The organism is Sporosarcina ureae (genome assembly GCF_029267015.1).
GTDB lineage: Bacteria > Bacillota > Bacilli > Bacillales_A > Planococcaceae > Sporosarcina > Sporosarcina ureae_D.
The window spans coordinates 1-57,671 of sequence record NZ_JARIEA010000072.1 but is presented as its reverse complement, the minus strand read 5'-3'; the positions used below and the strand labels follow the sequence as shown (position 1 = coordinate 57,671).

Annotated in this window: 57 protein-coding genes, 1 pseudogene and 1 other annotated feature; of the genes and pseudogenes, 44 read left to right on the top strand and 14 right to left on the bottom strand. The window is 42.4% G+C overall.

Annotation, left to right across the window (positions count from 1 at the left end; all coding sequences use genetic code 11):
* The first annotated feature begins 101 nt into the window (after window positions 1-101).
* The gene (gene rnz / locus Q7P97_RS12880) at window positions 102-1,049 is read left to right on the top strand and encodes a ribonuclease Z (RefSeq protein ID WP_303969605.1); all 948 of its coding nucleotides are present in this window, start codon (window positions 102-104) and stop codon (window positions 1,047-1,049) included.
* A gap of 270 nt (window positions 1,050-1,319) precedes the next feature.
* Here rnz and proC read toward each other — a convergent pair whose 3' ends face one another.
* Window positions 1,320-2,129 carry a pyrroline-5-carboxylate reductase gene (gene proC / locus Q7P97_RS12875; protein ID WP_303969603.1) on the bottom strand — a complete coding sequence of 270 codons (810 nt, stop codon included), beginning with the start codon at window positions 2,127-2,129 and terminating at the stop codon, window positions 1,320-1,322.
* 60 nt (window positions 2,130-2,189) lie between these two features.
* On the opposite strand from proC, the gene Q7P97_RS12870 reads away from it, so the two are divergent.
* Window positions 2,190-2,345, top strand: coding sequence for a hypothetical protein (locus Q7P97_RS12870; RefSeq protein ID WP_303969601.1), 156 nt, complete (start codon window positions 2,190-2,192; stop codon window positions 2,343-2,345).
* A gap of 90 nt (window positions 2,346-2,435) precedes the next feature.
* Here Q7P97_RS12870 and Q7P97_RS12865 read toward each other — a convergent pair whose 3' ends face one another.
* Entirely contained in the window at window positions 2,436-3,542 is a 1,107-nt protein-coding gene (locus tag Q7P97_RS12865) for a TFIIB-type zinc ribbon-containing protein (RefSeq protein ID WP_303969599.1), read from the bottom strand.
* Window positions 3,543-3,552: 10 nt separating this feature from the next.
* The gene (locus Q7P97_RS12860) at window positions 3,553-4,692 is read right to left on the bottom strand and encodes an SPFH domain-containing protein (protein WP_085426134.1); all 1,140 of its coding nucleotides are present in this window, start codon (window positions 4,690-4,692) and stop codon (window positions 3,553-3,555) included.
* A gap of 191 nt (window positions 4,693-4,883) precedes the next feature.
* Between Q7P97_RS12860 and Q7P97_RS12855 the strand changes: the two genes are divergently transcribed.
* The 3 genes from Q7P97_RS12855 (at window position 4,884) to Q7P97_RS12845 (ending at window position 8,276) form a co-directional block, all read left to right on the top strand.
* Window positions 4,884-5,825 (top strand): MBL fold metallo-hydrolase, encoded by a 942-nt coding sequence (locus tag Q7P97_RS12855; protein WP_303969596.1) that lies wholly within the window; start codon window positions 4,884-4,886, stop codon window positions 5,823-5,825.
* Window positions 5,812-6,567: an SDR family NAD(P)-dependent oxidoreductase gene (locus Q7P97_RS12850; protein ID WP_303969593.1), complete on the top strand. Its 756-nt coding sequence runs from the start codon at window positions 5,812-5,814 to the stop codon at window positions 6,565-6,567. The genes Q7P97_RS12855 and Q7P97_RS12850 overlap by 14 nt, the downstream gene beginning before the upstream one ends.
* Window positions 6,568-7,010: 443 nt before the next feature.
* Entirely contained in the window at window positions 7,011-8,276 is a 1,266-nt protein-coding gene (locus Q7P97_RS12845; RefSeq protein WP_303969591.1) for a YbfB/YjiJ family MFS transporter, read from the top strand.
* 121 nt (window positions 8,277-8,397) lie between these two features.
* On the opposite strand, the pseudogene Q7P97_RS12840 reads toward Q7P97_RS12845, so the two are convergent.
* Window positions 8,398-8,574: pseudogene (locus Q7P97_RS12840) on the bottom strand (TipAS antibiotic-recognition domain-containing protein); the annotation flags it as partial.
* 159 nt (window positions 8,575-8,733) lie between these two features.
* Between Q7P97_RS12840 and Q7P97_RS12835 the strand changes: the two are divergent.
* Window positions 8,734-10,413, top strand: a complete 1,680-nt coding sequence (locus tag Q7P97_RS12835; protein ID WP_303969589.1) for a hypothetical protein — start codon at window positions 8,734-8,736, stop codon at window positions 10,411-10,413.
* Window positions 10,414-10,480: 67 nt separating this feature from the next.
* Here Q7P97_RS12835 and Q7P97_RS12830 read toward each other — a convergent pair whose 3' ends face one another.
* Window positions 10,481-11,176 carry a pseudouridine synthase gene (locus tag Q7P97_RS12830; RefSeq protein ID WP_303969587.1) on the bottom strand — a complete coding sequence of 232 codons (696 nt, stop codon included), beginning with the start codon at window positions 11,174-11,176 and terminating at the stop codon, window positions 10,481-10,483.
* Between the two features lie 185 nt (window positions 11,177-11,361).
* Here Q7P97_RS12830 and Q7P97_RS12825 point away from each other — a divergent pair, with 185 nt between their 5' ends.
* From Q7P97_RS12825 to Q7P97_RS12815, 3 genes are all read left to right on the top strand, one after another.
* Window positions 11,362-11,883: a GNAT family N-acetyltransferase gene (locus tag Q7P97_RS12825; protein ID WP_303969585.1), complete on the top strand. Its 522-nt coding sequence runs from the start codon at window positions 11,362-11,364 to the stop codon at window positions 11,881-11,883.
* Window positions 11,884-12,156: 273 nt separating this feature from the next.
* Complete coding sequence (locus Q7P97_RS12820) at window positions 12,157-12,357, top strand: cold-shock protein (RefSeq protein ID WP_085130578.1); 201 nt, start codon at window positions 12,157-12,159, stop codon at window positions 12,355-12,357.
* Window positions 12,358-12,613: 256 nt separating this feature from the next.
* Entirely contained in the window at window positions 12,614-14,422 is a 1,809-nt protein-coding gene (locus tag Q7P97_RS12815; protein ID WP_303969581.1) for a M3 family oligoendopeptidase, read from the top strand.
* A 139-nt stretch (window positions 14,423-14,561) separates the two neighbouring features.
* Here Q7P97_RS12815 and brnQ read toward each other — a convergent pair whose 3' ends face one another.
* Window positions 14,562-15,863, bottom strand: coding sequence for a branched-chain amino acid transport system II carrier protein (brnQ, locus tag Q7P97_RS12810; protein ID WP_303969579.1), 1,302 nt, complete (start codon window positions 15,861-15,863; stop codon window positions 14,562-14,564).
* A 246-nt stretch (window positions 15,864-16,109) separates the two neighbouring features.
* Window positions 16,110-16,362: a binding site (T-box leader), on the bottom strand.
* Window positions 16,363-16,767: 405 nt separating this feature from the next.
* Window positions 16,768-17,325, bottom strand: a complete 558-nt coding sequence (locus Q7P97_RS12805) for a TetR/AcrR family transcriptional regulator (RefSeq protein WP_303969577.1) — start codon at window positions 17,323-17,325, stop codon at window positions 16,768-16,770.
* A 263-nt stretch (window positions 17,326-17,588) separates the two neighbouring features.
* Here Q7P97_RS12805 and Q7P97_RS12800 point away from each other — a divergent pair, with 263 nt between their 5' ends.
* From Q7P97_RS12800 to Q7P97_RS12760, 9 genes are all read left to right on the top strand, one after another.
* The gene (locus Q7P97_RS12800; RefSeq protein ID WP_303969614.1) at window positions 17,589-18,512 is read left to right on the top strand and encodes a DsbA family protein; all 924 of its coding nucleotides are present in this window, start codon (window positions 17,589-17,591) and stop codon (window positions 18,510-18,512) included.
* Window positions 18,513-18,514: 2 nt separating this feature from the next.
* The gene (locus Q7P97_RS12795) at window positions 18,515-18,820 is read left to right on the top strand and encodes a monooxygenase (protein ID WP_303969576.1); all 306 of its coding nucleotides are present in this window, start codon (window positions 18,515-18,517) and stop codon (window positions 18,818-18,820) included.
* 97 nt (window positions 18,821-18,917) lie between these two features.
* Window positions 18,918-19,655, top strand: a complete 738-nt coding sequence (locus Q7P97_RS12790; protein WP_303969575.1) for a pirin family protein — start codon at window positions 18,918-18,920, stop codon at window positions 19,653-19,655.
* 296 nt (window positions 19,656-19,951) lie between these two features.
* Window positions 19,952-20,548 carry an NADPH-dependent FMN reductase gene (locus Q7P97_RS12785; protein WP_303969573.1) on the top strand — a complete coding sequence of 199 codons (597 nt, stop codon included), beginning with the start codon at window positions 19,952-19,954 and terminating at the stop codon, window positions 20,546-20,548.
* Window positions 20,549-20,701: 153 nt separating this feature from the next.
* A complete protein-coding gene (locus Q7P97_RS12780; protein ID WP_303969571.1) occupies window positions 20,702-21,226 on the top strand; it encodes a YceI family protein in 525 nt (174 codons plus the stop codon).
* Window positions 21,227-21,401: 175 nt separating this feature from the next.
* Window positions 21,402-22,337 (top strand): ring-cleaving dioxygenase, encoded by a 936-nt coding sequence (locus Q7P97_RS12775; protein ID WP_303969569.1) that lies wholly within the window; start codon window positions 21,402-21,404, stop codon window positions 22,335-22,337.
* 229 nt (window positions 22,338-22,566) lie between these two features.
* Complete coding sequence (locus Q7P97_RS12770; RefSeq protein WP_303969567.1) at window positions 22,567-22,920, top strand: hypothetical protein; 354 nt, start codon at window positions 22,567-22,569, stop codon at window positions 22,918-22,920.
* Window positions 22,921-23,087: 167 nt separating this feature from the next.
* A complete protein-coding gene (locus Q7P97_RS12765; protein ID WP_303969565.1) occupies window positions 23,088-23,957 on the top strand; it encodes a conserved phage C-terminal domain-containing protein in 870 nt (289 codons plus the stop codon).
* 151 nt (window positions 23,958-24,108) lie between these two features.
* Window positions 24,109-25,572 (top strand): MDR family MFS transporter, encoded by a 1,464-nt coding sequence (locus Q7P97_RS12760; RefSeq protein WP_303969563.1) that lies wholly within the window; start codon window positions 24,109-24,111, stop codon window positions 25,570-25,572.
* A gap of 66 nt (window positions 25,573-25,638) precedes the next feature.
* On the opposite strand, the gene Q7P97_RS12755 is transcribed toward Q7P97_RS12760, so the two are convergent.
* Window positions 25,639-26,478 carry a pyridoxamine kinase gene (locus tag Q7P97_RS12755; RefSeq protein ID WP_303969561.1) on the bottom strand — a complete coding sequence of 280 codons (840 nt, stop codon included), beginning with the start codon at window positions 26,476-26,478 and terminating at the stop codon, window positions 25,639-25,641.
* A gap of 161 nt (window positions 26,479-26,639) precedes the next feature.
* Here Q7P97_RS12755 and bluB point away from each other — a divergent pair, with 161 nt between their 5' ends.
* The gene (gene bluB, locus Q7P97_RS12750) at window positions 26,640-27,302 is read left to right on the top strand and encodes a 5,6-dimethylbenzimidazole synthase (RefSeq protein ID WP_303969559.1); all 663 of its coding nucleotides are present in this window, start codon (window positions 26,640-26,642) and stop codon (window positions 27,300-27,302) included.
* A gap of 247 nt (window positions 27,303-27,549) precedes the next feature.
* On the opposite strand, the gene adhP is transcribed toward bluB, so the two are convergent.
* On the bottom strand, window positions 27,550-28,563 hold the full coding sequence (adhP, locus tag Q7P97_RS12745) for an alcohol dehydrogenase AdhP (RefSeq protein ID WP_303969613.1): 1,014 nt from the start codon (window positions 28,561-28,563) through the stop codon (window positions 27,550-27,552).
* A gap of 1,159 nt (window positions 28,564-29,722) precedes the next feature.
* On the opposite strand from adhP, the gene Q7P97_RS12740 reads away from it, so the two are divergent.
* The 6 genes from Q7P97_RS12740 (at window position 29,723) to Q7P97_RS12715 (ending at window position 33,901) form a co-directional block, all read left to right on the top strand.
* Window positions 29,723-30,547: a transporter substrate-binding domain-containing protein gene (locus tag Q7P97_RS12740; RefSeq protein WP_303969557.1), complete on the top strand. Its 825-nt coding sequence runs from the start codon at window positions 29,723-29,725 to the stop codon at window positions 30,545-30,547.
* Window positions 30,548-30,610: 63 nt separating this feature from the next.
* Window positions 30,611-31,252: an amino acid ABC transporter permease gene (locus Q7P97_RS12735; RefSeq protein ID WP_303969611.1), complete on the top strand. Its 642-nt coding sequence runs from the start codon at window positions 30,611-30,613 to the stop codon at window positions 31,250-31,252.
* 14 nt (window positions 31,253-31,266) lie between these two features.
* Window positions 31,267-31,992 (top strand): amino acid ABC transporter ATP-binding protein, encoded by a 726-nt coding sequence (locus Q7P97_RS12730; protein ID WP_303969555.1) that lies wholly within the window; start codon window positions 31,267-31,269, stop codon window positions 31,990-31,992.
* A gap of 162 nt (window positions 31,993-32,154) precedes the next feature.
* Complete coding sequence (locus Q7P97_RS12725; protein ID WP_303969553.1) at window positions 32,155-32,679, top strand: YkvA family protein; 525 nt, start codon at window positions 32,155-32,157, stop codon at window positions 32,677-32,679.
* A gap of 399 nt (window positions 32,680-33,078) precedes the next feature.
* A complete protein-coding gene (locus Q7P97_RS12720; protein ID WP_303969551.1) occupies window positions 33,079-33,306 on the top strand; it encodes a helix-turn-helix domain-containing protein in 228 nt (75 codons plus the stop codon).
* 364 nt (window positions 33,307-33,670) lie between these two features.
* Window positions 33,671-33,901, top strand: coding sequence for a hypothetical protein (locus Q7P97_RS12715; protein ID WP_303969548.1), 231 nt, complete (start codon window positions 33,671-33,673; stop codon window positions 33,899-33,901).
* A 235-nt stretch (window positions 33,902-34,136) separates the two neighbouring features.
* On the opposite strand, the gene Q7P97_RS12710 is transcribed toward Q7P97_RS12715, so the two are convergent.
* Window positions 34,137-34,820 carry an MOSC domain-containing protein gene (locus tag Q7P97_RS12710; protein ID WP_303969546.1) on the bottom strand — a complete coding sequence of 228 codons (684 nt, stop codon included), beginning with the start codon at window positions 34,818-34,820 and terminating at the stop codon, window positions 34,137-34,139.
* 291 nt (window positions 34,821-35,111) lie between these two features.
* Here Q7P97_RS12710 and Q7P97_RS12705 point away from each other — a divergent pair, with 291 nt between their 5' ends.
* From Q7P97_RS12705 to Q7P97_RS12685, 5 genes are all read left to right on the top strand, one after another.
* A complete protein-coding gene (locus tag Q7P97_RS12705; RefSeq protein ID WP_303969544.1) occupies window positions 35,112-35,945 on the top strand; it encodes a squalene/phytoene synthase family protein in 834 nt (277 codons plus the stop codon).
* A gap of 27 nt (window positions 35,946-35,972) precedes the next feature.
* Complete coding sequence (locus tag Q7P97_RS12700) at window positions 35,973-37,733, top strand: sensor histidine kinase (RefSeq protein ID WP_303969543.1); 1,761 nt, start codon at window positions 35,973-35,975, stop codon at window positions 37,731-37,733.
* Window positions 37,702-38,427 (top strand): LytR/AlgR family response regulator transcription factor, encoded by a 726-nt coding sequence (locus tag Q7P97_RS12695; RefSeq protein WP_483315735.1) that lies wholly within the window; start codon window positions 37,702-37,704, stop codon window positions 38,425-38,427. Before Q7P97_RS12700 ends, Q7P97_RS12695 begins: the two co-directional genes overlap by 32 nt.
* A 137-nt stretch (window positions 38,428-38,564) precedes the next feature.
* Window positions 38,565-40,019: a carbon starvation CstA family protein gene (locus tag Q7P97_RS12690; protein ID WP_303969541.1), complete on the top strand. Its 1,455-nt coding sequence runs from the start codon at window positions 38,565-38,567 to the stop codon at window positions 40,017-40,019.
* A 192-nt stretch (window positions 40,020-40,211) separates the two neighbouring features.
* Window positions 40,212-40,667, top strand: coding sequence for a helix-turn-helix transcriptional regulator (locus tag Q7P97_RS12685; protein WP_303969539.1), 456 nt, complete (start codon window positions 40,212-40,214; stop codon window positions 40,665-40,667).
* 52 nt (window positions 40,668-40,719) lie between these two features.
* Here Q7P97_RS12685 and Q7P97_RS12680 read toward each other — a convergent pair whose 3' ends face one another.
* Window positions 40,720-41,499 carry an NRDE family protein gene (locus Q7P97_RS12680; RefSeq protein ID WP_303969537.1) on the bottom strand — a complete coding sequence of 260 codons (780 nt, stop codon included), beginning with the start codon at window positions 41,497-41,499 and terminating at the stop codon, window positions 40,720-40,722.
* A gap of 220 nt (window positions 41,500-41,719) precedes the next feature.
* Here Q7P97_RS12680 and Q7P97_RS12675 point away from each other — a divergent pair, with 220 nt between their 5' ends.
* From Q7P97_RS12675 to Q7P97_RS12640, 8 genes are all read left to right on the top strand, one after another.
* Complete coding sequence (locus Q7P97_RS12675) at window positions 41,720-42,472, top strand: DUF2087 domain-containing protein (RefSeq protein WP_303969535.1); 753 nt, start codon at window positions 41,720-41,722, stop codon at window positions 42,470-42,472.
* A gap of 79 nt (window positions 42,473-42,551) precedes the next feature.
* The gene (locus Q7P97_RS12670) at window positions 42,552-42,965 is read left to right on the top strand and encodes a pyridoxamine 5'-phosphate oxidase family protein (RefSeq protein ID WP_303969534.1); all 414 of its coding nucleotides are present in this window, start codon (window positions 42,552-42,554) and stop codon (window positions 42,963-42,965) included.
* Window positions 42,966-43,166: 201 nt separating this feature from the next.
* On the top strand, window positions 43,167-44,417 hold the full coding sequence (locus tag Q7P97_RS12665) for a Y-family DNA polymerase (protein WP_303969532.1): 1,251 nt from the start codon (window positions 43,167-43,169) through the stop codon (window positions 44,415-44,417).
* A 172-nt stretch (window positions 44,418-44,589) separates the two neighbouring features.
* Window positions 44,590-46,350, top strand: a complete 1,761-nt coding sequence (locus Q7P97_RS12660) for an ABC transporter ATP-binding protein (RefSeq protein ID WP_303969530.1) — start codon at window positions 44,590-44,592, stop codon at window positions 46,348-46,350.
* Window positions 46,343-48,115, top strand: coding sequence for an ABC transporter ATP-binding protein (locus Q7P97_RS12655; protein WP_303969528.1), 1,773 nt, complete (start codon window positions 46,343-46,345; stop codon window positions 48,113-48,115). The genes Q7P97_RS12660 and Q7P97_RS12655 overlap by 8 nt, the downstream gene beginning before the upstream one ends.
* Window positions 48,116-48,245: 130 nt before the next feature.
* Entirely contained in the window at window positions 48,246-48,956 is a 711-nt protein-coding gene (locus Q7P97_RS12650) for a cytochrome c biogenesis CcdA family protein (protein WP_099692884.1), read from the top strand.
* A gap of 31 nt (window positions 48,957-48,987) precedes the next feature.
* Window positions 48,988-49,317, top strand: a complete 330-nt coding sequence (locus Q7P97_RS12645; RefSeq protein WP_303969525.1) for a thioredoxin family protein — start codon at window positions 48,988-48,990, stop codon at window positions 49,315-49,317.
* Window positions 49,310-49,849: a CcdC family protein gene (locus tag Q7P97_RS12640; RefSeq protein ID WP_303969523.1), complete on the top strand. Its 540-nt coding sequence runs from the start codon at window positions 49,310-49,312 to the stop codon at window positions 49,847-49,849. Before Q7P97_RS12645 ends, Q7P97_RS12640 begins: the two co-directional genes overlap by 8 nt.
* A 612-nt stretch (window positions 49,850-50,461) precedes the next feature.
* On the opposite strand, the gene Q7P97_RS12635 is transcribed toward Q7P97_RS12640, so the two are convergent.
* Window positions 50,462-50,872, bottom strand: coding sequence for a DUF2621 domain-containing protein (locus Q7P97_RS12635; RefSeq protein ID WP_085133516.1), 411 nt, complete (start codon window positions 50,870-50,872; stop codon window positions 50,462-50,464).
* Between the two features lie 133 nt (window positions 50,873-51,005).
* Between Q7P97_RS12635 and Q7P97_RS12630 the strand changes: the two genes are divergently transcribed.
* From Q7P97_RS12630 to Q7P97_RS12610, 5 genes are all read left to right on the top strand, one after another.
* Window positions 51,006-51,227: a DUF1659 domain-containing protein gene (locus Q7P97_RS12630; RefSeq protein WP_099692883.1), complete on the top strand. Its 222-nt coding sequence runs from the start codon at window positions 51,006-51,008 to the stop codon at window positions 51,225-51,227.
* Between the two features lie 23 nt (window positions 51,228-51,250).
* Complete coding sequence (locus tag Q7P97_RS12625; protein ID WP_085426184.1) at window positions 51,251-51,469, top strand: DUF2922 domain-containing protein; 219 nt, start codon at window positions 51,251-51,253, stop codon at window positions 51,467-51,469.
* 67 nt (window positions 51,470-51,536) lie between these two features.
* Entirely contained in the window at window positions 51,537-51,665 is a 129-nt protein-coding gene (locus Q7P97_RS12620; protein ID WP_085426185.1) for a YvrJ family protein, read from the top strand.
* Window positions 51,666-51,784: 119 nt separating this feature from the next.
* A complete protein-coding gene (locus Q7P97_RS12615; protein ID WP_303969520.1) occupies window positions 51,785-52,375 on the top strand; it encodes an SCO family protein in 591 nt (196 codons plus the stop codon).
* Window positions 52,375-53,079: a lytic transglycosylase domain-containing protein gene (locus tag Q7P97_RS12610; protein WP_303969518.1), complete on the top strand. Its 705-nt coding sequence runs from the start codon at window positions 52,375-52,377 to the stop codon at window positions 53,077-53,079. The genes Q7P97_RS12615 and Q7P97_RS12610 overlap by 1 nt, the downstream gene beginning before the upstream one ends.
* 327 nt (window positions 53,080-53,406) lie before the next feature.
* Here Q7P97_RS12610 and Q7P97_RS12605 read toward each other — a convergent pair whose 3' ends face one another.
* Both Q7P97_RS12605 and Q7P97_RS12600 read right to left on the bottom strand, forming a co-directional pair.
* Window positions 53,407-53,661 (bottom strand): GlsB/YeaQ/YmgE family stress response membrane protein, encoded by a 255-nt coding sequence (locus Q7P97_RS12605; RefSeq protein ID WP_303969516.1) that lies wholly within the window; start codon window positions 53,659-53,661, stop codon window positions 53,407-53,409.
* A gap of 139 nt (window positions 53,662-53,800) precedes the next feature.
* Complete coding sequence (locus tag Q7P97_RS12600; protein ID WP_303969514.1) at window positions 53,801-54,349, bottom strand: cysteine hydrolase family protein; 549 nt, start codon at window positions 54,347-54,349, stop codon at window positions 53,801-53,803.
* Between the two features lie 356 nt (window positions 54,350-54,705).
* Here Q7P97_RS12600 and acnA point away from each other — a divergent pair, with 356 nt between their 5' ends.
* Window positions 54,706-57,420 (top strand): aconitate hydratase AcnA, encoded by a 2,715-nt coding sequence (acnA, locus tag Q7P97_RS12595; protein WP_303969512.1) that lies wholly within the window; start codon window positions 54,706-54,708, stop codon window positions 57,418-57,420.
* The last annotated feature ends 251 nt before the right edge of the window (window positions 57,421-57,671 follow it).

Below are 57,671 nucleotides of genomic sequence, written 5' to 3'. Positions count from 1 at the left end.
GGAATATGAAATGGATCAGCTCATGTCGAGCCTGACGCAACGTTTCGGAGATGGTATTATTAAAAAAGGATTTACGAAGAATTAGCAAGGAGGGAATGCATGTGGACATAGAATTTTTAGGGACCGGCGCAGGAATGCCTTCAAAGCAACGCAATACATCTGCACTCGTTCTCGACCTGGCAGATGAGAACAAAGAAAATTGGCTGTTTGACTGTGGAGAAGCGACACAACATCAATTATTGCACAGTGCGATCAAGCCAAAGAAAATCACGAAAATCTTCATTACGCATTTGCATGGTGACCATATTTTCGGATTACCTGGTTTTCTCAGTTCGCGCGCATTTTTAGGCGGCGGTGATCCCGTTGATCTTTATGGACCAGCAGGCTTAAAAGAATGGTTGCAACACACCTATAAAGTGACGGGCACATACTTGCCTTACAAGCTAAACGTTCATGAAATCCATGACGGCATGATTCTTGAAACGGATGAATTCAAGGTTTACGCGAAAGAAGTCCAGCATGTTATCCAAAGTTTCGGCTTTCGTATTGAACAAAAAGAGTTGCCGGGTACGTTATTGATCGACAAAGCGATTGAACAAGGTGTTCCGAAAGGTCCGTTGTTACAGCGATTGAAAGACGGTCTTGATGTTGAGCTCGAGAATGGGCAGGTCGTTTACAGCAAAGACGTCACGACAGAGAAGAAAAAAGGCTTTGTTATCGCTGTCATTGGGGATACGTCGTACTGCGAGGCTTCCGTTGAACTGGCACAAGACGCAGATATCCTCATTCACGAAGCGACATTCACCGATGAATACGCAGAAGGCGCTAAAGAATTCGGTCATTCCACTATTGTGGAAGCAGCAACTGTCGCGAAAGAAGCAAACGCTAAGAATTTAATTGCCAATCATATAAGTGCACGTTTTATGCCAAGTGAAATGCCAGCATTCATTGCGGAAGGTACTGAAGTGTTCGAGGCTATTTCAATTGCGGATGATTTTGCGCGTTATCAGTGGAAACATGGCGAATTAACGAAGTTAGTGAAAAATTAAAGTGCTATCCAAGAAGTCGTCTTGCGGGAGACTTTTTGCGATGGCGCTTTTTATTCGTTGTGATGGGGATGTTTTGAGGGGCCTAGCGCTCAATGTTTCCCCGTAACCGCTCTATGAAGTCGCGTGACTGCTCTATTAAACCTCGCGGGCGCTCTATTAGCCAACACGAACGCTCTATACAGCCCGATTTCCGCTCATAGCACCCAAAGTTTCGCTCATAGACAAAGACGCTTAACGGAATATCTATCCCGCAAGCGTCTTTGTCTACTATTATTTCCTAGAACCGAGTTGACGTGACCGATTTTCTGCACTGATCAAGCAGTCCGAAATAATCGTCTTAAAGTTATGGTCTTCTAAAGAACGCAGACCTGCTGCGGTCGTACCGCCAGGACTCGTTACATTTGTCCGCAACACACTTGGTTCTTCGCCGGTCTTTTGCAACATGGATGCCGCACCGTAAATGGTTTGAACAATGAGTTCCCTAGCATCTGCTGCATCTAAACCTTGAGCTACCGCCGCTTCTTCCAACGCTTCGACGAGATAATAAATATATGCGGGGCCGCTGCCAGAAAGTGCTGTGACTGCATGCAGATCGTCTTCTTCGACAACTTTCACGATGCCAATCGCATTCAATAGGCTCAAAATGGATTGTTGCATTTTATCTGACACTGCTTCATTGAATGCGATACCGCTTGCTGCTTTCCCTATGGTGGCGGACGTATTCGGCATCGAGCGGGCAATCGGACGTTTGCCGAGGCCGTTTTCAAATGTCTCGATGGAAATGCCAGCAATGACGGAAAGGACCGTCGTGTCTTCTCCGAGATACGGGGCGATATCCTGCATAACTTTCTCTACGTCTTTAGGCTTTGTCGCGAGAACGATCAAGTCCATATTCTTAATGAAATCTCGGTCTTCGCATACTTTTGTAATGCCATAACGCGACTCCAGTTCATCTAAACGATCTTTGTCTGAACGGTTCATAACATAGACGTTTTCTTCATATAGTACTCGTTTATTTACGATTCCCGCAATAATAGCTTCAGCCATCTGTCCGGCCCCTACAAATAAAATTTTCTCCATTTCCAACATCCTTCCCAAAATAAAAAAGCACTCTCGTCCCATAGTTCAGGACGAAAACGCTTGGTTTCCGCGGTGCCACCTAAATTTGCTGTTTGCGACAGCACACTTCACGTCTTCTTTATCGCAGAAGATACGGTCGTGTTTCCACAACAGCTCGGAAGGAGGTTCGAAGGGGAGTGGGATACATGGCTCGCAGCCTTGGCCATGCTCTCTTAAATCCGTCCACCCTCTACTAATCTTCCTCATTGCCCGTTCCATGCTATTTTTATGATTATGTCATGTATAAACTGAAAAGTCAAACCGCCCTCAACTGTCAATGAACAAGTAGACGATGAATATAACAATCAGAATGGAGATGACGAGAGAAGTGATCTTCATCACGCTCAGTGGATAATTGCCCGATACTTTTCCGGTTTGTCCATTGACAATGAATTGATAGATTTTCTCTTTGAAATGAAATGAAGAAATCCAGATCGGTAATAATATATGCTTGTACGTGATGTCTTTGTAGTCGGTTGAAAGACTAGCCACTTCCACGATATCACCTGCAACGGAGCGTTCGATACCGTTAACGATTCCTCGTGTCATGATATCTTTCGCTTCAGAGAATCCCTGTTGCAATGAAACGGAATAACGCTCAGCAAGGAATCCGGACATGTATTCTACTTTATAATCAGTCAGACTCGTCAACTGGAAAGGTTGCACTTTTTGCAATAATTTCGGTTCGACGGTGTGCGATGCTTTAATGAGAATATCATCGAAAAACTCGCGATAATTGCCGCTTTCTTGGTGCCAGCGGATTTTCCTCACTTGCTCGGTCACTTGTCTTGCCTTGCCGTCCTCATACACCGTCCGAGTTTCGGTAACATAATAGTAATTTCCGACACGCACGACATATTGTGAAGAGGTTTGGCTATCATACGTCCAATATGGCAAGTAAGCGCCAGAGATTTTATTGAGACGATAGGTTTTCTTTAGTGTATTGGGTGCGAAAAAATGCCCTTTGATCCATTCTTTGAACTTCGCTTGTGCTTGTTCATTTGAGACTTGGAATGGAATCAATAATCCTGGCTGGATCCCCGCGTCCTGATCGGTCACTGTAATATGAGAGGAACCACAAAACGAACAGAAATCCGCGACGACATGTGCATCGAGTACGGATTCCGCTCCGCAGTTGCCGCAGGAGAAAACACGTTTCTCTTCATTCCATAGATGTTGTAGATTATTTCCTGCTTCATTAAAATCCAATTCTACATGGTGGTCGAACGTTGCTTCGATCGGCATTTCATGACCACAAAATGGACATTTCAAGCCAAGTGTCTCGGGATCGTATTCCGTATTTCCGCCACAGGAAGGACATTTGATATTTTGCGTATCTTCTACGACAGTGTTTTGTTCATCAAATGAAGTCAACGTACATCCCTCACTTTACGTCTAACGTCTCACCGCATTCTGCGCAGAATTTCGCACCTGGCAGATTAGCGTGTGAGCAGGCAGGACAAATTTTCTCCGCGACTTGAGATGTACCGCAAACGCTACAGAACTTCGCATCTTTCGGAATCATAGTCTCGCACTTAATACACGGTACTTTATCGGTTTCGACAGACTTTCCGCACTGACCGCAGAACTTCGCATCTGCGTTGATCGTAGCTTGACAATGCGGGCATGATTTCGTCGCAGCTTGTGCTTGAGGCTGCTGTGTTTGATTTTGATTCATCGCATTGGCCATCACTTGACCCATGCCCATTCCAGCGCCCATACCGACACCTGCACCTGCCATGCCGCCTTCATTTTGTGCGGCGTCACGCATCGCTTCCGCGGCTTGATATTGCTGGTATTGCTGCATATTGCCAAGCACACCCATCGACGTACGTTTATCCATCGCTTCTTCAACTTCTTTAGGTAATGACAGATTTTCGATATAAAGTGACGTGATTTCGAATCCAAATGCTGCGAAACGCGACATCATTTTCTCTTTACCTTTATCACTTAATTCGTCGTAATGCATCGACAGGTCGAGGGCTGGTATTTGTGACTCTGCGAATAGATCAGATAAACCTGAAATAATCATTTTTTTCAATTGTCCTTCGACTGCATTCGTATCATAAGAGCTATTCGTTCCAAAGAGTTCACGTAGGAAAACAGTAGGCTCTGCAACGCGATACGAATAAATTCCGTACCCACGAAGACGAATCATGCCAAAATCAGGATCACGCATCATGATTGGATTTGCGGTTCCCCATTTTTGATTGATGAACTGCTTTGTATTAATGAAATATACTTCCGCTTTAAATGGCGAATCAAAGCCGTATTTCCATGACTTTAACTTTGTGAGAACCGGCATGTTCTGCGTGTAGAGAATGTGGCGACCGGGTCCGAAAACGTCGGCGATTTCGCCTTCATTGACGAAAATTGCGACTTGTGATTCTCTAACCGTTAGTTCCGCACCCATTTTAATTTCATTATTGTGAACTGGGAACTGATAGACTAATGTATTGGCGTCTTGCGCTTGCCATTCGATTACTTCGATGAATTGGTTTTTGAACATATTAAAAAATCCCATAGTGATCCCTCCAACTCGACATGATGTTTGCAAATCATGCGATTTCTTGTAGTATACCATACGTAGAATAGGGGAAATGGTTTCATTTTGCAGGAAAATACTTTTTGTAAATGAGTGAACTAGACGTGACGCTCATGGAAATAAAGGGTACAATAGACTGAACAGTCATTCATTTATGAGGGGGAAGTTTTATGATTACGAAAATTATTACACCGACGCCATTTGCGGTCGGTGATGTGAATTGCTTTTTATTAAAAGGCGACACGCTGACGCTCGTAGACGCAGCTACGAAAACACCTGAAGCACGCGAAGTATTGCAGATGAAATTAAAGGAAATGGGCTATACATTTCATGATATAGAGCAAGTATTCGTCACGCATCACCATCCCGATCACTGCGGTCTGGTTGAGCAGTTCGACCGTGCGGAAATTCTAGGTCACCCATATTTAAACTATTGGTTATCGCGTGACGCAGAATTTCTCGATCGTCACGACCACTTTTACGAACAGTCTTTACTAGAAGAAGGCGTGCCGGATGAGTATTCGAAATGGCTTCAACGTTTCCGTCGGTCGGTCGACATGATGGGCGATCGTCCCGTTGACCGAATTATGAATGAAGGCGATGAGTTGCCAGGACATCCAGGGTGGAAAATCCAAGAGTCACTCGGCCACGCACAAAGCCATTTATCGTTGTTCAATGAGCAGCAAGGTATTCTTATCGGCGGGGACTTGTTGCTGGAGAAAGTGTCATCAAATCCATTAATTGAGCCCCCATTAAAAAAAGAGCAAGGACGTCCGAAATCGTTGCTGCAATATAATGCATCTCTAAAACGTTTGTTGGGTTTGCCGGTATCACTCGTTTACGGCGGACATGGTGGCGAGATCATGAATGCGCATGACCTTATTACGGAACGCCTAGCGAAGCAACATGACCGTGCAATGAAAGTGCTCGCGATGCTAGATGAATCGAAAACGGTCTATGACGTAACCAAGTTATTATTTCCAGCGGTTTATGAGAAAGAACTCGGATTGACACTGTCTGAAACGATCGGACAATTGGATTATTTAGTAGCCAATGAATTCATTTCGGAAACAACCGACGCTGTAGGAGTTCATCACTATGTCCGCATTTAAAACGGTACTGATCACAGGTGCAACGAGTGGTATCGGGTTTGAACTTGCCAAGCGCTTGGCGGTGTTGAATAACTACCGTGTCATCGCGACGGGACGTAATGCGAAAGCGTTAGAGGAACTGCGTACGCTTGGCGTGGAAGGCTACTGTGCTGATCTGCGCGATACGAAGCAAATCGACTGGTTATTGTCTTCTATCGAAACCCCTGACCTAGTCGTTTTCTCAGCTGGAGTAGGGAAGTTCCATTTAGCACACCAGACAACGGATGAAGACACGAAGGCAATGCTAGAGACAAATGTACGTGTACCGATGCAACTGACTGCTCGCGTAGTACCTACGATGATTAAGCGTAAGCACGGACACCTACTTTATATAGGCTCACAGGCAGGGAAAGTAGCCACGCCGAAAACATCAGTCTACGCCGCAACGAAACATGCGCTGATCGGTTACACGAACGCCGTACGCATGGAAGTCGCACCGTATAACGTCGATGTGTCCGTCATTCATCCAGGCCCAATTGACACACCATTCATCGAACTCGCAGACGTCACCGGCGGCTACAAACAAGCAATGGGCAGCCAGCTACTGTCAGTCGATACAGTCGTCACTGCAGTCATGGACACCATCGAGCGACCTAGACGCGAAATAAACTTACCGAAAATCACTGGCTTAACAAGCAGACTCTACGCACTGGCACCAAGTCTAGTAGAAACTATCGGAAAACCGTTCTTCTATAAGAAGTGAGAATTATATAGAGCGCTGTCGCTAGAAGTCGTGAAGTTACGGCTTGTGGCGGTAGCGTTTTTTAGTGTTGTGAAGAGAAGCAGTAACGTCATGTAGTATGTAGTTTAATACGATCATTAACATACTAAACTAGTTGATCTTCGTTCTAGGCGACGACTCCAGCGGGAACAGCGCGCGCTGAAAGCGTCCGCCTGGAACGAAGATTAACGGTACTCATCTCCTCACTTTTAAATGTAACAATAATATGATTATGTAAACTAAAAAGAAGTTGGAATAATCTAACATGAATGCTATAGTGTTAGGGATAGAGTTCACAATTTAGACATAAAGTACATAAACTCAGAATTCCTGCCGACGCTACTTAGACTTAACGCCCTGACGCAATTCTGAATGAATTCTCTCACAAAGAATGAAGCACAACGCGAAGAAAGGGTGGGATTCTTATGCTAGCCAAGGAGCACGAACAAAATATTTGGAAATATGCATTTGCAAGTGTCGCCGTCACCGTCAGTTCTCTCGGATTTGGACGGATGTCGTACGGAATTATTATGCCCTTCATGAAAGAAAACTTGGAAATGTCCTATAAACAAGCCGGACTTCTCGCCACGACCGTGTCGATCGGCTATTTAATGATGGTGATCTTTGTCGGATTGCTCGTCACGAAATTCGGTGCCAAAAAGCTCGTCATTTTCGGAACTGGACTCGTTTCATTCGGATTATTCATGCTGTCATTTGTCACAGGGTATGGCTGGACGCTTTCTGCGATGTTATTACTCGGAATAGGAACCGCTTTCACCTATACGCCACTTATTACTATATTAGTCGGTTGGTTTCCGAGAAAGCGCGGCATGCTGATTGGATTCCTTGTCAGCGGTATGGGGCTTGGAACTTTAATATCTAGTGCTTTAATTCCATTCTTTACGACATGGTTCGGTGATATGGGCTGGCGGTATTTGTGGTTCTTCTACGGTGCTGTGTCTATCGTCTCGATAATGATCGCGATGATCATCTTGCGTGACCCACCGATCCCATTATTGCCGAAGGAAACGCAGAAACGTTCATTTTGGACGAAAGTATATTTCAATAAACGCGTACTTCGCGTCGCTTTCATTTATGGACTCGTGGGTTTTGCCTATTTGGTGCCGCAAAGCTTCTTGTTCAGTTATATTCTCGAAGTAGGGCTGACAAAGTTTCAGGCGGGGCAGATCATGGCAATCAGTGGAATTATGGCGATCTTCAGCGGGCCTTTATGGGGTGGAGTTTCGGACCGTATTGGGCGTAAATCGGCTTTGCTTACAACGCTTGGTATCGGAGCAGTTTCTCTACTCATTCCCGTGATATTCCCGGTCTATATCGGACTCATCGTTAGCCAATTCCTATGGGGGGCGACGATTGTCGGGATGCTGTCGCTCTGTCAAGCGCTATCTACGGAGCAAGTCCATCCGACGTACGCACCTGTCGCACTTGGCTATGTGACATTTTTCTTCGCAGGAGGACAGTTGCTCGGTCCGGGTATCGGCGGCTGGATTATTGACCACTTTCAGCAAATACCGCTCGCACTTATTATGTGTAGTGCGTTGCTTGGCATAGCGTTCTTGCTATCGATTCGAATGAAAGCCCATGCGGTCGATTTGGATGTGACGGAGTTAGAAGCGAAACCTGTGCTAGATAACTTTTCTATAAAAGAGACATCTGCAAAGGAAGTGTGAATGGATCGGCAGTAGTCGTTTTTATCAAATGAAATTACACTTCTTGCGCACAACTATACAGCAAGAAAAATAGGCGCCGACAATCCCATATAGGAATGTCGGCGCTTGTTTACTCTTCGTATTATTTGTTCTTCTCGGCATAGAATTTCATAGCGTCGCGCATGAATGTTGCCAAGCCCTTTCCAAATTGGTCAATGTTCTGGGTGAAGCGTTCATCATCCACATACAGTTGCCTGAGTCCTTTAAATGCATCTAGCGAGTAATGGTGGCCTGTGTGCTGGTTTAAGAAGTCATACCATCCATTTCATCGAATGCACCTCCCTACAATTACTACTTTAAAGTATAACGTTACGTAAGAGTCAACACAGAAGATGAACATAAATATGAAACGGTTTTCGATCTTATACGTATACAGAGTATGAAATAAAAATCTTGTTCCTAGAAAAGAGTGTTGAATATGTGGAGTTTAGTATTATTTTCGTTACTTGCAGGGGTCGTGGCGAGTGCTATTATCGTTCCATTCCTCTCGGTGAATAATAAAAACGAGAAGTTGTCGTTTAACCGATGGGTCGCTTTCGGGACGCTTGCGGTGATCGGTACGATTGGCGTGTTCGTATTTTATTATGTAACGAATTTGGACCGCAACTGGACGTCGCTTTGGGCATTGCTTCTGATAGTAGCTATTTTAGGAGCCGTTGTTTCCCAAGGCTTAGAACGCAAAGTCAAACTGGCCGTGTCATTTGCTGCGCTTTTAGTCGGTGTGTATATTTTGAGTGCGCCATTGTTTAATGCGAATAAAAAGTATGAAACGGTTGCGATGACGCAAAAAGTGGAGATTACAGCGTTTGATGAAACGAAAACGCCTGCGAGTGTACCGCCGAAGTTTGCACGCAATAAAATGAAAAAAGCGTTTGGTCAAGTACCGGACACAAGCTATTATGAACTGGGTCATTTGCAAATTCAAAAAGTACAAGATGAATTCGTCTACATTGCACCCGTAGAGTTTTCAGGTTTCTTTAAGTGGTTCAACGGGAAAACTACGCCAGGTTATTTCACGATGAGTGCAACGGATTCATCGGATAATCCTAAATTCGTTAAAACGGAAATGGCGTATACAACTTCTTCCTATTTGCATAAAAAAGTGTATCGTAAAATGCGTATGGATATGCCGGATTTAATATTTTACGGAGATGTTCAATTGGAAATTGATGATGAAGGCAAGCCGCATTATATTCGTACATACGGGGAATTCATAACGGCACGTAATGGATTTAACGCGAAGGGAATTGTCATGTTGAATCCGGAAACGGGTGCTACGAAGAAATATGCATTGAAAGATGTTCCGGAATTTATTAACGGAGCGATTTCGCCTGAAGCGGTAAGTCTTCAAAATAGTTATTTCGGAAACTACATTCATGGTTTTTGGAATTCTATAGTCGGTAAGAAAGACGTGAAACTTCCTTCAGACGAAGGGACAGAAGCAAATGTTAGCCCGATCTTTGATGCGGATGGACATATGTATTACTTTACGGATTTCACTAGCCCGAAAGAAGGCGTAGATTCGATGCTTGGCTATGCATTAACCGATGGCCGAACAGGGAAAGCAACGTATTACACGGGGAACTTGGAAGAGTCCTACATGGATTCACAAGGTGCGCTCCAGATTATTGAGAAGAAGTTTATTGAGAAAAAATGGAGCGGGGGAATGCCGGTCTTGTATAATTTCTACGGGGAAGCCAGCTGGTTGACGCCGGTACTCGATTCCAATGGATTCTTGCAAAACTACTTTATCGTGTCCGCTGCGAATCCAGAGATTTCCGTATTTGCGAATTCACCAAATGAAGCGTTGAAATTATATAAAACAGCGCTCCAACGAGGTGGTAGCACAGTAGATGGAAGTTCAAATGCAGAAGAAGCGAAAGCGGATGTCACGGTTGCACGGGTGTTTAAAGAACGTGTAGGCGATTTCACGCTCGTCTCATTCCTAACAGAAGACGGCCGAAACTTCCTGGTTTCATCGGAAGTGGCACCCCTTTCAATTTATGTAGAGGTAGGCGATCAACTGATTGTGACGTATTTGGAAACAGGTGAGTTATTCCTTCCTGTAAAAGAATTAATGAATAAAAGCGTGAAATAAATAGTTCTTATACCCCGGTATCGCAACTTGCGGTGTCGGGTTTTTTTATACTGTATAACACAGGCGACTACTTCAACCCTGCGATCTCCTCTTCAGTCAAATAACGCCAATGACCGCTTTCCAATGATCCAAGCTCAATATGTTTGATTCGCACCCTCTGTAAATGCGTCACCGTATATTGAAAACGTCTGCACATTCTACGGATTTGTCTATTCAATCCTTGAGAAAGCGTCATACGAAACGTATAGTCATTGATCTGAGTGACCGGACAAGCGTTAGTCGTGGTGTACCCTTTAATTCTTGGATTGTAAATATCTACTCCGTTTGATAAGTCCTCTATAAAGGTACCCGTAATTATTTTATCAACGGTTACCACATATTCTTTTTCCTGCTGATTTTCTTCTTTCATTAATGTATTCACAATACTTCCGTCATTCGTTAATAAAATCAGACCTTCCGTTTCTTTATCCAGACGTCCTACGGGAAAGATCCGTTCGGGATAGGAAATGAAGTCGATAATATTACCAGCAATAGCAGGAGACGCTGTACACGTGATGCCACTTGGTTTATTGAGCATGATATATACGTCTTCGGAAGTATGCGCGATTAGATGACCGTCGACTTCAACTTGATCGTTCGCTTCAACTAGATACGCATGGGAAGCCATCTTGCCGTTAACTAAAACTTTTTCAGCCGTAATATACCGTTCTGCCTGTCTTCTCGAACAAAATCCTGAAGAACTAATATATTGATTCAATCTCAACATGTCCGCTCCTGTCTTTCTATAACGTTTCTTTTTAGTATATCATGATTGCTCTATTGACTACGCGCTGCATTCGGATAGGTATCCGGTATGAAGCAAATGGAGAGTGTTTTGATATAATGAAGGAAACGTGTAATGAGTAGGATGGACTGCATGAGGAAATACAGACTCAGGAGGGAAATATTATGACGATAGACTTTGTGAAATTAACGGAACCTACAGCTGCGCTGATCAACACGCTGAATCGATGGGGGAATGATACGTATTTGAAACCTTTGAATCAACCGAATCCGAGTAAAGAAGCATTAGAGCAAGAACATACTCTCACTATAGAAGACGTTATTCAAAAGTTGGACTATCAACATACCTTTCTTATCTATTTGGAGGATCAGCTAATCGGTGAAATGAGCTATACAGTAGACCCTGATCATTTACTTAAAAAAGAACCCGGGACGGCGTGGATTAGTATTTCCATTGGGGAACGTGAAGGTCGAGGAAAGGGCATTGGTTTTATAGCGCTCGACTATTTAGAACAGCAAATTAAAGGACAAGGTCTTAAGCGGATGGAATTGGGTGTATTTGAATTTAACGAGCCAGCTTTGAAACTGTATAAAAAATTAGGGTATCGAGAAATTGGCCGTATAGAAAACTTCACGTATTATGAAGGGGATATGCGCGCGGATATTCGCATGGAGAAGTGTCTATAATTATAAGAAAATAAAATTATTTTATCGGTTGATTTAACTAGGTCTAATAAGGTTTTACTAGTTAGTACACGAAGAATGCAGTACCAAAATATGAAGAAGTAATCATTTGGGTTGCTTTTTTATTTAATGTCTGTTATATTTAAAGAGTATTATCTTTGTTCTTTTTCAGATCGAGAATATATTTCATGGAAATATATTTTGTTTTTCGTCTAAAGTTTTGAGCAAGTATAGTAACATCATTGTGTGGACATCCGCACTAGGAGGCAATTAATTATGGAACAAGGTACAGTGAAATGGTTTAACGCAGAAAAAGGTTTTGGCTTCATCGAACGCGAAGCAGGGGAAGACGTATTCGTACACTTCTCAGCTATCCAAGGCGACGGTTTCAAATCTTTAGACGAAGGTCAAAGTGTAACATTTGAAATCGAACAAGGACAACGTGGCCTACAAGCTACTAACGTTCAAAAAGCTTAATTTAAGCTTTAGAAAGGCCCTCTATGGAGGGTCTTTTTTTTATTGTATTTATTTTATATAAAGAGAAAAAGCGTATTAATTCATCTGAGAATTAGTACGCTTTTTGTATACATTAGTATAGAAAAAATTTATGAAACCGCAATAGTAAGCATACATTTTATGCGCAATGTATGATTTATCAGAAACTTAGTTAACAAATCTTTCTTAATTCACTAATAAAGTTTAAAATAGAAGGATATAAGGAGAGTGACATCCATTGAAATATGAAAACACATGGGATTTAGAAACAATTTTTGCTGGGGGAACCCAGTCTGAAGAAGTACAAACTAAGCTTTCGGCTGTAAAAGAAGACATTGTCGTGTATGCAGATCAATTAAAAGCGTGGCATTACGATCCGGCGAACGGTGCGTCTACACTAGCTGAATTATTGAAACAGCAAGAAGTCATTGGGAAAGGTTTAGGGCAGGTTGGCACATTCATTAATATGTGGCGGGACGCTTTCATGGACGATGCGCATGCAAGCGTTGTCAAAGGCCAAGTGATGGAGCTAGGTAGTGAAATTCAGCAATTGTCTACGATCTTTACGAAGAAACTCGTAGCGATTTCGGATGAAAATTGGGAAAAACTCCTGCAAGAAGATGCGTTACAGGAAATCAGCTTTGCGTTGAATGAAATACGCGAAGAAGGCAAACGTTTATTATCTGAAGACGAAGAAAAACTGATTGCTAAATTAAATAAAGACGGCCTTGCAGCATGGAGCGATTTGTATAATACGGTAGGCTCCACGATGACGGTTCCTTTTACAGATGAAGACGGCAACACAACGGACTTATCGATTGGTCAAGCGATGAACAAAATGTACGCTGATCCGGATCCACAAGTGCGTGCAGACCTTTTTGAGAGCTGGGAGAAAACGTGGTCGGCGAACGGCCCGATCTTTGCGGATATCTTGAATCATTTGGCAGGTTATCGTCTGACATTGCAAGAAGTTCACGGGAGAACAGGTCATTTAGAAGAACCACTTGAATATAATCGGATGTCCGAAGAGACGTTGTCCGCGATGTGGTCAGCAGTTGACGCGCAGAAACAAACGTTTATTGATTACTTAGGGCAAAAAGCAGATTTATTCGGCGTAGAAAAACTTGGTTGGCAAGACGTGGCGGCTCCTGTTGCAGTAGGGGAAACGAAACCGACTCGTTTCACTTACGATGAAGCGTGCGATTTCATTATTGAAAATTTTGCTTCATTCGGACCGAAACTCACCGCCTTTACGAAGCATGCGCTCGAAAATCGCTGGGTTGAAGCGGAAGATCGTTCGAATAAGCGCCCAGGCGGTTATTGCACAAGCTTGCCTGAATTCAAAGAGTCGCGTATTTTCATGACATTCACAGGTTCACCAAGTGATACGAGTACATTAGCACATGAACTAGGACATGCCTTCCACAGTCACGTCATGAAAGATCTACCCGAACTAAATCAAGGGTATGCGATGAATGTGGCGGAAACGGCTAGTACGTTTGCCGAAACCATTATTGCGGACGCTACGGTGAAAAATGCTGCATCGGATGAAGAAAAGATCTCTTTGCTTGCCAATAAATTAGAAGGCGCAACGGCTATGTTTTTAAATATCCGTGCCCGCTTTATATTCGAGGATAAATTCTATACGGAGCGCACAAACGGCATCGTTTCGGAAACTCGTTTGAATGAATTAATGGTCGAAGCGCAAAAAGAAGCATTCGGGGATAGCCTGTCTTCTTATCATCCACACTTCTGGGCGGCGAAATTACACTTCTTTATCGACAGTGTACCGTTCTATAACTTCCCGTACACATTTGGGTACTTGTTCAGCTTAGGAATCTACGCGGAATACTTGAAACAACCTGAAGGATTTGAAGAGAAGTATATCGCGTTATTGCAAGATACAGGATCGATGAAAGTAGAAGACTTAGCGAAGAAGCATTTAGATGTAGATATTACAAAAGAAGATTTCTGGGCGGCTGGCATTGCGCTCGTTGCGAAAGACGTAGAAGAGTTTGTTGAATTGACGGACGCCTTACAGAAGTAAACTTGAAGGAGTGAAGTCCGATTACCATCATGATCATGGTGGTGGCGGGGTATAAAACTGCGCAAAAGATTAATAAAAGGTAATAAAAGTTAAAAAAATCCCGATTCTTTTCTTAGAGAATCGGGATTTTTGATTGGATTTATTGATTTTCTTGATGATTCAACTTATCCATAATGTAGCCAACTATCGCGGCGACGAGCGCTGGTAAAGCCCAGCCAAGCCCTTGTTCGAAAAATGGAATAAATTCTAGCCACTCAGTCAAGCGATCCGAACTGTACCCTATGCTAGTGAGTATTTCGTATAACGCAAAAATAGTTGTGATAAATATGGAAAGTCGATACATCATCTTTCCGCCACCTGCTACTTGTTGGAATAACGAAAGAATGATTAGCACGATGGAGATCGGATAAATAAATACTAATAAAGGTATAGCCAAAGCTAAAATGGCATTCAATCCTAAATTGGATACTAACAGCGCGAACAATACAAAAATAGCGACATATGCCTGATAACTTAGTTTTGGATAAATTTCATTGAAAAACCTTGAACAAGCATTGATTAGACCGACACAAGTTGTTAAACAAGCCAGCATGACAATGATTCCGAAAAGTAATCCGCCACCGCTTGGGAATAACATGCGAGCTGCTTGCGTTAATACTTCTGCGCCATTTCCGAATGATTGTTCATTTGGAATCACTTTGCCGATCCATCCGAGTGAGAAATAGACAGTGGCCAATCCGATGCTTGCGATGAAGCCCGCACCGAGAGTCCCTTTAACAAGCTCCGCCTTCGATCTGGAACCTTTGTCTTTTAACGCGTTGATCACGACAATTCCAAACGCCAGCGCTGCGACAGCATCCATTGTGAAATAGCCTTCCAAGAAGCCAGTAACGAATGGGGCAGATGCATAATCTGCTTGTGGAGCAGAAGATATGTTATCAAATTTGATGAAAGCTTGGACAACGAGTACCCCTAAAACTAATAAAAGAATAGGCGTTAAAAATTGGCCGATTCGATCTACGATTTTTTTAGGATTCAAGCTGATGTAATAGGTTAAACCGAAAAATAGTATAGAGAATATGAGCAACGGGATGCTGCCATTCACTTCAACGATTTGCTTGAACCCTAACTCATATGCAACATTTGAAGCTCTTGGTATACCATAAAAGGCTCCAATAGACATATAGATGATGATGGCGAAAATCATTCCGAACACTTTATGTACACGGTTACCCATCGATAATAATCCGTTATCAGACAAGGCGATCGCCATGATTGCCATGAAAGGCAGTAGTACGCCTGTGATAAGGAAGCCTGTAATGGCGGGTGCGAAGTTCGTGCCTGATTCTAATCCGAGAAATGGTGGAAAGATGAGATTCCCAGCTCCGAAAAATAAAGAGAAGAGCATGAATCCTGTGAATAGTATGTGTTTTTTACTCACTATAATACCTCCTGATGTGTTTTGTGTGTGCTGAGAGTAAAATGATAGTACATAATATTGCTATATAGAGCTATTGTAATCTAGAATATTGCGACTTTGCAAAATATAGTGTCAATTGTGTCGATAATTTACCCAATACCGATGATTCGACATATACATTTCACCCCAAAAATGATTCCGATCATTCATGTACGATGTGCAGCTTACATCTTCTTTTATTTTTGCGCATAAAAAACTCGCCCCCTAAATAGGGACGAGTCTTTACTCGCGATACCACCCATGTTCGAAAAGCTCCGTAAAACGATAGAAAAATGTAATTTACTATCACCATACGATTATACATGTTCCATTTAACGGCGGAAGTCCGGCAAAATTTACTATTTTCAACTTTGCATCTTAGAGATGATTTTCGGACACGATCTGTTCATCAGCTTTCACCAAATGCTGACTCTCTTGGGAACAGGATTCCTATCGTACTTTTTCTCGTCACGGAATATTATATACTACAATACAATTTAACAGACAACTAGTATAAAGGTCAATACCTTTTACTATATTCAGAATACTTGAGTGTCTTTATATATTGGATTAAGAGGGAAAATAATACAACGATAGAAAGTTTAGTATGTTCTTTGTGTTTTCTAAGCGTGTCATTACCTACTCACTGAACTTTATGGCTGTTTAACGAGTTTTCAGTACTATGTAATAAGCAGTGCTACGATTAGTGTAGAGACACTCAACCCTATACTCAGTTCCGTAGATTTTAGTGGGGTACATGGTCCGAAGCAAATGCTATCGATGGCAACAGCAATAGGCAGAAGATGACTAAGACAGCACGAAACCCTGTAAATAATCCATTCATATGTGTTTATATCTCCTTTAGTGTGTGCATGTCACGCATTATTCACTCGTCATGCTTGTGAAGTAAATGAGGAATAGCTAGTTGGATAAATTCTTCTGGCGTGATCTCGTTACTCTTTCTTTTCCATTCTACAGAAGCACCATAAATTCCCCAGCTCAAGATAACAGCGGTAATTTTCAACCCTTCATCTTCTTCCGTTTTATGTTGTTTTAATAGCATTCTATAAAAAATGATTTCGAGCTGTTCTCGAATATTCCGTGCAATCGTATCTTCGTATCCTCTGTGACAACGATTCGATAAGGATTTTTGGAAGTTCGTGATCGCTACAAAGATACTCGTGATCACTTCTTCGTTTAATTCATTGCCTTGATAATTGCTGCAATCCAAATTCACTACTAACACTTCAGATAATACCTTTTCCAATAAGTCATATATATCCTCAAAGTGATAATAAAACGTCGCACGATTAATCATCGCTTCCGCTGCAATATCTGTAACGGTAATATCTTTAAATTCTTTTTTACCCGACAGTTCCATAAAAGTATCCATGATTAATTTACGTGTCCGTAGAATTCGTGGATCCGTCTTCGGCTGATTCATGTCGTTTTCCCTCCTACTTTTCCGACAATGTCTTCAATATGTTGTATAAGCGACAAAACCAAGATTCTATTGGTGTTGGTCATTTTCATTATGGTATAGAATTTAGTTGTAGGCAAATGATTAGCGCGTAGAGCAGTGGCTACTAAACGTAATTAAATTTCACAGTAGCAGTGGAAATTAGAAAAAATAGATTCGAACGGAAGAAAGCGTAAATTCCGTAGACTATAGAAAAGGGGAATAATACATTGAAAAATAACAATAATATGATGTGTGATATGGAAACAGGCGTATGTGGAAAAGCTGGAAGCGATGAAATGGAAATGATCGATTTTAACCAGCCAGCAAAAGAGATCAATCTGTATTATGTGACGGATCCTATTTGTTCTCATTGTTGGGCGATTGAACCTGAGCTTCGTCGTTTTGTAGAACAATATGGTCATTATTTCAACATGCATACAGTGATGGGCGGTTTATTGGAAAAATGGCATGACGGGCCGATCGATCCTGGAAACGGTATTTATAAGCCAGCTGACGTCGCGGGTCATTGGAGAGAAGTTGGAGAACATTCAAGAATGCCGATTGATGGTAGTTTAATGATTGATAATCCAGTTCAATCGTCGTATCCACCCTCTCGTGTATTTAAAATTATTCAAAAAAATCATGGCGACACATTGGCATCTGCCTATTTACGACGTACAAGAGAAGAGCTTTTCGTCTTCAATCAAAATATTTCGGAACGCGCTGAGATGGTTGGAATCGTCAATGCACTTGGCCTTGATGGAGAAGCGATTGTCAATGAAGCTGAACAACCAATCGGACAACAATTAATGAATGAAGACTTTGCGCAAGCTAGAAGTTTAGGCGCAACGGGTTTCCCGAGCATTATTATGATCAATGCGGAAAATAAAGGCTTGAAAATTGTAGGGGGTCGTCCACTTGAATCATACGTCGATGGATTAAAAAAAGTTCTTGACGTGGACACACTCCAACCAAAGCCGCAACCAGCACTTTCTAGCTTACTTGAAAAAGAGAGACTACTTTTCTCGAAAGAAATTGAAGTGATGTACGATGTGGAAAAATCCGATGTAGCTTCTTATGTAGAAAAAGAACTTTCATCAAATCATTATCAAGCAAAAGAAATACTAGGAGAAGTCTATTTCACAACTACTGAATCAAAAGGAGAATGATCATGAGCTACATTGTACAAGTTGATTTTAAAATGGATGGACCGTTTGGAGAAGAAATGGCAGAAGGATTTGCTGACTTAGCCAAGAGTATCAATGAGGAAGAGGGATTCATTTGGAAAGTATGGACAGAAGATCCTGAAGTCAAAGAAGCCGGTGGAATTTACAATTTCGAAACAAAAGAAACAGCTGAAAAATATGTAGAGATGCACACAAAGAGATTAGCTAGCTTTGGCATTACGGGCGTTAACGCAAAAATCTTTGCTGTTAATTCAACATTGACTGCGATCAATAAAGGACCTGTAAACTAAATTACTAGAAGTATTTGTGTAAAACACGTACTATAACATAAAATCGACTTCCTTTTGGATAGTCGATTTTATTATATAAGAAAAGGAGGAGTTACGATTGTTACAAAAACTTGCAGCGGGAAATCATGCCGTGCCATTTAGAGGCCCCTTCACTATTACACGCGTTCAACCGGGCGATATTCTTGGCGATGAAACAACAGACACAGCGTTTGGCCCATTAGCGATCATTGATCATGCGGTGATGAAAAAAGGTTTAACGATTAAAATGCATCAGCATATCAACGATGAGATTTTAAGTTATATTAGCTCAGGCGTCATGCATCATCGTGATTCTGCAGGGTTTGAAGCGCCGATTGCTCGTGGGAAATTAATGTTGATGAATGCAGGGGCAGGGTTTTGGCATGAAGAAAAAGTAAAAGAAGATGAAGTGGAAATGCTTCAAATCTTCGTGCGACCGAATGAAACGGATCTATCTCCGGAAATTCAATTTCATGATAAACCGATAGACAATAAAGATTGGTATGTCATGGTAGGGCCTAAGGGTAGCGAAGCCCCACTGTATGTACGACAACACGTCTACATTCTAGACGCGCATCTTAGATCAGGTGAAGTGGTTGACGTTCCAACCTATTCAGGTCTCACTCCTTTTCTATACGTCATGAATGGCGAGATTACGATGGAGCATCTGACAATTGGCAAACAAGAAGCGGTAACCGATGTAGTCAATCCTCTGCCATCGTTTGTCGCGAATGAAGATACTACACTTGTACTGTTCTTTGTTGAAATGACTGCGACTATGTCTACGGATGGAACCATTAGTGGCTTGAAGAAGTAGTTAACGAATAAATGAATAAAAGATTTTAAGTGTTGACAATGAAATATACCCGTGATATATTTATATTGAATTCGAGATAAATTAATTAGTTGCAAATGTAATTGACGTTTACAATGAAGGCAATCTCTTTTTTGAATCAATTTATCTCGAATTAATAGTATATCAAAACGAGCTAATAGGTTGGAGGATGTATATGAACCATTTAAAGGAATTTATCACGTAACAGCAATTACGAGTAGTGCAGAATCGATACAGTACGTAGCACACGTACATTTGATAGAGAGTTGGAATGAATAATGAGTTTTTTTAGTAAATTATTTGGAACAAAACAAGAGGAGGAAATAACTATGACAAAATCAAACATCGGAATTATTTTAGGATCCACACGTGAAGGACGCGTAAGCCCACAAGTAGGAGCATGGGTAAAAGAATTGGCAGACAAACGCGGAGATGCGAATTACACGATTATTGATATAGTAGATTATAAATTACCACTTCTAGGTGAAGCTGGTGGCGATGCATCAGGCGCAGCGGCATGGTCAGAAATTATCGCAAAACAAGACGGATTCGTATTCATCGTTGCAGAATACAATCACTCCATTTCAGCTTCACTTAAAAATGCATTAGACTACCTTCGCGTAGAGTGGAACGACAAAGCAGCAGGTATCGTTTCATACGGTTCAGTTGGCGGAGCTCGTGCAGCAGAACATTTACGCGGTATTTTGAGTGAATTATCCGTAGCGCATGTTCGTGTTCACCCGGCATTATCATTGTTTACAGACTTCGAAAATGGCACAAAACTAAAACCAGCTGACGTACAAGCCGCTTCCGTAAACCAAATGTTAGACCAAGTCATTCCTTGGACAACAGCATTGAATACAATCCGTAAATAAGCACGAGTATAAAGTTTTCTATATGGGTCATAGTAATAGGGTGTTTACACTTGAATATAATGATTTCAGATACAATTAAATAAAATATATTGAATTCGAGACAATTGCATTGTACAATGGTCTTAATACGTAAATAAAAAGGAGAGTTTTAACATGACAAAATGGAATGTAGATGCAGCGCACACGAACGTAGGGTTCTCAGTAAGACATATGATGGTATCCAATGTAAGAGGTAGCTTCACTGGAGTGGAAGGGTCAGTTACTGGAGATCTAGACAATTTAACAGATGCGAAGATTGACTTCAAGATTGATGTGAACACGATCAATACAAATAATGAAGATCGCGATAACCACCTTCGTTCAGCTGACTTCTTTAATGTGGAACAGTATCCGACTATCACATTTGATTCGACTGAAATTGTGAAAACAGGGGAAGACGAATACGATGTAACTGGCGATTTGACAGTGAAAGATGTTACGAAAAACACTACATTTAACGTAACGCGTACGGGAGCTGGAAAAAACCCTTGGGGTGTTGATGTAGTTGGATTTGAAACAGCAATCAAAATTTCTAGAAAAGAGTATGGTTTAACTTGGAACCAAGCACTAGAAACAGGTGGCGTATTAGTAGGCGACGATATTAAAATTACAGTAGAACTTCAAGTGAATCCAGCATAACGAAATTGCGTTTGTTGAGTTCCTTTACTGCAAAGGTGAACAACCGATACAAAAAATGGTGAGGTAGTATTCATTGCCAGTAGTAGAACATGCACGAAAATCATAGTTTTTTTAATTGAATATCTCGAACTGATAATAGATTAATTAATGTTAAGTACATGAGGAGTGAATATATATGATGAAGAAAACTAGTGGTATCCATCACATTACAGCTATTGTTGGGCATCCTCAAGAAAATGTCGATTTTTATGCAGGCGTTTTAGGTTTACGATTAGTGAAAAAAACAGTGAACTTTGATGATCCAGGTACGTACCATTTATATTTCGGTAATGAAGGTGGCAAACCAGGTTCGATTATCACGTTCTTCCCATGGGCGAATGCCTATCAAGGGAAAATAGGAGATGGCCAAGTAGGCGTAACTTCTTATGTTGTTCCTCTTGGTGCGCTATCGTTTTGGGAACAACGCTTAGCTAAATTTAACGTAGCCGTAACGAAGACGGAACGATTTGGTGAGCACTACCTACAGTTTAATGACCCACATGGCCTTCAACTTGAACTAGTGGAGCGTGCAGAAGGTGAAGAGAACGCATGGACATTTGGAGGCGTGACACCTGAAGTAGCGATTAAAGGTTTCGGTGGCGCTACTTTATATTCTTCACAGCCGACTAAAACAGCAGATCTATTGGAAAACGTCATGGGGCTTGAACGGATCGAAAAAGAGGGAGACTATATTCGTTTCCGTTCATCCGCAGACATTGGAAATATTGTCGATCTCAAAGCAACTTCAACGGGTAAAGGTCAAATGGGCGTCGGAACCGTTCACCATATTGCGTGGAGAGCGATTGATGACCAAGATCAATTGGAATGGCAAGACCATGTTTCAGAACATGGGTATGGCGTGACGGCGGTTAAAGATCGAAACTACTTCAATGCGATTTACTTTAGAGAGCATGGAGAAATTTTATTTGAAATTGCGACGGATCCTCCAGGCTTTGCGCATGATGAGTCGGAAGAAACGATGGGACAAGAATTGAAATTGCCGGCACAATATGAGCAACATCGTGATGAAATGGAGCGCAGATTGATACCGATTACTGTTCGTGAATTGTAATCAATCGACTCGTTTTAGGTACGATGTGACTACTATAAAGAAGTTAGTGAATGGTGTGTAAATGTACGTCTGATTTTCAGCAGACGTCATTTCCATCCTGCACTAACGTCTTTTTGTATGTTTCTTCATTTTTTTTTAAAAAGGAGTATCCTTATTCAGAAAGCTCTCTATATAGCTAGTGAAGAGGCAAATAGCTGCCACTTACAACAAGTTAGTAGGGGGAACTAGTATGCAAATTAACCATGAATCATTTCTACAATTTCATCCACACACAGCGGAGAAGATCGGACTCAATGAATCGATGTTCTTGCAGCAAATCCACGAGCTGTCTTTCGGTCCGTATGATACGGAAGAAGGAACGCAGTGGGTGCGCAGGTCGTATAAAGAGTGGCATGCTGTAATGAGTTTCTGGTCAATGGCTACGATTATTCGTGCAATACGAAAACTGGAGAAGTCCGGCTGCATTTACTCGAAGCGACAGAACTTTGGAGAAAAGATGTACCTCGTGGATTATGAAGTATGTAAGGCGAATGCGATACATTTGCTTCAACCAGCGAGTGAGGAAGTAGTGAATATCAACTAACGTCTAATACGAGTGAGTGGAGGCCTTATGCTTCCGCTCTTTTTTCGTGGAGTTTTATAGCTAGAAAAAATAGTTTGAATAGGAGTATCCTTATGCAAAAAGCCTTCTATATAGTAAGTGAAGTGGTGAATTGCTATCACTTACATACTTTTTAGGAGGAATTCAGTATGAAGTTATTAATCAATGAACAGCCATTACAATTACTACCGTCTCTTGTCCATTTAGTCGGGGTGAATGAGGCGTTATTTCTGCAGCAACTGCATTTCCGCTCACTTATTTCAAAAAATGTGCGCGACGAATATAGGTGGGTGTATAAAACGGTTGATCAATGGCAGGAGGAATTTTCATTCTTGTCATGTATGACGATCAAACGCACGATCTATAATTTGGAAAAGCAAGGATACCTCATTTCGACTTCACAATATAACAAAATGAAAATCGATAAAACGAAATGGTATCGGATTGATTATACTAAACTACCGGTTTTGTCTAGTCAAGATGATACGTCGGGAGAAGAAACGGTACTAGAAAAAAGCGAACTGGAAGTAGAGCATGCGACGTTTCAATCTGATACAACGGACGTTTCACTTCGAAATGCTGTGTCATACCAACATGAAACGAGGGACTGTACCAATGTGAGACGGCCTATAACCAAAGAACTTAAAGAACCTAAAGAAATAAAGAATAAAGAGCTTGTCGAGAAGCCTCTCGACGTTACGCATTTCGTCATTGCATATTTGAACGAGAAAACCGGTAAGCAATTTAAAGCAACATCTGCAGCGACTAAGAAATTTATTAACGCAAGAGTGAAAGAAGGCTATACACAACAAGATTTCATACAAGTCATTGATCTCAAAGTTTCGCAGTGGAATAACGATCCAAAATATCATGCGTATTTACGTCCTTCCACGTTATTCAACCCGACGAACTTTGAAAACTATTTGAATGAACAACCCGTAATTCCTACACAAGTCGTGCAAAGGCAAGTGTATCACTCACCTGTATTGGATTTTAGCCAAGGTGAGAATCTAGGCTAACTAGCGTATGTGAACGAGAAAATAAATTTTTTGAAAAATTGTTCTTTTAGGACCCGAAAGATTGACACATAGCCTATAAAAAAGCATGATAAGTGTAAATGAACGGTACCTATATTGCCGAATTCACGTGATCAACGAAAGAGGTTTTCAGATGGACGAACAGAAATACGAATACTTAGCGGATAATCCGACTATCAAAGTGCTACCCATTATGCTTGCACTGATCATCGGCGCATTCTTCGCTATTCTAAACGAAACATTATTGAACATCGCACTTATTACGTTAATGGATCAATTTTCGATTACATTACCTACTGTGCAATGGATGGCGACAGGCTTCATGCTTGTCATGGCAGTAGTCATTCCCATCTCAGCATTACTGATCCAATGGTTCACAACTCGCCAGCTATTCCTTGGTACCATGACCGTCTTCACTATCGGAACGATCGTAGCAGCGAGTGCGCCGACGTTCGCGATTCTTTTAACGGGACGATTGATTCAAGCCGTCGGAACAGGCTTGCTCATGCCGATCATCTTCAATGTATTCCTACTCATTTATCCGCCACATAAACGCGGAAAAATTATGGGACTCATCGGACTCGTCATCATGTTTGCACCTGCAATCGGTCCGACGTTATCAGGCGTCATCGTGGAATACTTAGGATGGCGTTATTTATTCCTGTTGGTCATTCCATTCGCGCTATTCTCGATTGCCTTCGGTTTTAAATACTTGATCAACGTCACCGAAGTCACAAAGCCTAAAATCGATTACCTTTCATTGGTCTACTCATCGATTGGCTTTGGTTCACTCGTCTATGGATTTAGCTCCGTCGGTAACAGCGCAGACGGTTTTGCAGATCCGCTCGTCTTACTGTTTATCAGTATCGGAGTGATCGGGATCGTACTGTTCGTGCTGCGTCAGTTGAAGCTAGAAGAACCAATCATGAATATGCGTGTGTTCCGTTACCCGATGTTCACACACGCCGTCATTCTGTTTCTCATTATCATTATGGCGATGTTCGCATCGGAAATTATCTTGCCTATCTACATGCAAGGTCCTCTCGCATTAACTGCTGCCACAGCCGGTCTGATTTTACTGCCAGGCAGTATACTAAACGGCATCATGTCACCATTCATGGGCTCGCTATTTGATAAGTTCGGACCTCGTGTACTGATGATCCCTGCTACGATCGTGTTGAGTGCAACGATGTTCATGATGAGCCGGTTAACGCTCGATACTCCGATTTGGGTTGTCGTCGTCAGTTATATTTTACTAATGCTTGCGGTCTCTGCCATTATGATGCCTGCAGAGACGAACGGATTAAATCAACTGCCTAAGAAATTATATCCGCACGGTACGGCCGTGATGTCGACACTGCAACCTGTCGCTGGCGCAATCGGCGTGTCCGTGTTCATCAGTATTATGAATGCGAGGCAACTGCACTTCCTAGAGAAGTCTCAGACGCCTTCAGATGCGTTAACAGCAGATCTCGCACTCGTTGCTGGAGTAGAGCTCGTATACTTCATCGCGTTTGCTATGTCGCTTGTGGCGGTCGTGCTGTCATTCATCGTCTATCGTGCAACACCTGAAGATTATGTAGACGAAAATAAGTAACAGAAAAATCCTCAATCCGTGAAATCGAATTGAGGATTTTTATATATCGTTTTCATGATCTGCTTTTCATAACAACATCCGTAAATATGTCTCAAAATTCACTCCCGCCACCATTGGCGTATCTTGTAAAGCAGTATCTTCTATCGCAGCTACGAGGAATTCTTCTGCCAGTCGAATCGCTTGTTCCGTTCTCATACCTCGCATACGTCCACCCATCAGTACAGAAGCGAATAAATCCCCAGTACCTGAATAACTTTTGCCGTTGTAAGGGACAGAACTATAATACGTTTCATTTTCGCTAATATATAGATTCCCAACAGAATGATCTTTACTTGGTGGATGGACACCTGTAATAATAATCTCGGCGCCCGTAGCGTTTTGCAACTGCTTACCTGCTTCCTCTACAATATTCAAGAAATCAACTTCACCAGTGCAACTATGTAGTGTGTCATAATCATACCCCGTTAACAAACAGCATTCCGTAATGTTCGGCGTAATAATATCTGCTTGCGCCACAAGAACTTTCATCTGCTTGAGAAGTTCGTCGTCAAAGTTATCGTACGCTTTGCCTTTATCCCCAAGCACAGGATCCACGAGTAAAAGTGTTTCGCTCGTATGAAAATGTTCAAGGAAATCTAAAATATGGTGAATTTCTTCTTTACCTGTAATATAGCCCGTTTGAATGCCGTCAAAAGAAACCTCAAGCTTTTTCCACTCATTTGTAAAAGCGGGGATTATACGCGTTAAGTCTGCACAGAAATAACTCGGATATTCCGTTTGTGACGATAAAACCGCAGTAGGTAACGGACAAGCTTGAACGCCCATCACCGAAAGCACCGGAATGGCGGCAGTCAGTGAACATTTTCCGAATGATGACAGGTCTTGAATAACAGCAACTTTTTTCATGGAAATCCTCCGTAACTAGCTTTGTATTATACGTATCATAGCATAAAAATCCTGTAGTATACTTGCAGATTCACGGTAGTAGAAAAGTGAATCTAGTTAGAGCAGTCATAATATCTGCTACAATCAACATACACTATTACACACACTAGGAGGAGAAACACATGTTTTCACAACCTGAAAAAGAAGCAGTCTACAAAGCGATTTACACAAGAAGAGATGTCCGAACTTTTTTACCTGACGCCATACCGGAAGACATCGTACATAGAATATTAAACGCTGCTCATCACGCACCGTCTGTTGGTTTCATGCAACCATGGAATTTCATAATCGTGTCGTCTGATGAAGTGAAAGAGAAATTGGCGTGGGCTGCAAATAAAGAACGGCAAGCGCTTGCGATCCATTATGAAGACGAAAAACAGACGAAGTTTTTAGGGTTAAAAGTGCAAGGGTTGAAAGAAGCGCCAATCACTATTTGCGTGACATGCGATCCTACGCGTGGCGGATCACATGTACTCGGGCGTAATTCTATTCCAGAGACAGATGCGCTATCTACTGCGTGTGCTATCCAAAATATGTGGTTAGCCGCTACTGCGGAAGGATTAGCATTAGGTTGGGTAAGTTTTTATAAGAAAAATGATGTACGCGATATTTTAAACATTCCTCCTCATATTGATCCCATCGCATTACTGTCGATTGGTTACACGGAAAACTATCCGGAGAAGCCTATATTGGAGTCTGCGAATTGGGAAAAGAGAAGGGAACTCGAAGCGTTGATTTTCGAAGATGGTTGGGGTAGCAAAAAAGATTCTACTAATGGAAATTGAAGCAGTTGTACAGTCGTTAAACAACGCGGAACGTATACAAGATCATAAACGACCTATCGTACTAGATGAACATTCTGTAGATGTATTTCCAGGGAAATTCTCACCTATACGTATACGCTGGATGTTAAAAATCAAAATAATAAAAGCGTATCAACTAGGCAGTTCTTTCACCTAGAAGATACGCTTTTTATATGAAACTATATTTTCGAAAGGAATCTACTCTACTACACAGCAACTACACGCAAGATCAATCAAACGTCAACACAATGCGTCCGTTAATTTGGCCTTTTTCCATTTTATCCAACACTGTATTCACTTCGGAAAGAGGAGCTGTTTCGATTTGCGCTTTTACTTTACCGCGAGCAGCGAAATCTAGCGCTTCTTTCATATCGAGACGTGTCCCAACGATCGATCCTTTTACTGTGATCGCGTTCAAAACGGTATTGAAAATAGGGATTGGTAGTTCGTCATGTGGAAGACCAACTGCGACGAGCGTGCCTCCGCGCTTAATAGAACGGTATGCTTGCTCAAACGGTACCTTTGAAACAGCTACGCTAATAGCTGCTTGTACGCCACCGATTTGCTGTTGAATCGCTTCGGCAGGATCTTCATTTTTACCGTTCACTGTCATATCGGCGCCTAGTTTCTTCGCAAGCTCCAACTTTTCATCCGCAATATCCACCGCAACTACATTGAAGCCCATAGCCTTTGCATATTGCAATGCAACATGACCTAGACCACCGATACCGTAAATAGCTACCCAGTCTCCAGGCTTCGCTCCTGATACTTTCAACGCTTTATACGTCGTCACACCCGCACAAAGAATCGGTGCTGCATCAACGGAACTTAAATTTTCAGGAATTTTCGCTACATAATCCGCCGCTGCGAGGCAATATTCTGCATAGCCACCATCGACTGAATAGCCACCGTTTTCTTGATCGTGACAAAGAGTCTCTTTGCCTGCTAAACAATACTCACATTCACCGCATGCGGAGTAAAGCCAAGGAATCCCGACACGATCTCCAACTTTTACGGATGTCACGTTAGGTCCGATCGCTTCTACAATACCGACACCTTCATGGCCAGGAATCAACGGAAGTTTTGGTTTGACAGGCCAATCCCCATTAATCGCATGTAAATCCGTGTGACAGACACCACAAGCCTCTAATTTAACGAGCGCTTGGCCTACACCTGGTGTTGGTTTTAGCGTCTCCTCGATTTGTAGCTCTGTTTGGAATTCCTTAACGATTGCTGCTTTCATGGACGTTTGTAGTGCGATTCCTTGTGCGTTTTTGCCTTCGATAGCTGATTTCATGAATGATTCCTCCCTTTTCTTGTGTAAAATTTTACATAGTGCCAGAGCATGCCAATGATGAAAGCGCGCTACTATAGGGGATTGTATGAAAATTCATCATGATGTACGTCAAATGAAATAGTAAAATGGTTTGACGCGAGACACCCTTACAATCAGGACGTTTTTCAGCTTGGCTGAAACAGTGTGAACAACCTTTCACGATAAGACTCTTTGAGTATAGCAAGCTACCGAATAAATGTAAACCATTATCCAATTTATACATAAAACGACAAAATGCTAGTTAATTCTGTTTTGCTGTGCAATTTTAAATGAAAAGCTCAAATTATAATTATTTATGTCGTGCTCATGTATGGGCATGCCAATGAATGTAAGTATGTTTACTTGTACGAAGGGAATGCTGAAAGTTTAGGAGGATGAATCAGATGAATGCTAGTTGTTCAGAAAGTTGGCGGGAAGATCTGACACTAATAAGTCAGCAAGATTAGGGAATATAGCATTTCAATCCTTCTTTCAGAATGCGGAAGCGGACGTCAAAGGACTGCGTGGGGAGTGGCATGAAGTCAGGTCATGTAAAACTTCAATCGTATATCACCATACCAGCAAATTCAGGTTATTATTTTAATAGTAAATATAAAGTATTATTGTTTATGTTAATTTTTCATACTATTCTTCGGAAACACAAGAAATTCCGCATCGAATGAACAATTACCTTCATTATAAAGCTAGAAGAGATTATATAAAAATAAAATTAATCGTTCACTTTTCTGATGTTTTATGTTTTAATAGATGATAACTTACTTAAAAGAAAGCGAGGGAAAGGTAGTAGGAGATCGAAAGTTTTCGAACCTATTAGGATTTTGTTTTAAGTTCAGTAGGTACGAAAAACTATGGAGGCTATAATAAAAGAAGAATTGTATAACTGTATGCTATACTAATTGTAAGCGCTTTCAATTACAGCGGATAGACCACTGGTTTAATAAGATTTACCTATTAATAAAATATTAACTTTTATTAGAATTATTGGTTTTCTTCAATGAGAATAGGGTACTATTAAAAGGCATGAAAAATTAGCTAGTTAGCTAACTTAAAAGGGGAGATGGAGAGAATGAAGAAATTTACCATGATGATGTTATTACTAGCTGTATCTGTACTAGTACTTGCGGCGTGCGGAAGTGATGAAGAGAAGTCAACTGAGAGCACAGATGATACCGCTTACAAATTAGTGAATGAAGGTAAATTCACATTTGCCGCGAGTGGTGTGTATAAACCGTTTAGTTATGAAGAAGACGGAGAACTTACAGGCTTTGATATAGAAATTGGAAACGCACTTGCTGAGAAAATGGGGCTTGAAGCAAATCCCGTAACAAATCCTTTTGAAACTATTTTACAAGGTCTAGTTGGTAACAAGTTTGATGCAATTATCGGTTCAATGGCTTATACAAAAGAACGCGCAGAGCAAGCAGACTTCACGGAGCCTTACTATTATTCAGGTGGAATGATTTTCGTAGCAAAAGATAATGACGACATTACATCTCCAGAAGACTTGAAAGGAAAGAAGATTGGTGTCATTGCACAATCGACATATGAAGAGAGTGCCAAAGAATTATCGGATGATTTACAGTATTACACAAGTGATGTAGTCGCACTAAAAGACTTAACGGTTAAAGGTCGCATAGACGCAGTCATTACTGCAGATATTGTTGGTTTTGAAGCGATCGAAAATGGATTTGAAATCAAAGAAGTCGACAAGCCGATGTGGGTAGAACAACCTTCTATTGCGGTAAATAAAGAAAATCCAGAATTAACAAAAGCACTGGATGAAGCATTAAAAGAAATGATTGACGACGGAACATATGCGGAAATTTCCGAAAAATGGTTTGGACGCAATCTACTAGATATCGATCTAGAAGGTGTCGAGCTATTGGAATAAATACAATCCTTATCTATTTTCTAGAGAGTTGGTGAGCCGGTGCCTGAGTTTTTAATTACATTTATGGATGTATTCAAAAGTACGTATAAAGGATTTTTAGAAGCAGGTCTATTAACGATTGAGATCACAGCGATTGCGATTGTCATTGGAACCGTCTTAGGTGTCTTTTTTGCACTCATGAAGATTTCAAATTCGAAAATACTGCAAACAATCGCAAATATATACATTACGCTAATTCGTGGAACCCCACTTATTGTGCAGATTATGTTTTTATACTTCGGTATTACTTCAGTTATTGTATTAGATAACTTTTGGGCAGGAGCCATTGCTTTAGGCGTCCACAACGGTGCGTATATTGCAGAGATTTTCCGTGGATCTATTCAAGGAATTGACAAAGGTCAGCGGGAAGCAAGTCTAGCACTCGGTATGAACAGTTCATTGACGATGAGACGAATTGTCTTTCCACAAGCTTTACGACGTGCGATTCCACCGCTTGGAAACCAATTCATCATTACATTAAAAGATTCGTCTTTAGTGTATGTCATCGGAGTATCTGAAATGTTTGGTGTAGCGAACCGAGTGGCTGCTTCGAACTTCAAGCAATTCGAAACGTTTCTCGTTGTAGGTCTTTATTATCTCATTCTCGTTCTTATTTTCAGCGCTCTATTAAAATGGTATGAGAACAAATTGGATGTAGATAAATAATGGAGGCGGATACGATGATTAAAGCAGAAAATATCCATAAGTCATTCGGAGATTTAAAAGTATTAAAAGGTATTGATATGGAAGTACATCGCGGTGAAGTAGTCGTTCTCATAGGCGTCAGTGGTTCAGGAAAGAGTACATTCTTACGGTGCTTAAACTTCTTAGAACTGACAAATGAAGGCGTAATTACAATTGATGGGAAAAGTATCAATCAGAAAAAAGATAATTTAGCGAAGGTACGTGCAGAGGTCGGTATGGTGTTTCAACACTTTAACTTATTCCCTCACAAAACCGTATTAGAAAATGTAATGGAAGCGCCTTTGATGGTTAAGAAAATGGACAAAGCAAAAGTGAAGAAAATGGCACTCGAGATCTTGAAAAAGGTAGGTTTGTCCGATAAAGCAGACGTTTATCCGAATAAATTATCGGGTGGACAAAAACAGCGAGTGGCGATCGCTCGGGCGCTTGCTATGGAACCGAAAGTGCTATTATTCGATGAACCAACTTCTGCACTCGATCCTGAACTTGTTGGAGAAGTGTTGCAAGTCATGCAGACCTTAGCAGAGGAAGGGATGACGATGGTCGTCGTGACGCATGAAATGAAATTTGCTAAAAATGTAGCAGATCGAGTGATTATGCTAGACTCAGGAGTTATCATTGAAGACGCGGATCCAGATACATTCTTCAACCACTCCACAAATGAACGTACGTTGCAATTTTTAGAAATGGTGGACGTATAACAAAAGGTAACGATCTCCTGGAACAATTCAGGAGGTTGCTACCTTTTATTTATTTGGACAATACGACACTAGAAAAAATACCTCATTAGACAAAATAGATTGATTATTAAAATGGTCAGCGGGTATATAAGGGATAGATGCAAGTAGATAAAAGGAAAATAGGTGATAGGGTGGAGAATCATAACGAAGACTACTCCAAGCATTTTTTCAGAAGAAAAGTTTTGGAATAAAATCCTTAGATTTGGCAAACAAGCTGGAGTGAAATTAACATACGGTACTCTTTTACTATATTACACTTTTAAAAAGCCAACCGTCCCGAAGAAAGTAAAGTCCATTATTCTAGGGGCTCTTGGATATTTTATACTGCCGTTCGATTTGATACCGGATATAACACCGATTGTCGGATATTCTGATGATTTAAGTATCGTCGTTGGGGCTTTGCTCGTTGTAGCTGCGTATATCGATGCGGATACGAAGCAGTTAGCAAAAAACAAAGTGATTGACTGGTTTGGTGAAAATGCTGTGAAAGACACAGATTCATTGGATGATGAAATGGAAAAGAATAAACATGACAGGGAAAACAAGAAGGAAATGAAGGTCGAACGTAAAAGAGTTAGTAAAGATCAGAAAAAAGAAGAGTCTGAGGGAATGTGGAAAAAGATAGTAAACAGAGAAAAAGCTAAGTAACAAAACAGTTATTGCGGATAATCTAGTAAGACGGATACTCTTGATCCATTATAGGATCAAGGAGTAGACGTCTTTTTTATGACGTCAATTCTTAAAATGCGCTGGAGAGTTTACATTTTTACTTAGTAGACACAAATATGTATTAGAAAAAGTATGAAATTAGGGATATGGAGTATAGTATTGCGAGTAGAAAAGAAGTATATTTATTATATAGGTTAATAGAATCAAATTTCGTACTTTTTATAGTTATTTTACAGTGTTTCACCAACGTTATTTAACGATAATGTTCTTGGGGATTTTACAAAAAAGTATTTTTAGTCTTTTTACCTAAACTTTTATATTTTGTAACCGATATGTGTACTTTACTTATACATTAAATAGATAAGGCGGGGGATAAATTTGAACGAATTCGGAAATTGCCTACGAAAATTACGCACACAAGGACAGATGTCTTTACGGTATTTAGCAGAACGGGCCAACCTTAGTTATTCATTCATCGATTCTCTAGAAAAGGGAAGGTATAAACCTACACGTGAAGCGGTTTATACATTATCAGAAGAACTAAAAACCGATGCAAATATGTTAATGAAATTAGCGGGCTATGCACCCGATGAAAAAGTCGATTGAGTATTTCCTTCCTTTTAAGATAAAAAATCTCCGAACAGTGTAAACCCGAAACATGATGGAGAACTCTCCCCTAGGATCGATTAAAATAATCTATAATAAAAAAACGGTTTTCACAAACTCTTTTATACATGCGACATAGTTTACAAAAATAATCGTTAGACTCATCTTTGTAAAAATTAACATTTGTCAATAGTGTTTCATCTCAATCTATCGTATACTTACTGTATAGTAGTTTTACTATTCAGAACTATCTGTTGCCGGCCATGTATAAATGGTGGGTAATTGTATATTTGCTGAAAAATTAGTAGCGAATTTTTATCCAGTCCGACAAGCCTCTTAGCTAAATACAAAGGAGATGGTCGATATGCCGGCTTATATGGTGAATGAATATTATGTATTTACTTCATTTGAAGATATGTCTTCCCTAATTCATGACATTATCCATTATTCTCTTCTGCCTGAACAACAGCCACACCATTCATTTTCTGTGCTAACAGGTCGCTTAGATAAACAGGCACTGCAATTTAAATCAGATCAAGGATATTCGATACCTGTTCGCTATGAAAGTGAAGACGATATTTACTATTCCCTATGAATAGGTTGTTCGTTGAATTGAATAATATGATTCGGAATCTACTCATTTCTTAGACTATCAAACCAACTAAAGTTTGCGAATTTACTGACTTGAGACTTCAATGCTTATACTAGAGAAGATGTATCTAAATAAAAGGTATTCCTTTGCTTGGAGTCGAGTGAAGGAATGCCTTTTATTAGTTTTATAGAATACTTTGAACATCATCGGCGCCACAATATCATAACTACCACAGACACTACTCTTTCCCAGAAATCCGCTCACTACTATCGACTTCCTGACCCGCCATACGCTTTTCAAACGTCTTGCGCCAGCTCGGAGACAATTCTTCAACTTCTAGCAATCGACGAACACCTGCCAAGTCCTGTTTATCATGATGCATCAGACGATTCGCTTCCGCCACCGTAATAGCCTGCGCCTGGCGTGTTAACGGAACTAATTTATCTTCGGGAGAAACCATTCCTTCTTGCAGCACGCGGAAATAAAATCCCGTATACCCTGTATCTTGCACAAGCAATGGCATGTCTTTTCGGTCATACACAAGCCCTAACTTAAAACATGGCTGGCGCGGCTGACTCACTTGCACAATCGCTTCACCAAGCTGAAACGAGTCCCCGATACAAACGTTCTCTTCCGTCATACCCAAAATCGTCAAATTTTCACCGAACGCACCATACGAAAGCGGCCGATCTAGCGTACGTTCCCAGTAGCTATAATGCGCAAACGGATACACACAAACCGCCTTATGCACACCACCATGATGAACAAGATCTCCTTGACCATCTCCTAAAAAATGAACAGAAGATAAAAATACTGCCTCATGTAACGGTTCCTTGAAAAAGCCAGTCAAAACACTCTTCTTCCCAAAGTCCGTTTCTTTTGGTTTCCCTACATTTAATGAAAGAACCTTAATTGTTTCCATAGAATCTACCTCCTATGTATCTATTTAGTGTAAGTGTATCACTACTATCAATTCTTGGTAAACGTCTTCTTATATGAAAATGTTCTTTCAATTAGTCAAAATCCATTAACGTAAGCGATCCAGTGCGACTAGATTTCCCTTTACCTTATTCTTAAGCGGATCGGTCCCATAACAAGCCAACTTTCCCGCCTCCACCTACCTTACAAGTCGCACCCCCAACCCAATCAATGCTATAATAAACCCATTCTATATATTCACTACCTGTGCAAAGATTGATGGAGGGAACCTTACATGAAAACCGAAGCTAAACTACAAAAAGAAGCTATGAAAGTCCTTAAAGAGACAAGCCGTACATTCTACATACCGATCAAACTTCTTGAACCGAACGTTCGTGAAGCGGTAGCGTCCGCATACTTATGCATGCGGGCAATCGATGAAATCGAAGATCATGAACAGCTTGACGTGACGATCGTGATCGACTTGCTGAACAAAGTAAGTGACATACTCGACCGCACGATCGCGACAGGGGAATCAATGGCCACTGCACTCGATACGTTATTTGCACCATACCGCGAGCAGTTGCCGGAAGTGACGTTGCGCCTAGCTGATTGGGTGGAGTTCTGCCCGGCAACAGCGCGTAATAAAGTTTTGGAATCGACTGCGATCATGGGTCGTGGCATGGCGGAATGGGCTGGGAAAGACTGGGTCATTCATACACGTGAAGACCTCGATGATTATACGTACTATGTGGCGGGACTTGTTGGCGTAATGCTAGCCGACATTTGGCGCTGGTATGACGGCACAGAAACGGATCGCGACTTGGCAATTGGCTTTGGTCGTGGATTACAGTCCGTCAATATTTTGCGTAACTACAAAGAAGACGCAGTGCGTGACGTCAATTTCTTCCCGAATGACTGGAAGTTGCCGGAGATGTTTGCGTACGCTGAAGAAAACTTGGCGCTAGCAGACGCGTATATTGAAGACATTCATACGAAGACGATTTTAAACTTCTGTAATATTCCGTTGGCTCTGGCGCATAGTACGCTGGATGCACTAAAAGAAGGACGCGAGAAGATGACGCGTCTCGAAGTAGTTTCGGTCGTCAATAAAGCGATACAAAAGTAAGCGTATAGTAGGGAAAGGGGGAAAGCGATGCTGGATTTACTGATCATCATGATCGAACGAGTCGGAATGATTGTGGCAGTCGCTTTCCTTTTGACTCGTTTCCGATTTTTCCAAAATATGATTCATCAAGATGGTTTGGATCGTCGGCAAGAGCTGACGGCCATTCTGTTTTTTGGGTTATTTGGGATTTTCGGCACCTATTTTGGCGTAGCACTTGATATGCAGACGCTTCGTTTCGAGAATATGTCATGGCAATTGCATTCTGATGAAGCAATTGCGAACTCCCGTGTCATCGGTGTCGTCGTAGCGGGATTGCTTGGCGGTTATCGACTCGGTATCGGTGCCGGTTTAATTGCCGGGATCCATCGAATGTCGCTAGGCGGCTTTACTGCGATCTCATGTGGTGTGGCGACGATTATTTCCGGAATAGTCGCAGGATACTTCTATAAGAAGAACAAGCATATCAGTCCACTCATGGCATTCGGAATCGGTGCAGCGGCGGAAGCGTTGCAAATGTTACTCATTGTCATTATTGCTCAACCACTCGAGAAAGCGCTCACATTAGTGCAGGCGATCGGTTTACCGATGATTCTCGCAAACGGTCTTGGGACGGCGCTGTTCATGCTCATTGCGTACAGCGTGATAAGCGATCAGGAGAAAGTGACTGCATTGCAAGCGCAGAAAACATTGCGTATTGCAGATCAGACGCTTGGATATTTACGGACAGGCATGCGCAAAGACACGGCAACGGCCGTCTGCGGCATTCTGATGGATGAACTCAAGCCGGGTGCTGTCGCGTTGACGAATAAAACAGAGATTCTCGCATTCATTGGAACAAAAGGAAGTATTGCGCACGGACCGATTCAGACAGACATTACCCGGCAAGTAATCCAAGACGGCAAGCTCATCGTGACCGATTCGATCATGAATGAATATCCTAATGTGCCCGCGTTTGGTGCGGTTGTCATTGCGCCACTTAAAACACGTGGTGAGACGATTGGGACATTGAAATTATTCTATCCTTCGCGTAAAGCAATTACGGATGTGACAATCGAATTAATTGCGGGACTCGCTGAATTACTCAGCAATCAACTCGAAATCGCTGAAGCGGATCACGCCTATCAACTTGCGAAAGAAGCGGAAATCCAAGCATTGCAAGCACAGATCAGTCCGCATTTCTTATTTAATTCGTTAAATATTATCATTTCATTGATCCGGACAAATCCCGATGAAGCGCGTAAATTGCTGTCGTCATTGTCGTTCTTCTTACGTCAGAATCTTGAAGGAACGACCGCGAAGATGGTGACGTTACAGCAGGAATTGGCGCATGTCGAAGCGTATTTGATGATTGAAGAAGCGCGTTTCATTGATAAATTGAAGGTTTGTATCGATACCGATCCGCGCGTCATGCAGGTGAAGATTCCGCCACTGACGTTGCAACCGATTGTGGAAAACGCGATGACGCATGGTATTAAAGATCTTGCTGAACATGCGATTGTCCATATTTCTATACATGAGATCGATGACGCGATTCATATTATAGTAGAAGACAATGGAAAAGGGATCGACGGCGAGCGACTGTCACGGCTTGGCGAGGAGAAGGTCACGTCTGAAAAAGGGACAGGTCTCGGTCTGTATAATGTCAATCGGCGCCTCATTATGTCGTTTGATGAGCGTTCAGCGCTTGCTATACAGAGTACGCCGAATGAAGGAACGAAGATTTCCTTCCAGATTCCGAAGGTGGAGGTGGAGGATCATGACGGAAATCCGAGCATTGGTCGTAGATGATGAACGCTACGCACGTGAAGAGTTGATTTATTTATTGGGACAATTTCAGTCGGTACACATTGTCGGGGAAGCGGATTCTGGTGAGGCGGCCATCGTCAAGGCGATGCAACTGCAACCAGACGTAGTATTTCTCGACATTGAAATGCCGAAAGTCGATGGCATGGAAGTAGCAAAGACGCTTGGCGCACTGAAAAAAGTCCCGTTGATCGTCTTCGCTACTGCCTATCCACAGTTCGCAGCGGAAGCGTTTCGAATCCATGCGACGGACTATTTATTGAAACCGTATGATGAAGATCAGTTGCGCCAGACGATTGAACGTGTGGAAGAATTGCTTCATCCGCCGATTGCTACACTACCGAAACGAATTGATCGGCTGCCTGTTGAAACGGAAGGCGAGATCCACTATATTCCGCTGCAAGATATTCTGTATGTACACCGTGATGATAAATGGACGAAGATTGTTACGGTGGTGAAAGATTACGAGACGCGCATGACATTAAAGGAATTGGAGCAACGGTTGATTCCTGCGTCGTTCTTTCGTATCCATAAAAGTATTATTGTCAACTTGGCGCACGTCAGCAGTTTGACGCCTTGGTTCAACGGCGCGTATCAGCTGGAGATCGATCAACGAGCAGAAAAGCTGTCTGTCAGTCGCAATTATGTGAAAGAATTACGTCAACGTCTAGAAGGATAATCATCTCGTAACGTGTTAATCTCCTGGAGTGCATCTTACTTCGTGATTTTGACATGTTACGAGATTTTGTCATGAATTGGACACCTTTCTATTATAGTTAATGTAAGCGTTATCACTATAAGGGAGGGAAAGAAGCTATGATTACATTTTTATTTTCTATCGTATTATTAATAGTCGGATACTTTACGTATGGTAAGTACATCGTCAAAATGTTCGGCGTTAAGGAAGACCGTGCGACACCAGCGTATACAAGCGCAGACGGAGTCGACTATGTGCCGATGAGCACAAGTAAGAACTCATTGATCCAGTTACTAAATATCGCAGGAGTTGGACCGATTTTCGGACCGATCATGGGTGCGTTATATGGCCCGGTTGCATTTATCTGGATCGTTGTCGGCGCGATTTTTGCAGGCGCTGTACATGATTATTTAACAGGTATGATTTCGATCCGAAACCGAGGCGCACATTTGCCTGAACTAGCAGGAAAATTTCTCGGGAAATTTATGAAGCATATCGTCAACGCATTTGCGTTATTATTACTTGTCTTGGTCGGTACGGTATTCGTTTCAGCACCAGCAGGACTGCTGTACAACTTGATGAACGGTTGGATGGCAATGGGCATTATCGTTGCACTTATTTTCCTTTATTATATTTTGGCTACATTATTACCAATCGATAAAATCATCGGTCGCTTCTATCCGATCTTCGGTGCACTACTTGTCATCAGTGCGGTCGGAATCGGTGGCATGATGGTCATCAAAGGCGTTCCAATTCCGGAATTAACATTTGCGAACTTACATCCGGATAATATTCCGATCTTCCCGTTATTATTCTTAACGATTTCATGCGGCGCATTATCTGGCTTCCACGCTACTCAGTCTCCGATCATTTCTCGGACGACAAAGAAAGAAAGCGAAGGTCGCAAAATTTTCTACGGTATGATGATTGCAGAAGCTATTATCGCAATGATCTGGGCAGCAGCTGGTATGGCGTTGTTCAACGGTATTACATTAAGTGAATTACTTGCAGCTGGCGGACCCGCAGTGATCGTTAGTGAAGTATCCACTGTCATGTTGGGTGCGGTTGGTGGTACACTCGCTATCCTCGGAGTCATCATTCTACCTATCACATCCGGTGACACGGCTTTCCGTAGTGCACGAATGATTATCGCAGACTATATTAAATATCCACAAGTGAAAATCTTGAGCCGTCTATGGATTGCGCTTCCGATGTTCGCTATCTCTATTGCACTGACACGTATAGACTTCAATATTCTATGGCGCTACTTCTCCTGGGCGAACCAGTCCACGGCAGTCATCGCGTTATTCGTAGGTGCTATGTATCTCTTCGTTGCTGGCAAGAACTACTGGGTCGCACTCATACCCGGAACGTTCATGCTGATGGCCACGACGACGTATATACTAAACGCAGCCATTGGATTTGGATTACCGATGAACGTAGCCCTTATAGGTGCAACCGTCATCTCGATCTTCCTCGTCGCCCTATTCTTCAATGCCGCAGTGAAAGCCCGTGCTGCCCAGATTCCACTCGAAGAAGATATTACAGGCTGGGAAATCACACGAACTGTTTAAACGAATGAATACAACCTGTTGAGCTTCGGCTTAGCGGGTTTTTTTATGGAGATGTATAAAGACGCTCCGTTATGATACACTATTAATTAAAGAATGCTAGTTTACACAATAAGAGTCTTTTATACAATTAAAATAACCAATGATACTAATAGTGTAAATATACACTTTTTTGTGTAAAGGAGGAATATGGCGTTGAATAAGCAGACAGTCATAGACTTGGTGTCGCCCCGCTTGAAATTAATTCGGACGGAAATGGACTACACGCAAGATCAGATGGCGGAGATTATGGGGATTTCTAAGAAGACGCTTGTGCAGTTGGAGAAAGGTCGCCAGGACATTGGCTGGTCTACAGCGGTCGTTGTTTGTGCGCTATTTCGCGAGAGTGCTCTGCTGCGCTCAGTCATGGGTGAAGATCCGATTGAGTTAGCTGAAATGGCTGTGCATGAAGAGATTCATTCACGGGAAACTGCAGCAAGCGCATCGATTAATTGGTGGACGGAAGTGGGTCAGTGGCAGCAATATAAGTTACAACAGCATACAGCAGGTGGACATTACCGCATTATCGGAACGGACAATAAGCGGTTATTTAGTACAGGAGACCGAGAAAAAGCGTTGGCTGAATTCAAGAAATATATGGACATATTGTAATTAGTATATGAAAATAATTTATGAAAAACAGAAGAAAACCGACTGTACTCTTTTACGAGTATGTCGGTTTTTCGATGTTGAATGAAAATTTCTGTGCAGTTGTAAATGCACCTATTTCATATATGCGCTCTTCGAATTCCACATGATCGTCGCAGTCGATCGACAGCACAGTCGTACAACGTGTACCGTAATCTTTCGACGCAATGAATATAGAAGACAACAAGCTTTCGAGATCTTCTCCGACGCCAGTATCAGGTAGTTGTTCAGTCGGGAAACGTTCCGCTCGCTGCATCATAGCGAATAACACGTCAGGATCGATCGTCGCAGTCTGCTCCAAATATTCCGCGAGCAACGCTTTCGTTTTATCTACTTTCGGCCACGGTGTATCGAGCAATGCATTGCTCAGTCCATGTGTACCGTGTGTGATAGGTTGGATCGATTGCTCAATATTCGAGTAATAGAACATCTCTTCAGCTGATCCAGCGAGCACGTTGCAGCCTGCGTAATCGTCTTTATTCGTATGCAGTTGCTCCATAAATGATTGTGCGGACAAATCCGATTGTAAATAGGAAGAGACGATATGGCCGCGCGAACGCTTGCCTGTTTCCGGTCGTGTGAAGTCGCGGTAGTTCGTTAATGCGGCGACTTTTCCTTCTGTATTGACGCCAAGCCACGTACCCATTTGTTCTAAATCGCGTCCTGCCAAGATGTTTGGGTAATCGCTCCAAAAGTCTGCTGGTGCTGTTGGACGACGATACGCTTCGTCTCGGTTCGCCATCATGACCAATTTATACTTCGGATGGCTTTGTAATTGGAATGCCAGTAAACACATGTCACTCACCTCGTTTAGTTATGTATGGAATTAGTGTATCACGGGCAGTTTTGTTTGGCGACTGTACAAATACTGCGATAAACACGATAACAAACAAAGCAGCCGATTGTTTGGAATACTATTGAACTTACGGATTATACGCGGTATCATAAGAGTTAATTAGCAAACAAGTCTAGTATTTGTTTGCATACACTAAAAACGTGATAGGAGTGCATACTACATGGAAATCATTGAAACGTTCTGGGATGCTTCATTGGATGAATTAAAGCAAGGATATATAGAGAGCAACACTTCGTATGATTGTTTGTTATGCGGCAAGCAAATGGAAAAAGGTGTGATTTATCCGTACGAGAATGCGTTGTATGAAGCAGAGCGATTTATGCATGTACATATCGAACATTCCCATCAGTCGGTGTTTGCGTATTTGCTTGAGCTCGATAAGAAATGGTCGGGGATTACGGATCATCAAGGGGATCTATTGCGTTTATTCTATCAAGGGAAAAGTGATAAAGATATCCAGGAAGAATTGGAGATCGGTAGTGCGACGACGGTTCGGCATCATCGGTTTGCGTTGAAAGAAAAAGAACGTCAGGCGAAAGTGTTTCTTGCCATGATGGAGTTATTGAGAGAGCGAGAAGAATACGTTCCAGCTTTCATTCCGCCACATAAAGCATCGCAGTTGTTTCATGATGATCATTCGGTTGCGGAGGAAGATCAGCAAGCGATACTGCGGACGTTTTTCCCTGATGGAATGGATGGTCAGTTAAAAGAGATGCCAGCGACAGAAAAACAGCGACGTATTATTGTCCAGGAAATCAGTAAACGCTTTGATGGAGATATTTCGTACAGTAAGCATGAAGTGAACGATCTGCTGTCAACGATTCATGAAGATTTCATTACATTACGCAATTATTTAACTGAATATGGCTATTTCGGTCAGACGCGTAACGGCAATCACTATTGGCTAAAGTGAGCTTCCGTTTGAAAGTTTTCAGGTTTAGATTTTATGCAGGTGGGAAGACTAGGAGTAATCGCGAAAGGAGCGGAAGTAAATGACTGCAAAAGACACAGTGATTAAAATCTTGAACGAAAGTATGACGGGCACAATGGCAACGGTGGACAACAACAAGCCGTATAGCCGCTACATGACATTCATGAGTGATGGATTGACATTGTATACACCTACTAATAAGAAAACGGAAAAGGTCGATGAGCTAGAGGATAATCCCCACACGCACATTCTACTTGGATATGACGGTGAAGGATTCGGCGATGCGTACGTGGAATATTCTGGCCATGTAACGATTTCTGATGATGAGTCATTGAAGGAAAAAATCTGGAACGATCATATGAAAGCATGGTTTGACGGTCCTGAAGATCTGAATTTGGTTATTTTGAAAATCGAACCGGAAGCGATCCGTTTAATGAATAAAAAAGGCCAACCACCAGAAGATATTTCCCTGTAAATAATGAGATGGCTATTAAAGTATAGTTAAATACTATATCCCGAAAGTGAGAGGTCAACCTCTCACTTTCGGGATATTTTTACGTAGCTGGCAAGTTAGCCAAAAATATGTGCAAAACCCGCGGATTTCCATTGATTGAACAACGCGAATTGGGGTATACTCCATATAAGAACACTTGTTCTTTTGAGGGGTGAACGCCATATGAAGCCATTACCGAATAAAAAAATAGCCTGTCTTGATATGCGTAGCTTCTACGCGAGTTGCGCTGCAGCAATGGAAGGGCTCGACGTAATGAAAGTGCCGATTGCGATTGTTGGCAATATCGAGCGCAAAGGCGGAGTCGTGTTAGCTGCCTCGCCGCCATTGAAAAAGGAGTTTGGCATTACAACCGGCATGCGTTTGTATGAGATTCCCGATGATCCGAGCATTCGTTTGATCGAACCGAAAATGCAGTTTTATATAGATGTCTCGATGGAGTTGACGAGATTATTGAATCGCTATGTGCCAAAAGAAGCGATTCATGTGTATAGTATCGATGAAAGTTTTGTAGACTTTACGGGCACGGAAAAGCTTTGGGGGCCTCTCGAGAATTTGATTTTCCGGATCCAAGACGAGTTGTACCGACAATTCGAGTTGCGTTCGGCTTGCGGCGTCGGGCCGAATATGTTGCTGTCGAAACTCGCGCTGGATTTGGAAGCGAAAAAAACAGGGATCGCACACTGGACGTATGAAGACGTGCCGGAGAAGTTGTGGCCAGTTGCCCCGCTTCATAAAATGTGGGGGATTGGCAGAAGAGTGGAGCGAACGCTTGAAGACATGGGCGTTTATTCGGTCGGGGATCTCGCGCACACACCACTCGAAAACTTGGAGAAGAAGTTCGGCGTGATGGGCAATCAATTGTATTATCACGCGCACGGCATCGATTATTCCGAACTCGGTTCCGTATTGATTGAGGGGCAGGTGAGTTACGGCAAAGGCCAGACGTTGTTGCGCGATTATACGACGACGGACGAAGTATTAGCCGTTCTGCTTGAGATGTGTGAAGATACCGCGATGCGCGCACGCCTTGCAAAAAAGAGAGGGCGTACGATTACGTTGTCGTTTGGCTATTCGAAGCATGCGTTAGGTGGCGGCTTCCAGCGACGAAAAACGCTACCGGAAGCGACGAATGAAACGCTGACGATTTATCGCGTGTGCCAAGAACTGTTTGAAACGTTCCATGATGGCAGACCCGTCCGCCATATTTCCGTTAACCTGTCGAATCTTGAAGAAAACGACAGTTTCCAGCTGAGTTTATTCGAACCTTCGAACTGGAAACAGCAAAAAATCGGTCAAGTGATGGATGAAATTCGTGTGAAGTACGGATCAGCCGCCATTCTTCGCGCGGTTTCCGTTACGCCAGGCGGTACAGCCTATAGAAGAAATCAATTAATTGGCGGTCATTATAAGTGAAGAAACTAGCAAGTGGACTAAGGAATCTAGTGAAGTACGGATGATATACTTCAGAAACTGAAACATTCAAGTTCCGTAACTTTCGATATCATACGAACTTTGCTAAAATCAAATAGCAAGTACCAATAAAAATACTGCGACAGATGTAATGCAGATCAAAGGAGGAAAGCCAGTGAAAGTATTACTGGATTTACGCTGGTTTTTTTCCGAGAGAAAAAAACAGTACAGTATAGGAATCGCCGCGCTAATGATTGTCGCGTTACTGCAATTGGCACCCCCGAAAATCATCGGTTATATTGTCGATGCGGTGGCGAAAGATGAACTGACCGGAGCCATGCTGACACGCTGGATGATTATTCTGATTGTGGCAGGCGTCTTGATGTACGTCTTGCGTTATGTATGGCGTGTGATGATTTTCGGATCATCTGTGTATCTCGCGCGCGTCATGCGTGAACGGCTGTTTATACACTTTACACGTATGTCGCCTTCATTTTATCAGCGACGACGCGTAGGGGATTTGATGGCACACGCAACGAATGACATCAACGCAGTGCAGCAAACGGCAGGTACGGGGATTCTGACACTTTTCGATTCAATTTCGACAGGTGGATTCGTCATCCTCATGATGGGCTTTTCAATTAGTTGGAAATTAACGTTGATCGCTCTCGTACCGATTCCCGTGATGATCATCCTGACGAGTTATTATGGACGATTATTACGTAGTCGATTCCGCGTAGCGCAGGAAGCATTTTCCGATTTGAACGATAAAGCACAAGAGAGTATTTCAGGTATCAAAGTGCTAAAGACGTTCGGTCAACAAAAGGAAGATGTCGAATCGTTCACGAGACGTTCGGAACAAGTCGTCAAGGAAAACATGCGTGTGGCGAAAGTCGATGCGTTGTTTGATCCGACGATTGCCGGAATTTTCGCGATCTCATACGTCCTATCCTTTTATTTCGGGACTCGTTTTATTATGTCGGGTGAATTGTCGATCGGTGATTTGGTCGCGTTCACTTCTTATTTAGGGCTTCTGACATGGCCGATGTTGGCGATTGGTTTCTTGTTCAATATCGTTGAACGAGGAAATGCGTCGTACAGCCGAATTCAAGATTTACTTTCGGTTGAGCAAGGTATTCAAGATCGTCCGAATGCGGTGAGTCAATTACCGCACGGAGATATCGTTTTCGCTCTTGATACGTTCTCGTTCCCAGATGATAAGCGGGCATCGCTGCGCAATTTACACTTTACGATCAAGCAAGGGGAAACACTTGGCATTATCGGAAAGACCGGCTCAGGGAAAACCGCAATTCTCAAGTTATTAATGCGAGAATTCGAAGGGTATACAGGAACGATTACGTATGGCGGCATTCCGATCACGCGGTATAAGAAGGAATGTTTACGCCAGGCAATCGGTTATGTGCCGCAAGACCATTTCTTGTTCTCGACGACACTCGGTGAAAATATTGCCTTTACCAACCCGAAGATTGATCCAGAGAAAATTGTGGCGGCTGCGAAATCCGCGCATATTCACGAGGATATTCTGACATTTGAAGAAGGTTACGAGACGATGGTTGGAGAACGTGGCGTATCATTATCCGGTGGTCAGCGTCAGCGTGTGTCGATTGCACGTGCGTTGCTTATGGATCCAGAGCTTTTATTGTTGGATGATTCATTATCCGCCGTCGATGCTCGGACAGAAGAAGCGATTCTTCGTTCATTGAAAGAAGAAAGAACGGGTAAGACGACTATCATTACGTCGCACCGCTTAAGTGCTATTCAGCACGCTCATCAGATCATCGTTCTCGATGAAGGTGAAGTCGTTGAAGTTGGCGACCATGAAAGTTTGATCGCACAAAACGGAATGTATAAAGAAATGTACGATTTGCAACAGCTAGAGTCGATCGTAGAGCAAGGAGGCGGCGCAGATGAATAATAAACAGAAGATGTCCGCCAGGGATCAGTTCAAAACATTCATGCGGCTAGCGAAATACGTCTTGCCAATGAAGAAAAGTGCACTGATCGCGACTCTATTATTGCTGTTGACGGTAACATCGACGATTCTTGGACCTCTAGTGATCCAGCGATTTCTCGATGACTATGTCGTACCACTAAACTTCCCAGCGAAAGAAGTATGGATTATTGCACTGATCTACATCGGACTACAACTCGTCAATATTGTCGGGTCGTATTTCCAAACATTGCGATTCCAAGAGCTCGCACTCGCGATCATCCAGCAAATCCGCATCGATGCATTCTCTAAAGTCCAGAAGCTTGGACTGCGGTACTTCGATCAGACACCTGCTGGCGGAATCGTTTCACGTGTAACGAATGATACCGAATCAATCAAAGAGATGTTCGTCAGTGTGGCGGTTACATTCATGCAGGCGATCTTCGGAATTGTCGGCGTCTATATTGCGCTCTTTACGCTAGACGGAAAACTCGCGCTCTATACGTTGATCCTGTTGCCGCTATTCCTGATTCTCGTATCGGTCTACCGCTATTATAGTGCAGACTTCTATCAAGATATCCGAGAACGGCTCAGTCAGTTGAATGCGAAAATCTCCGAGTCCTTATCCGGTATGGGCATGATTCAAGCCTTTCGCCAGGAGAAGCGCTTGTCTGACGAGTTCATTGAAGTCAATGAAGGACATTACCGCGTCGGACTGCGAAATATTCGTTTCGATAGCTTGATGCTTGGGCCATTCATCGACTTGATGTATGCCTTATCCATCGTGGCAGTACTTAGTTATTTTGGAACGGCATCTCTTACATCTGCCGTAGACGTCGGGATTATCTATGCGTTTACTACGTTGCTGAGACGTCTATTCCAGCCGATCAATCAAGTGATGCAACGTTTGTCGATGTTCCAACAAGCGATTGTATCCGCGTCACGAGTATTCGCGTTGATCGATAATCCGGAAATTGAACCGAAACAAAAAGCAGCATCTACACAGGAGATTCAAGAAGGCACGATCGAATTCCGTAATGTAACGTTCAGTTACGACGGTAAAAATGATGTACTAAAAGACATTTCCTTTACCGCAAATGCAGGCGAAACGGTCGCACTTGTCGGTCATACAGGGAGTGGAAAGAGTTCGATTATCAATCTATTCATGCGTTTCTATGAATACGAGCGCGGCGACATCTTCATTGATGGCGTATCGCTAAAAGAGTATCCAATAGAAGAACTGCGGAAGAAAGTAGGGCTCGTCCTGCAAGATCCGTTCATGTTTTATGGTGATATCGCAAGCAACATCCGCCTGCATAACGAAGAGTTGACAGATGAAGATGTGCGAGAAGCTGCAGAGTTCGTCCAAGCCGATCACTTCATTGGAGAGTTGCCGAACGGTTATGAACAAAAAGTGACAGAACGCGGCTCGACATTATCAAGTGGTCAGCGTCAATTGATCGCGTTCGCACGGACGATTGCGATGAATCCGAAAGTGCTCGTGCTTGATGAAGCGACAGCGAATATCGACACGGAAACAGAAGTCGCGATTCAAAAGAGTCTAGAGAAAATGCGCGAAGGACGTACGACGATCGCGATCGCTCACCGTCTGAGTACAATCGCCGATGCAGAATTAATTCTCGTACTCCACCATGGTGAAATTGTCGAGCGGGGGACGCACGCAGAGTTACTTGCGCAAAAGGGATTGTATTACACGATGTACGAATTGCAGAACGGTACGCAAGATTAAGCACGCACGATTGTCAAAAAGATTTCACAATCGAATGAAGCGTAATCTAGCCTTTTGTTTGGTACGATAGAGTGGGAATGTTGGCGATTGCCGACATTCTACTTGTCCTACTGTTAAAGGAGGAATTTTGTTGGGGACGGATGTTAATATTTTCTTTGCGTTTGGAGCAGGTTTCCTGAGTTTTATTTCTCCATGCGTATTACCACTATACCCGGCCTTTATATCGTATATCACCGGCATGTCACTGGATGACCTCGGGGATAAGAAAAAGGGAATGAGCCGTGCAGGTATGCTGCATACGCTGTTCTTTTTACTTGGATTCTCGATTGTATTTATTATCTTAGGATTCAGTACATCATTTATCGGATCGATCTTCTTACAATATCAAGATTTGATTCGTCAGCTGGGTGCGATTTTCATCATTATCTTTGGATTGATGACGATTGGATTATTCAAACCGGAATTCTTGATGAAAGAGAAAAAATTGCAATTTAAGAATCGTCCTGCGGGTTATCTGGGTACCGCGCTGATCGGTCTAGCGTTTTCAGCTGGATGGCAGCCGTGCATGGGGCCGATTATTGGCGCTATCATATACCTAGCAGCATCCAATCCAGGATCTAGTATGTTGTATATGATGTTGTATGTACTAGGCTTTGCTATTCCATTCTTCTTCTTGTCCTTCTTCATCACAAGAATTGGCTGGATTCGCAAACACAGTATGACCATTACCAAAGTCGGCGGTTACTTGATGATCATTTTCGGTATTATTCTGTTCTTCAATGGAATGGTCTATTTCACAAGTTTGTTAAGCCCGATATTTGGGGATTTCCAAGGATTTTAATTTAGTCTGGTAAGCAGAAAAGAGGTGTAGTATGAAAGAAATTACTTCTTTTGAAGAGTGGCAACATATTTGGAAAGAAACGCCACAGTTTCTATTGTTCGTGAAGACCAATAATTGTTCCGTTTGTGAAGGACTTTACCCGCAGGTGGCAGCACTCGAAAGCGACTATCCTTTCGATTTCTATCGTGTCAACGCAGCGGAAGTTCCAGAAATGGCGGGACAGTTGTCACTCTTTACTGCGCCGGTCGTCTTATTATTTAACGAACAGAAAGAGTTGACGCGTTTCGCACGAATCGTGCCAATGAATGAGTTGAAAAGACGCCTCGATGAGCTAGTGCAGTGGGGGAACGTAGATGAATAAGATACAAGAAATGATAGATTATATCTTCACAACTATTCCTTCAATCTATTTGATTATCGGTTCAACGATCATCTTTCTCGTGATGACGACATTTGTCTACACGATGCGAGCGAAGGCGTCGAATAAGCCGATTCAGGCGAAGAAGATTATTTTACCGCCACTGTTCATGTCGACGGGGATGTTCATGTTCTTGTTCGACGAGTTCCAGGTGCCGTGGACGCAAGTAGTTGAAGCGAGTTTAGTTGGCGTGATATTTTCCACGTTCTTGATTTATACGACGAAGTTCGAGATCAAGCATGACGGAATTTATTTGAAGAAGTCAAAGGCGTTTTTGATTATTCTGCTCAGCTTGCTGGTGATTCGCATGGTAGGTAAAATTGTGCTGAGTAACTCGATCGATGTCGGCGAGCTCGGCGGCATGTTCTTCATCTTGGCGTTCTCGATGATTTTGCCATGGCGGATCGGGATGCTGGTGAAGTATAAGATGCTTGAGAAGAGTATGGTAATGAAAATGAAGAAGTCGTCCTTGTGACGGCTTCTTTTTTGTCTTTTCGAGTTGAAGTTCATAAGTTCAGTAAGTTAGGGGGATACGTCATGGGATGTAAGCTACAGCTGGCGGACGCTTTCCTATGGGCCTGCGGTGAGCCAACTGTTCGCTACTGCAAACATGTGCTCCTAACGCTTCGCTTTTACTCGCAAAAGCCGTCCTACGCTAGGGCTTTCGCTCTCTTAGTTGTCTCACCCTATCAGGCTGATCCATCAGGAGTCGCCACCAGCTTCCGCTTACATCCTTACCTTAAAAGTAGGTTGAAATTAAATCATACACTGGCTAGAGTAAGTAATCTATAATGTTCATTGAACTTTGTTAGGTTCAAGTTTATAAATTCAGTGAATCATGGCTAGGGCATGGGACGCTTTACCGAGGGCTCACAGTGAGCCAACCAGTTGGGCTGAGCATTTGGTAGTCACCTGAATCTTCCATTGCAATCCTTACGTTTATAGTGGGTGGATACAGATCATCCCGCAGGAAAGCGTCCGCTCAGAACGGAAATCCCCTCCCCAAAACGAATGCAAGCCTTACTATTTTCATTTCTAGACAAAAAACAGGACGCCTCATCAATAGAGACGTCCTGTTTTTGCATACTCACGTAAATAAGTGCTCGTAAGGCTGAATATCAATTTCCATTTGCTTGAGCTTCTTGCGCAAGAAATTATGGTCGCGCTTCGGTGTAGCCAGAATATAGCCCTTGATAATATGATCAAATTCAATAGTTTTGGCACGGTCTTCTAACGCAATCTCGCCGATCTTGGCACCGATCTTCTGCTTCGCCACATCACGGAACAACTCCGGCACTGGCGTAACCAGTTCGTTGAGCATACTTTTCGCTTCGTCATTCCATAAATGCAACGACTCGTTGACATAATGCTCTTCCCAATCCAACGTCGATTTTCCGTCTTCTTTCGGCAATACTTTCAAGAACTTACGGAACATGAAGAATCCGCCGATAGCGAATAAGCCGATCATCACAATACCCCAAAATATAATAAACCACATAAATAGGTCTGGCACGGTTTTTTCACCTCTTCCATTCTATCTTCCATTATAAAAGCAATTGAGAAATATTTCACTACTAACGTATCCTTTTCGTCATTTGTCTCTATATAGCGTATGAAAGGAGGTGATAGACATGGCAGCAGGACTAGAATTCAGCCAGGCTACGGCAAAGGTTCACTTTAACGCAGGCGTAAACGAGAAAGGTCACTTCATTCGCAAGATTAAAACGTACAAATTCATCAACGACGACGCGACACCGGCGAATATGTACACCGCTTTGACACAACTTGCATCATTATCTAGCTATCCATTAATTCAGCTAGAGAAAGTGGTAACAGAAGATCTTCATAAATAAAAACGTAAAGGAGGAGAACGCTCATGGCAAAAGTATTGGAATTGACATTCTTAACCGCGGCGAATAAACCGGTAAAGTTAACGGTAGACGAACCGTACACAGGTATTACGGAGGCGCAAGTGGAAGCCGTTATGCAACAAGTGATCGCAAACAACATCTTCGTCATCGAAGAATCCCCGCTCGCCAAAATCAAAAGTGCGCGTATCATAGCGCGCGATACAGAAATGCTCGTTAATCGATAACACGCTGCCGGTTTTCAGTCTCGTACTGGAAGCCGGCTTTTTTATTGAATGAAAGGAGGAGTGGACAATGGAGAACTGGTTACAGCTTATACAAGATGTCGGATTCCCGATTTTCGTATCGTTCTATCTGTTACATCGTTTGGAAGTCAAATTGGAAGCGATCCATGGCGTTCTCTCAGATATCAAAAACCGATAACTTCATAGGAACTTCATGAATCCGCCATGGTTTAGCCAAAATGGAAGACACCTTCACCTTGTATGACTTGTGAACTTTCGTTATGATAAAGTCATTAGTTAAAGGTGGAGGAATCGAATATGTATAAAAAGTTTTTAATACCCGTAACATTGATCTTCGTGCTGATGTTGGGTGCATGTGGTGGCGGATTTAAACCAGATCATAAATACAAGGTGGATTCGTTTGAGTTTACCAATCAGAACAATGAAACAGTAACCGATAAAGATTTGGAAGGCTCCGTATGGCTGGCACAATTCGTCTTCACGAAGTGTACAACCGTTTGCCCGCCTATGATGAGCAACATGGTCACATTACAGGAAAAATTAATTGACAATAAGATCGAGGATTACAACATTGTGTCATTCAGTGTAGATCCAGACGTAGATACACCGGAAGAACTCGGAAAGTATCTTGACTTGTTCAGTGCGCCAGATGAAAGTAAATGGCAAATGCTGACAGGATACGATATGAAAACGATTGAAAAATTAGCAGCTTCATCGTTTAAGCAATTAGTAAAGCAAATTCCGAACGATGATCAAGTACTCCATGGCGTTTCATTTGGATTGGTCAATCAAAACAATGAAGTGGTAAAATTATATGGTGGGAACGAAGACGTACAATATGATACAATCGTAAAAGACATTAAAGCACTCATCAAAGAAGGCAAGTGATGAACGGAAGGGGTGAGGCAATGAAGAAATTAAAGAAGAAGAGGCTTAGTCGATCGGGACGCGTTATGGTCGCTTTTTTGGTTTTATTAGTTCCTGTTGCTGTCACACTCTTTACGATTTCCGCCATTCTTTGGGTGAATTTCGGAAAACACGACACGATTGCAGAAACGGCTACGGCGTTATTTCATATTCAAGACCGCAAAACGGGAGAACCGGTCCCACAGGAATTTATTCCAATCTATATCGCGGCAGCTGAAAAATACAATATTCCTTGGACATTGCTTGCGGCGCATCACCGTATAGAAACCAGGTTTTCCACGATGAAAACCGACGTCTCACCGGTTGGGGCAGAAGGACCGATGCAGTTCATGCCATGCACCTTCGTCGGCTGGGATTATCCCGGCTGTAAGGAGTTAGGCAAGGGAGATATACCTGAACGGGACAAGATCGATCCAGCAGTAATCAAGGAGTACGGTGGCTATGGCGTCGATGCGAACGGTGACGGAATAGCCGATCCGTTCGACATAGAAGACGCCATCTTCAGCGCAGCGCATTATCTGTCGGATAGCGGCGCGGCTGACGGCAATATAGAAAAAGCGGTGTTCAACTACAACCGCAGTGATCAATATGTAGAAGATGTCTTATGGTACTACCATGAGTTCGAGGAGCAGCGCCAAGCATCAGAAAAACAAGTGAAAAAATAAAACGCAGAGCCAACAACCGAACTTCGGTGGCTCTGCGTTTTATTATGGAGAAATGAGTGGGTCTATGAGCGGTTACGGAAGCTGATAGAGCACTCGCGTAGCCAGATAGAGCGGTTGGCGGGGAGGATAGAGCGAAAATCGCGTGCCATAGAGCGGTTATGGGATTCTAAGAGCGCTTAGGTGAATCTATGATCGCCTGCAGCATTATAACGATCCAAGCGATTGCTTTTACATCCATGACGCGAAGTCGATCAACGTCACCTTCTGCTAAAAACACAAAAAAACGTGAAGCCCACCCAAAAGGTGACTTCACGTTTGATGTGTAAATTATGATGCTTTGCGCATACTCTTCATAATCAAGCTTACGATGAATACAAGTACAATCGCACCGATTAAAGCGGGTACGAAATAGAAACTAGAGATCTGTGGACCCCATTCTCCTAATAGTGCACCACCAACCCATGCACCTACAATACCTGCAATGATGTTACCAATAATACCGCCGGGAATATCTCTACCTACAATAAGTCCAGCTAACCAACCAATGATACCTCCGATAATTAAGAACCATAAAAAGCTCATGTTGCTCATCTCCTTTTTTAGTATGTAACGTTATGTAGCTCTCGCTTAGTCTTTGTATTACCGACTTTTTCATACATCAAACATTTTTCGATAAAAAAAGTTCAGACAGGTGAAATTACCTGCTGAACTGATGATAGGTTTACTTGGCGATAACCGTTGCGCCTAGTGTGTTTTGGAAGTGCGAAAGCGCCCATTCGTGACCTGCAGGATTAAAACTTGCGACGCCTCCTTCATGAACAACTATCGTGTAACCGAGGTTGTACGCATCGACAGCGGTATGTAAAATACAAATATCCGTACAGACACCCATGAGATGAATTTCGGTTATTCCGCGTGAACGCAATTGGATATCGAGGTTCGTTCCAGCAAATGCGCTATAACGTGTTTTGTCCATCCACATAATATCGTCTGAATGCTTCGTATAGAGATCATGTAATTTACCATATAAGTGGCGGCCTTCAGTACCTCGGATATTATGAGGAGGGAATAGTGCACTTTCAGGATGGTAAGGATCGTCTACTTCATGCAGGTCATTGATGACGAATACCGGAAGCTTCTGTTCGACATACTCTTTTGTAATATCGACAATATACTCTTCAAGCGCGATACCTGGATCACCGCAAGTGAGTGCACCATCTTGTGCAACGAAATCGACTGTGTAATCTACTACTAGCAAAGCTCTGTTCATACAAATCCACTCCTTTTCTTTATTTTGTCATAGTGGCGGCTTGATGTCTAAACATATGTAAAGACACCGTAACAGCAATTATTTTCTAAAAAGCTATAAATAAATAAAAACTATTCTAACATTTCATATAGGAAGTAAATGTAATTTTTGCTGTTTTTATCGAAAAATAGCAAGCTATTTGAGAATCATATTAGCTAATTGAGAATTCTTAACGATATTTCGATTAGTCATAAGTTTTTCTTATGTGTACAGATAAATTATATGTATTTTACTATTGTTCTTTGATATACTAAGATGGAGTAGAGGAAAGATGTGCACTTTTCATCTTTCAGTACATAAAGGGAGGAAACAAAAAAATGGCAAAAAGCAACTTGCATAATAGCCGTCAGTCTTTCACAGTAAACGACAAGACGTATAACTACTACCGTTTGAAAGCTTTAGAAGAAGCAGGACTAACAAAAGTATCTAAACTTCCTTATTCTGTAAGAGTATTACTAGAATCAGTACTTCGTCAACACGACGGATACGTAATCAAGGACGACCATGTTGAAGATTTAGCTAAATGGGGCACTGTACAAAACGCAGACGCTGAAGTTCCATTCAAACCTTCACGCGTAATCCTACAAGACTTCACAGGAGTTCCTGTTGTAGTAGACTTGGCTTCATTGCGTTCTGCAATGAATGAACTAGGTGGAGATCCAAACGAGATCAACCCTGAAATTCCAGTGGACCTAGTAATTGACCACTCGGTACAAGTAGATAGCTATGGTACGCCACAAGCTCTACAAATGAACATGGAACTTGAATTCGAACGTAATGCTGAGCGTTACCAGTTCCTAAGCTGGGCACAAAAAGCATATGATAACTACCGTGCAGTACCACCTGCTACAGGTATCGTTCACCAAGTAAACCTTGAATATCTTGCAAACGTTGTTCACGCTGTTGAAAACGAAGATGGATCATTCGAAACATACCCAGATACATTAGTTGGAACGGACTCCCACACAACTATGATCAACGGTATCGGCGTACTTGGATGGGGTGTTGGTGGTATCGAAGCTGAAGCAGGAATGCTAGGACAACCTTCATACTTCCCAATTCCAGAAGTTATCGGTGTAAAATTGGTTGGAGATCTTCCAGACGGAACAACTGCAACTGACTTAGCGCTTAAAGTAACTCAAATCCTTCGTGCACAAGGTGTTGTAGGTAAATTTGTTGAGTTCTTCGGCCCTGGCGTTTCTAAATTGCCACTTGCTGACCGTGCGACAATCGCAAACATGGCGCCTGAATATGGTGCTACTTGTGGATTCTTCCCGGTTGACGAAGAGTCACTTAACTACATGCGCTTAACAGGCCGCGACGAAGAACACATTGCAGTAGTGAAGCAATACTTGATCGAAAACGATATGTTCTTCACTCCTGAAAAGGAAGAGCCTACATTCACTAAAGTTGTAGAAATCAACCTTAGCGATATCGCTGCAAACCTTTCAGGTCCAAAACGCCCACAAGACTTGATTCCATTGACTGAAATGCAACAGTCTTTCAAAGACGCAGTTGTAGCTCCAGAAGGAACACAAGGCTTTGGCTTAACACCAAAAGAGCTTGAGAAAAAAGGCACAATTAAGTTCGAAGACGGACGTAAAGTTGAGCTTAAAACGGGTGACGTTGCGATCGCAGCTATCACTTCTTGTACAAACACATCTAACCCTTACGTAATGCTAGCGGCTGGATTGGTTGCGAAGAAGGCTGTCGAAAAAGGACTTACACCTCCTGCATACGTTAAAACTTCATTGGCGCCAGGTTCAAAAGTTGTTACTGGCTACTTGAACGAATCAGGTCTATCTGATTACATGGATCAAATCGGATTCAACACAGTTGGTTACGGATGTACTACATGTATCGGTAACTCAGGTCCATTGCTTCCAGAGATCGAAAAAACAATTGGCGACGAAGATCTTCTAGTTACATCTGTCCTTTCAGGTAACCGTAACTTTGAAGGCCGCGTACACCCATTCGTTAAAGCGAACTACTTGGCTTCACCTCCACTAGTTGTGGCATACGCACTAGCTGGAACAGTGAACATTGACTTCGCAAAAGATCCAATCGGAACGGACAAAGACGGTAATGAAGTATTCTTCAAGGACATCTGGCCTTCTACACAAGAAGTCAACGATGTATTGAACGCTACAGTTACACCTGAATTGTTCCGTAAAGAATATGCTCGCGTATTCACTGAAAACGAAGCATGGAACGCAATTGAAACGACTGACGATTCTCTATACGATTTCGATGAGTCTTCAACATATATTCAAAACCCACCGTTCTTCGAAAACCTTTCGAAAGAACCTGCGGACATCGAGCAGCTTAAAGGCTTGCGTGTAATCGGTAAGTTCGGTGATTCTATCACGACTGACCACATTTCACCTGCTGGCGCTATCGGTTTGAACACACCTGCTGGAATCTACTTGCGTGAAAATGGCGTAGAGCCACGTAACTTCAACTCGTACGGTTCACGTCGTGGTAACCATGAAGTTATGATGCGCGGAACGTTTGCGAACATTCGTATTCGTAACCAAATCGCAGCTGGCACTGAAGGTGGATTCACTACGTACTGGCCAAACAAAGAAGTTATGCCAATCTATGATGCAGCTATGAAGTATCAAGAAGACGGTACGGGTCTAGCTATCCTTGGTGGTAAAGACTACGGAATGGGTTCTTCACGTGACTGGGCAGCAAAAGGTACAAACTTGCTTGGTATCAAAACAGTTATCGTAGAAAGCTTCGAGCGTATTCACCGTTCTAACCTAGTGATGATGGGTGTACTTCCACTTCAGTTCATCAATGGTGAAAACGTTGAGTCTCTAGGCTTAACTGGTGAAGAAGAAATCTGTGTTAATATCGCTGAAGGCGTAAAACCACGTTCAATCCTTAAAGTTACAGCGAAAGCTCCAGACGGCAAGGAAACTGAATTTGAAGTACTAGCACGTTTCGACTCTGAAGTTGAAGTGGACTACTACCGTCACGGCGGAATCCTTCAAATGGTTCTACGTAATAAATTAGCAGCTAAGTAATAAGAAATAGATGAGGGTGCCCGGCTTAGCCGGGCATCTTTTTTGCGTTTTCATTGGCTTAGTGAGGGCGTAACGTGGCAGCACCCGTTGATCGACGTTCCAGGCGGACGCTTTCCTGTGGGCGTGGCTTGAGCCCATAGCTGTCAACTTAAGAAATAGGTGTACTTCTTTCAAAAAGATGGTAAAGATACATACCATCATTTTTGAAAGGAGTTCTTTATATGTCTATCAACCATCATTTTGACATGCTT

What these genes read in the sequence shown, in the direction of transcription:
- proC (WP_303969603.1), bottom strand. Translation starts at nt 2,129, where the DNA reads ATGGAGAAAATTTTATTTGTAGGGGCCGGACAGATGGCTGAAGCTATT.
- Q7P97_RS12860 (WP_085426134.1), bottom strand. Translation starts at nt 4,692, where the DNA reads ATGGGATTTTTTAATATGTTCAAAAACCAATTCATCGAAGTAATCGAA.
- Q7P97_RS12855 (WP_303969596.1), top strand. Translation starts at nt 4,884, where the DNA reads ATGATTACGAAAATTATTACACCGACGCCATTTGCGGTCGGTGATGTG.
- Q7P97_RS12850 (WP_303969593.1), top strand. Translation starts at nt 5,812, where the DNA reads ATGTCCGCATTTAAAACGGTACTGATCACAGGTGCAACGAGTGGTATC.
- Q7P97_RS12845 (WP_303969591.1), top strand. Translation starts at nt 7,011, where the DNA reads ATGCTAGCCAAGGAGCACGAACAAAATATTTGGAAATATGCATTTGCA.
- Q7P97_RS12835 (WP_303969589.1), top strand. Translation starts at nt 8,734, where the DNA reads ATGTGGAGTTTAGTATTATTTTCGTTACTTGCAGGGGTCGTGGCGAGT.
- Q7P97_RS12825 (WP_303969585.1), top strand. Translation starts at nt 11,362, where the DNA reads ATGACGATAGACTTTGTGAAATTAACGGAACCTACAGCTGCGCTGATC.
- Q7P97_RS12820 (WP_085130578.1), top strand. Translation starts at nt 12,157, where the DNA reads ATGGAACAAGGTACAGTGAAATGGTTTAACGCAGAAAAAGGTTTTGGC.
- Q7P97_RS12805 (WP_303969577.1), bottom strand. Translation starts at nt 17,325, where the DNA reads ATGAATCAGCCGAAGACGGATCCACGAATTCTACGGACACGTAAATTA.
- Q7P97_RS12800 (WP_303969614.1), top strand. Translation starts at nt 17,589, where the DNA reads ATGATGTGTGATATGGAAACAGGCGTATGTGGAAAAGCTGGAAGCGAT.
- Q7P97_RS12795 (WP_303969576.1), top strand. Translation starts at nt 18,515, where the DNA reads ATGAGCTACATTGTACAAGTTGATTTTAAAATGGATGGACCGTTTGGA.
- Q7P97_RS12785 (WP_303969573.1), top strand. Translation starts at nt 19,952, where the DNA reads ATGAGTTTTTTTAGTAAATTATTTGGAACAAAACAAGAGGAGGAAATA.
- Q7P97_RS12780 (WP_303969571.1), top strand. Translation starts at nt 20,702, where the DNA reads ATGACAAAATGGAATGTAGATGCAGCGCACACGAACGTAGGGTTCTCA.
- Q7P97_RS12775 (WP_303969569.1), top strand. Translation starts at nt 21,402, where the DNA reads ATGATGAAGAAAACTAGTGGTATCCATCACATTACAGCTATTGTTGGG.
- Q7P97_RS12770 (WP_303969567.1), top strand. Translation starts at nt 22,567, where the DNA reads ATGCAAATTAACCATGAATCATTTCTACAATTTCATCCACACACAGCG.
- Q7P97_RS12765 (WP_303969565.1), top strand. Translation starts at nt 23,088, where the DNA reads ATGAAGTTATTAATCAATGAACAGCCATTACAATTACTACCGTCTCTT.
- Q7P97_RS12760 (WP_303969563.1), top strand. Translation starts at nt 24,109, where the DNA reads ATGGACGAACAGAAATACGAATACTTAGCGGATAATCCGACTATCAAA.
- Q7P97_RS12755 (WP_303969561.1), bottom strand. Translation starts at nt 26,478, where the DNA reads ATGAAAAAAGTTGCTGTTATTCAAGACCTGTCATCATTCGGAAAATGT.
- bluB (WP_303969559.1), top strand. Translation starts at nt 26,640, where the DNA reads ATGTTTTCACAACCTGAAAAAGAAGCAGTCTACAAAGCGATTTACACA.
- adhP (WP_303969613.1), bottom strand. Translation starts at nt 28,563, where the DNA reads ATGAAAGCAGCAATCGTTAAGGAATTCCAAACAGAGCTACAAATCGAG.
- Q7P97_RS12740 (WP_303969557.1), top strand. Translation starts at nt 29,723, where the DNA reads ATGAAGAAATTTACCATGATGATGTTATTACTAGCTGTATCTGTACTA.
- Q7P97_RS12735 (WP_303969611.1), top strand. Translation starts at nt 30,611, where the DNA reads ATGGATGTATTCAAAAGTACGTATAAAGGATTTTTAGAAGCAGGTCTA.
- Q7P97_RS12730 (WP_303969555.1), top strand. Translation starts at nt 31,267, where the DNA reads ATGATTAAAGCAGAAAATATCCATAAGTCATTCGGAGATTTAAAAGTA.
- Q7P97_RS12715 (WP_303969548.1), top strand. Translation starts at nt 33,671, where the DNA reads ATGCCGGCTTATATGGTGAATGAATATTATGTATTTACTTCATTTGAA.
- Q7P97_RS12710 (WP_303969546.1), bottom strand. Translation starts at nt 34,820, where the DNA reads ATGGAAACAATTAAGGTTCTTTCATTAAATGTAGGGAAACCAAAAGAA.
- Q7P97_RS12705 (WP_303969544.1), top strand. Translation starts at nt 35,112, where the DNA reads ATGAAAACCGAAGCTAAACTACAAAAAGAAGCTATGAAAGTCCTTAAA.
- Q7P97_RS12700 (WP_303969543.1), top strand. Translation starts at nt 35,973, where the DNA reads ATGCTGGATTTACTGATCATCATGATCGAACGAGTCGGAATGATTGTG.
- Q7P97_RS12695 (WP_483315735.1), top strand. Translation starts at nt 37,702, where the DNA reads ATGACGGAAATCCGAGCATTGGTCGTAGATGATGAACGCTACGCACGT.
- Q7P97_RS12690 (WP_303969541.1), top strand. Translation starts at nt 38,565, where the DNA reads ATGATTACATTTTTATTTTCTATCGTATTATTAATAGTCGGATACTTT.
- Q7P97_RS12680 (WP_303969537.1), bottom strand. Translation starts at nt 41,499, where the DNA reads ATGTGTTTACTGGCATTCCAATTACAAAGCCATCCGAAGTATAAATTG.
- Q7P97_RS12675 (WP_303969535.1), top strand. Translation starts at nt 41,720, where the DNA reads ATGGAAATCATTGAAACGTTCTGGGATGCTTCATTGGATGAATTAAAG.
- Q7P97_RS12670 (WP_303969534.1), top strand. Translation starts at nt 42,552, where the DNA reads ATGACTGCAAAAGACACAGTGATTAAAATCTTGAACGAAAGTATGACG.
- Q7P97_RS12665 (WP_303969532.1), top strand. Translation starts at nt 43,167, where the DNA reads ATGAAGCCATTACCGAATAAAAAAATAGCCTGTCTTGATATGCGTAGC.
- Q7P97_RS12655 (WP_303969528.1), top strand. Translation starts at nt 46,343, where the DNA reads ATGAATAATAAACAGAAGATGTCCGCCAGGGATCAGTTCAAAACATTC.
- Q7P97_RS12645 (WP_303969525.1), top strand. Translation starts at nt 48,988, where the DNA reads ATGAAAGAAATTACTTCTTTTGAAGAGTGGCAACATATTTGGAAAGAA.
- Q7P97_RS12640 (WP_303969523.1), top strand. Translation starts at nt 49,310, where the DNA reads ATGAATAAGATACAAGAAATGATAGATTATATCTTCACAACTATTCCT.
- Q7P97_RS12635 (WP_085133516.1), bottom strand. Translation starts at nt 50,872, where the DNA reads ATGTGGTTTATTATATTTTGGGGTATTGTGATGATCGGCTTATTCGCT.
- Q7P97_RS12630 (WP_099692883.1), top strand. Translation starts at nt 51,006, where the DNA reads ATGGCAGCAGGACTAGAATTCAGCCAGGCTACGGCAAAGGTTCACTTT.
- Q7P97_RS12625 (WP_085426184.1), top strand. Translation starts at nt 51,251, where the DNA reads ATGGCAAAAGTATTGGAATTGACATTCTTAACCGCGGCGAATAAACCG.
- Q7P97_RS12620 (WP_085426185.1), top strand. Translation starts at nt 51,537, where the DNA reads ATGGAGAACTGGTTACAGCTTATACAAGATGTCGGATTCCCGATTTTC.
- Q7P97_RS12615 (WP_303969520.1), top strand. Translation starts at nt 51,785, where the DNA reads ATGTATAAAAAGTTTTTAATACCCGTAACATTGATCTTCGTGCTGATG.
- Q7P97_RS12610 (WP_303969518.1), top strand. Translation starts at nt 52,375, where the DNA reads ATGAACGGAAGGGGTGAGGCAATGAAGAAATTAAAGAAGAAGAGGCTT.
- Q7P97_RS12605 (WP_303969516.1), bottom strand. Translation starts at nt 53,661, where the DNA reads ATGAGCTTTTTATGGTTCTTAATTATCGGAGGTATCATTGGTTGGTTA.
- Q7P97_RS12600 (WP_303969514.1), bottom strand. Translation starts at nt 54,349, where the DNA reads ATGAACAGAGCTTTGCTAGTAGTAGATTACACAGTCGATTTCGTTGCA.
- acnA (WP_303969512.1), top strand. Translation starts at nt 54,706, where the DNA reads ATGGCAAAAAGCAACTTGCATAATAGCCGTCAGTCTTTCACAGTAAAC.